This is a genomic window from Shewanella sp. DW31 (assembly GCF_015767295.1).
In the GTDB taxonomy this organism is placed as follows: domain Bacteria; phylum Pseudomonadota; class Gammaproteobacteria; order Enterobacterales; family Shewanellaceae; genus Shewanella; species Shewanella oncorhynchi.
In genome coordinates, this window is record NZ_JADWMP020000013.1 from 1 (window position 1) to 57,671 (window position 57,671).

The following is a 57,671-nucleotide window of genomic DNA, read 5'->3' on the forward strand; positions in this document are numbered from 1 at the left end:
GAGAGTAGGTCATCGCCAAGCGCCTAATTATCTCATTGAGATGTAACCAAGCCAGCTGAATAAGCTGGCTTTTTTGCTTTTATAATCTGTAACATTATTTGCACTAATAGCAATGCTGCCGACTGTAAGTATTGCTATTAGCTTTGTTGACGAGTCTTTTCTTCCCCTCAATACACAAGCTTTACTTCCAGATTTTTCACTATTCATCGATAAAAAAAGCAGCCAGAAGGCTGCTTTGAGGTGGTGCTTTTGCATTAGTTTCGCATTAGGTTGCTTAAGCTTCTTTTTTAAGCCACTGGGCAGCACGTTTAGCGAAGTAAGTTAAAATACCGTCTGCGCCTGCGCGTTTAAAGCAGAGTAGGGACTCCATGACGATGGCCTTTTCGGCTAACCATCCATTCTGGATTGCAGCCATATGCATGGCGTATTCACCACTGACTTGATAGGCGAATGTTGGCACTGCAAGTTCAGTTTTAACGCGATGCACTATATCTAAATACGGCATACCTGGCTTAACCATCACCATATCGGCTCCTTCTTGGATATCGAGTGCGACTTCATGCAAAGCTTCGTCACTGTTCGCTGGATCCATTTGATAGCTATGCTTATTGCCACCTTTGAGGTTACCCGCTGAGCCTACGGCATCACGGAATGGGCCGTAGTAGTTTGAAGAGTATTTTGCCGAGTAAGCCATGATTTGGGTGTTGACGTGCCCTGCCGCTTCTAATGCTTGGCGAATCGCGCCAATGCGGCCATCCATCATGTCCGATGGTGCAATGATGTCAGCTCCAGCATCGGCGTGTGACAGTGCTTGCTTCACTAAAATCTCGGTGGTGATATCGTTAAGGATATAGCCCGTTTCGTCTATGATGCCGTCTTGACCGTGAGTGGTGAAAGGATCTAGTGCCACGTCAGTCATGATGCCTAGCTGTGGAAAGGCTTTTTTGAGCTCGCGTACTGCACGTTGCACTAGGGCATCTGCGTTATAGGCTTCTTCTGCCATTAATGTTTTTTTCTCTGCAGGTGTCACAGGGAAAAGTGCGATCAATGGGATACCTAACTCAACCAGTTCTTCAGCTTCTTTCAGTAGTAAGTCTATCGAGTAGCGCTCAACACCGGGCATAGAGGCTATTTTTTCACTGCGATTAGTGCCTTCTAGAATAAACATTGGGTAAATCAAGTCATTGACCGTTAGATGATTTTCGGCCATGAGGCGACGGCTAAAATCATGTTTACGCATGCGGCGCATTCTACGCTGAGGGAAGGCACTGGTAATGATATTCACATTTGACTCCTAATTAGGTACTGGTCTTGCTTGATCCGACAAATACAAGCTGACTTGATTACGTCCACCATTTTTTGCTTGGTAGAGGGCTTTATCTGCTTGTTCTAGTAATTTAGTACTGTGTTGATCGTGGGTCACTATATCGGCACTGACTCCGATACTGATAGTCAAAGGTATCGCTTCACCTTCCCATTCAAAATGAATAGAGGCAACAGCGTCTCTTATTGTTTCAGCAACTTGGAGAGCACCTTCTGCAGTTGTATTAGGAAGGATGATAGCAAATTCCTCCCCCCCAAAACGTGACACTAGATCCGTTGGCCGTTTTAAATGCTGCTGTAATGTTTGAGCTATTGTACGTAATGCTTGATCGCCTGCAAGATGACCGAATCTGTCGTTGATCAGCTTGAAGCGATCAATATCAAGCATTAACAGTGCTATGGGAGTTTCTTGCCTGCGACTGATCCGGCTTTCAGCGATTAAACGTTTATCAAAGGCACTGCGGTTTTTGACCCCAGTTAAACTGTCGATAGTACTTTGTTCTGTGAGCTTTTGATTCACCTCATGCAATTCTCTGAGGGTGATTTCCAGTTCTAAAGTCCGCTCTTGCACCATTTGTTCGAGTTTCTCATTGCTCTCGGCTTCCGCTTTTAGGGCTTCTTCCCGCGCACTACGAATTTTCTGTGCTTGTTTCAAGGCTTCTTGCTGGATACGCAGTTTAGCTTTACGCTCATCGTTATAACGAATGGCAAGTACCAAAGACATAAAAATGATTTCAAATGTCAGGCCGAGCATGACAGGTGTTTGCGGTTTTAAATTGAGGTCAATCACGCTGAGATATAGCAAGCTACTGATGCAAGCGCCAGTCAGCATACTCACCCAGCCAATAGTGTACATACGTGCCAGTTTATGGCCATTGATAGCCTGAGTAATGGCAAAGACCATGAGGACTAAGCTGAGTACAGCAACTGAAATGATCTCAATATATAACGCTGTACCATATTGGATGAAAGGTGTGGTAAGTCCCACACAGAGGATATACACAGCACTATAGCGACAAGTGAGTAACATACGGCGGTTTAAATATTTGAGCTGTAATATTTTTTCAGTAAACATTAACGCAAATGCCATAACGATTGGCAGTAAAAACGGCACCATAACTTGCTGCAATAGCGGCCAGTCTGGCCAGAGGAATCGGAAGGCAAAACCGTTAATCGTGGCAACGAGTAAGGTCATGCTAAGGACATAGCCAGAGTAATAGCTGTAGCTGAATGAGCCCGATGCTATGGCGATAAAAAGGCTAAAAATGCCAATTGCGGCAAGTACACCAAGTTGGAATCCATGCTCAACGGCTGTAGATTCGGCAATTTGAGCTAAGTCATTAGAAGACCATAGGTTTAATGGTACTGCAGCACTACCTTCAGTTTGAATATGCAGATAGAAAGTATGGGAGTCATCTGTGTTGATCTTGAAAGGATATAGGAAAATATTACTCAAGAATGGTCGATCCTCATAGGGGAATATATCACCCATCAGCACAGTATTCATGAGTTTATTATTGACTAAATGGTAGATAGTTACCTTGTCTAACAAAGGGTTATCTAGCGCTAAAATGCGCGAAAGTGTTTCGTCAGGGCTGGTTAAGCTGAAACTGAGCCAAAAATCATGGCCGCTGAGTTTTTGAATGTCTTTATTGGTAAAGTTATGCCAATCAGTTTTTGGCAAAGCTTGTATTTCGGCCAGTTCTTTTGCTGGTGTAGGGTGGCTGACCATTAACCAAGGCGTAAGGTTTAAAGGCGTCGTGGTTGACTCGTCAATGCTCAATAGGGTTGCCAAGGCCTGTGTTGGGCATATCCATAGCCACATCAAGAATATGAGTGGCATGTTTTTGTTAAGCATGGATTCGATCCAAATTAAAAAACGCTAAGCTATTTTGGTAGCAACGTTTTGCAAACTCATCCGCATCCTCTCCGCGTAGGTTTGCAATATAATTTGCGATATAAGGAAGGTATTCGGGCTTGTTTTTGCTCGATTTAGGCTTAGGTCGCATACTACGGGGGAGTAGGTAAGGGCTATCTGTCTCGATTAAAATGCGATTCTGCGGAATAAAGGGGACGAGTTGCGCTAGTTCTTGGCCGCGTCTTTCATCACAGACCCAACCTGTTATGCCTAAGTGTAAATCGAGGTCAATATAGGCTTCCATCTGTGCGTGAGTGCCTGTGAAACAATGTAAAAGCGCACCATTAAGCTGAGGTCGATATTCACGCAGGATTGCGATAAAGTCTTCGTGGGCATCGCGCTCGTGCATCAGTACGGGCATTTGAAGTTCAACGGCTAAGGCGAGTTGGGCAATAAAAGCTTGGCGCTGGATAGGTCTCGGGGAGAAATCACGATTGTAGTCTAAACCACATTCGCCAACGGCAACCACTTGCGGTGTGTGACAGAGTTCAGCTTGTCGAGCGTTTGAGCCATCATGCCAACCACTGGCATGGTGGGGATGCACACCAGCAGTGCAATAAAGTTGGTTAGGATATTGCTCGCATACAGCAATAGCTGCCGCACTTTCAGTTAAATCGCTGCCAATAACAATTAACGGCGAAACCCCTTGGTCCGCCGCCGCTTGTATTATCGATACAGTATCTTGTTCGAGTGCGCTGCCAAGTAAATTGACAGCGATATCTATGTATGAGGGCATTATTTTAGGCGTTTTACCCGAACCTTGGCATTGCGATCATCGGTACCCATTAAAAAAGAACCTAAAGCGGCTTTTTCAATATAGACAGTTTCACCTTGCTTAACATTGTACTTACGGCCATCAGTTTGTTTCCATACCTGACCGTTAGTGAAAGTCACTTTAATGTCTCCGTAGGCATCTTCAGCTATAGATTGAATCTCTAAATAAATCTTATCGACAGTATTTTCTTGAACACGCTTGGCTTCCATCCCAAAGTCATCGGCAATTTTTGCCGTTGGCGCTTGGGGTGCGGTTGCCACTATCGCTGCTGCAGTCGTAGGGACTGCAACTGTTGCTACTGTAGCCGGTATAGCTTGAGTGCTAATGGTGTCAGCTTTTACGCTTTCTGCTAGCTTGTCATAGCAAATCAAGCGGTCGAGTTTATCGGCGGTTGCTGCACATTGGGTTAACTGTTGTTCAATGCTGGCATTTGCTTGGACAGATACAAGCATGATCGCTGCCGTGATAAGGGTTAAGCGCATGAGAATGTTCCTTATTATATTATTCCCCTAACGCCTTCGAGGACGTTAGTCGTTTGTTTGTTCAGTATCTTCGTCTGACTCGTCATCTGGTTTGCTGTAGAAACGAGCCGCTAATAAACCGCCTTCGAACAATAACAGCATTGGTACAGCAAGCATAGTCTGGGAAATCACATCTGGTGGGGTTAATAGCATGCCGACGACAAAGGCGCCCACTATGATATAAGGACGTTTTTGCTTGAGATCTTCAGGTGTAGTGACACCTGACCAGCAGAGTAAAACAACGGCAATGGGGATTTCAAAGGATAGACCAAAAGCAAAGAACAGCTTCAGAATAAAGTTAAGGTAACTGGTAATGTCTGTCGCTACTTGAACTCCCTCTGGCGCATTGTTAGCAAAAAAACCAAAAACAACAGGGAATACAAGATAATAAGCAAATGCAATGCCAAGATAAAACAATAAGGTACTGCTGAATAGCAGTGGCATCACTAAGCGTTTTTCATGTTTATATAAACCCGGTGCCACGAAGGACCAAATTTGAAATAACACGTAGGGCACTGCCACAAAAAATGATAAAACGAGGGTTAGTTTGAAAGGTGCAAAAAATGGTGCAGCGACATCCGTCGCAATCATGCTGCCACCAAGAGGCAAAGATTGCATTAAAGGTATTGCCATGTAGTGGTAGATATCATTTGCCCAGTACACACTACAAATGAACACTAATAACACACTAGCAATGGATTTTAGCAGCTTGGACCTAAGTTCAAGCAAATGGCTGATAAGTGGCTGCTGTTGCGACATGAATTATCCGTTGGCTTTCGGGTTAGAACTGGTATCCACGCCCTGAGATGGCTCACTTGAAGTAGCGGGAGAAGCCGATGTTTGACTCGCCTCTACAGTGGCTGTTGGATTAGTTTGGCTAGCTTGAACTGGATTCACTTGAGCAGGAGTGTGAATTTGATTCTCAGGCGCAGGGGTGTCTTTTGATGGATCCTGAACCTGATAAGGGCGGTTCACTGACTGTGCCGCTTGCTTTAGTTGCTCAATAGACTCTTTGAGTTCAGGTGAGAGGTTAGATAAACCTTTGCTCTCGGCTTTTTTAAGATCGGCATGCAACTGCTCGATCTTCAGCTCCTGCTCAAGCTCTTCTTTTACCGAGTTCGCCATGCGTTTCATCGCACGGATCCAACTCGTTACCGAACGCACCGCAACCGGTAGACGTTCGGGGCCAAGAACCACTAGCCCCAAAACACCGATCAGCAGCAGCTCCATAAAGCCGATACCGTCAAACATAAAGAGTTACGCCTGTTCTTTGTTAGACTCAGGTTTCTTTTCAGTCGCCTGTTGAGTTGTTTGCGCTGTTTTAGCCGCTTCGGTGTCTTCTAATGCCTTCTTGTCTTCTTCTGAAGACATGGCGTTTTTGAAGCCTTTAACCGCACCACCTAAATCACCACCCAAAGAGCGTAATTTCTTAGTTCCAAACAACAAGACAACGATTAACGCAACGATAAGCAGTTGCCAAATACTAATACCACCCATGAAGGTATCCTCTTAATTGATATCGGTTCTATTATGAACCTCTGATTAATTAGTGCTAGCTAAAATTTGCGATTCTTTGGCCTAGATCGCCATCCTACAAACCACAATATCATGCCTGAAATTAGACAAACATAAGGGGTCCATAGTGTAGCGTCTCTATTAATCAATAACGTGCCACAGATCAATAAAACGGCAGAAGTGATAAGCAAGTAGTTACTCTTGTGTGCCTGCTGCTGATATTTCAAATACTTATCTAGCATTTGTTGCTGAGAACTCAGCAATTTCCTGCCTAACTTAAGATTATCGTAAATTAGTTCAGGGAATTCAGGTAGTTTATCAGCCCAATATGGCAGTTTTGTGGATACCTTTTTAAACATAGCTTTAGGACCGACTTGGTCGGCCATCCACTGCTCTAAAAAGGGTTTGGCGGTTTGCCATAAATCCAACTGCGGATACAGCTGACGGCCTAAGCCTTCTATGTAGAGTAAGGTTTTTTCCAACAATACCAATTGCGGTTGCACCACGATATCGAAGTGGCGCGCAGTGCGGAATAATTCCAGTAACACATGACCAAAGGAGATCTCGTCGAGCGGCTTGTTGAACATAGGTTCACACACCACTTTGATGGCCTGTTCGAAAGCTTGTAGATCGGTTTTTTCCGATACCCAGCCAGACTCAATATAGAGCTGGGCGATTCTGTGATAATCGCGATTAAAGAAGGCGAGGAAATTTTCGGCGAGATAGCGCTTATCGACTTCGCTGAGTGTGCCCATGATGCCGCAGTCGAGCCCAATGTAGTATGGGTTCTCAGGATGATCGCGGGAAATAAAGATATTGCCCGGATGCATGTCGGCGTGGAAAAAGTTATCGCGGAATACTTGGGTAAAAAATAATTCAACACCTCGCTCGGCCAATAACTTAAAGTTGGTACCTTGCGCTTTAAGGGCGACAATATCCGAGACAGAAATACCGTAAATACGTTCCATCACCATCAGGCGTGGATAGCAAAACTCTTCATACACATAAGGCACATAGAGCGCATCTGAGTTGAGGAAGTTGTTGCGTAGCTTGACTGCGTTTAAGGCTTCGAGCTTAAGGTTTAACTCGCCTAAAATGGTCACGCGGTAATCTTCGATCACTTCAGCAGGGCGCAGTCGGTTACCTTCACCGAGGAGGTATTCAATCAGTTTGGCAGTTTGCGACATTAACTGCAGATCGGCTTGAATCTTGGTTTCTACATTCGGGCGTAGCACCTTAAGTACGACGTCTTTGCCGTTAGATTTTAAGGTCGCGGTATGCACCTGAGAAATAGAGGCTGAGGCCAGTGGCGTTTCATTAAAGTCATCGAATAGGGATTCAATCGGCGCTTTTAGCTCAGCTTCAATCGCTTGGCGGGCAAGTGCACCATCAAAGGGCGGCACTTTGTCTTGTAGCATGGCCAATTCACTGGCCCATTCATCGCTGAGTAAATCGCGGCGGGTTGAGAGCATTTGCCCAAGCTTGATATAAACGGGGCCGAGTTCCTGCATCGCCAATTTTAAGCGTTCGCCACCGGGCTTATTTTTATGCTTATTGCGGATCCAGAATAGGCTGTTACGGGCGAGTTTAAAGTACCAAGGTGTCATCTTTGGCGGCAATACGTCATCTAACCCGTACTGAAGTAAGGTCTTGATGACGTGGTAACCGCGGCGGATACTGGCAAAGGTCATGGCTTAATTTGGTCTCTTAATTGGGCAATCCGTTGTTCAATCGCGCGAGTGTCGGCAACTAAATCATCCATTTGATCGCGAAAGTGCACTAACTCAATTGGGTGCGGTGCGAGGCGATACTCTTCAACTGCGAGTTCCCCTAAGTGGGAGCGGGTTTTACGCAACACTTCGAGTGCAAAGTCTTTTGCCTGATGGCTAGAACAGATGAGTTTGTGAGTGAGACCATCACCTAAATAACGGGATATTGGCTCGGCAAAGTCAAATTCGATACCGCGTAGATATTGGCTAAAGCTTTGTAATAAATTGAGATCGCCCTCAAGCTTGAGTTTATCTTGCTTGATTAGTTCAGTTAGGTTGGCGCCTTCGGACACGCGGTAAAGCGTCGTCGCATCGGCATGTAGACTGACATCGATATCGCCTTCATAGCGGCTCAGTACTTGGATCTCTTTGGCAAACACTAAATAGAATGGCCAGCTGAGCTGTGATAATTGGATACGAAACACTTTGCCATGCAACTGGCGCTGGCGCGAATAATCGTCGCCCGCTTGGGCCTGAAGTTTTTTCAGACCCGTTTCAATTGCGGCGCAGGCAAGCAGCACAACTTCTTGCGGCATCATTAGAATTTATAACCACGGTGCAATGCGACAATGCCGTCGGTCATGTTGGTGTAGTCGACTTGTTCAAAGCCTGCATCAACCATCATTTGTTTTAATGTGTCTTGATCTGGGTGCATGCGGATCGATTCTGCCAGATACTCGTAGCTGTCGGCATCTTTAGTGATGAGTTCACCCATCTTAGGTAAGACTTTGAAGCTATATAAATCATACACTTTACGCATAATTTCATGCTGAGGCTTAGAGAACTCTAGCACTAATAACTTGCCACCGGGCTTAAGCACGCGATTCATTGAACGCAGCGCCGCATCTTTATCGGTCACGTTACGCAGACCAAAGGCGATGGTAATGATGTCGAAGTGGTTATCGGGAAACGGCAGTGCTTCGGCGTTGGCTTGCACATAACTGACATTGTTGACTATGCCCTTGTCGCGCAACTTAGTGCGCCCGACTTTTAACATGGAATCGTTAATGTCAGCTAAAACCACTTCACCTTTATCACCCACTAAGTGAGAGAATTTTGCGGTTAAGTCACCTGTACCGCCGGCCAAATCGAGCACTTTCATGCCAGGGCGGGCGCCAGAGACTTCAATGGTGTAACGTTTCCAAAAACGGTGAATGCCGAAGGACATCACATCGTTCATTATGTCGTACTTAGCGGCAACAGAATGAAACACGCCGGCAACGAGTTCAGCCTTTTTATCGGCCTCTACGGTTTTGTAACCAAAGTGGGTACTTTTAGATTCGCCCTCAGACATCAATGTGTTCCTATTGTTTTGCAATGTATTAGTTGCGAGTGTAAGCCATCGCCTGCATTTGCTGAATCTTTGATCTATCACTCTGTGATCGAGCTAGTAAACTAACTGCAATGCCTTAGCTTGAGGCGCTCCTGAACAGTCGTAGGATTAAGTGCTTAGCGACCACGTAAAATGGACTGGCATTAGACCACAATATCAGGATTTGGTGAATAGCTTAGCGCCCAGTTGGGTGTAACTGGTGATATTCATTGTGCCAAAAATTGCATGCGAGCCTGCACATAAGCGTAGATAAGCTCGCTTAGGCTTTGGCCAACATCCCTAAAACCGGCTTCAATCCCCGCTTCGTGGCAACTTGGTGCAGCCTCGGCTAAATGCAAATAAGCGCATGGGCAGTGGCGGGCGATATAGCTGACATAATGCGCCGCATCGAGCAATGGCACACCCGCTGCCGTTGAGGCGCTACTGGGCATTTTAGCGATAGCATCGACGTCAAGTTCTAATCCTACGGGTAAACCTTTGTCATTTAGTTTGGCAGCGATTTCAAGTAAAGCTTGGCTAAGGCTGATTTCACGGCGAACCCAAATTTGTTGCAAGCTATGCCAAGTTCCCCCAAATTCGCTGAGTTGGCTTAGGTTTGCTTCGCTGTTTTTTAACTCGTGTAAACCCAGTACATGGTAGCAACCTAAGGCGCCGCGATCGGCTGCATAGCTAAAACCATTGCCGCTGTGACGACCTTCGAGCAGACGAAAATCCGAATGAGGGTCAAGATTCACCGCGGCGACTTGGCGTTGGTAGTGGCCGTAGGTTGCCATCAACAAACCATAGGCATTGTTGTGGCCGCCGCCGATGAGTATGGGTTCTAAACCCGCTTTTAAAATCGCACTGACGATGCGGATCACGCGCTCATCGAGTTGCTCCACCGCATCACGTAATTCATCTAAGTTGACGTCACTGTTAGCTGTTGTATTGCTCGTAGTTTGTTGCTGCAGATCGGCGGTGTTCACTTGGCCTAACACTAGGCATTCGGCGCCAGAAAGAAAACGATTCGATTGTAAATTGAGCCATTGGCGCATACTGGTTGTGAACGCATCGGTTGCACCGCCGCGGCCTAAATTGGCACGTGGGCCTATATCTTCGCCAACGCCGATAATGGCAAAGCATGCACCGTGAGCTTTTGCAGTGGCGAGTATTGCCTCTAACGTGTGTTCGTGATTGGCCAGATGGACGCATTGGCCTAGCTTAGTTTCGCCCGTTCTTGTGCTGACGAGTGAGGCGATATCGGTATGGGTAAAAGGAATAAATTCAGGCATAGATTGATATTCTTATTCGGCCAGAGTCGAGCTATTGTGGCCAGAGTGGGGCGATGATTCAATGGGGAAACGCTGAAAATAGTGAATAAAAAAGCCAGCTTAGCTGGCTTTCTTGACTGAACAGTGAGATTACTCAATGTCGAGTGGTTCAGGTGATAAAATCACGCCTGTGTTATCAGCATAAATGTGATCGCCGGGTAAGAAAGTCACACCGCCAAAATTGACTGGAATTTCCACTTCGCCCACTGAATTGCCATCAGCACCCACTGGAATAGAGGCAAGGGCTTGAATACCAATGTCTAATTCTTCCAATGCATCCACATCGCGTACAGAACCGTAAACGATAATGCCTTCCCAGTTGTTGCTAACCGCAAGTTCAGCGATAGCACCATCGATCAGCGCACGGCGTAATGAGCCACCGCCATCAATGAGTAAGACTTTACCTTGGCCATCCTCTTGTAGGACTTCGGTAATTAGGCCGTTGTCTTCAAAGCACTTGATGGTGCTAATAGAACCGCCAAAAGAGCTACAACCACCGTAGTTACTGAACATGGGCTCGACTACATCTACGACATCTAAGTACATGTCACATAGTTCTGAGGTGTTGTATTCCATATTTACACTCCTATTGATCCGCGTTGCGTACAGTTTAGCGAGTTTACGCCAGTATAAAAGGGATTATTGAAAAGAAAAGTGTTATCAATCACGGTATTGTTGCCACTTGGCCGTTAACACATCTGTAGTAAATTTTCGTCACACTATAGAATTTATTCGGTAAAACTTGATATTGGTCATTAAATAACGGTTTTTTATTACAACTCTGTTGCGTGTTTTGGTATTATATCCCAAGTTTAAATTAACTTACTTAACTTAATTTGCTTTAGGGGCATGGACCCCCCGTTACGCTTATGGACGGTAGAGGGCCTTCGAGAGGTGCCTATGGAAGCTGTAAATACGATTGAAATTATTGGTTATTTTGCCTCTATAATGGTGGCGATCTCTCTAATGATGAAGAATATCATTTGGTTGCGATGGTTGAATTTTGTAGGATGCACTCTGTTTGTGGTTTATGGGGTGTTTATTTCTGCTTGGCCTGTGGCCGGCATGAATGCGTTTGTTGCTTGTATTAATATTTACCATTTGACAAAAATTTACCGTGCTAAGGCAAATACTCCCGCCGCAGCCTAAGTTTTATTGGATTGTGTTGCTCTTGAGATTAACGTTTAGAGCAACACAATATCCTGTCTCAGTCTTTCGCTATTCCTGAAAAAAATCCTTTAGCCCCAGCATAACGTCCCTAGAATCCTTCTAGATCAAAGCCCCAGCCATGCTTCTTGTCATAAAACCTTCGAGCAGATGTCACTTAGCCGTCACAGGTCTTTCTTAGTCTCAAGTTATCTAATAGTGCTTTAGCTAATTCGATTCGGGTTTGACCATTAGCAAACTTTAAATTAGCCAGCAAACGGTAAATAACGAATTCAATCGTGAGTAGGGCCTTGGTGAGTCGGTTGTGTGATACCAAGCACTCTAAGCGTCGTCGAGAGAATGCACAGATTAACATCGCAGTAAAACTCGCTGGCATGCCAGCAAGGAGCCTGTTTTATGTTGAGTTACGTTGCAGACTTAGATAAGCGAATGTTTTGTCATATCGTGAGTTTCACCCAACGTCATGGTTTATATGCCCATGCAAAGCGGGTATCGGCGAGTGGCGATGGGCATGTGTATTTATATTTGTCAGTGGGCTTGATGCTGACTCACGCTCAAGGGCAGGCCCTATTCAACTTGATGTTAGCGAGTTTTTTGGTGGAGTTACCGCTGTATTTACTGCTGAAAAATAGCATTCGCCGTACACGACCATGCCATGCATTAGTGGGATTTGAGAGTGGTTTTGAACCATCGGATCGTTTCAGCTTACCGTCTGGTCATACAGCCGCGGCCTTTGTGATGGCAATGAGCGTGGCGCAAATCTATCCAGCGGCGGCTCCTGTTGCGTATTTATGGGCTTTTAGTATAGGGGGCTCACGTATTGCACTTGGCGTGCATTATCCCTTAGATATTCTGGCGGGAGCCTCATTGGGGATTGGGTCGGTATTGCTGGTTCATCCAGTGATTTAATTCAAATATGCGCCTGTTAATCATTTCATTAGTGGGAATTCTCCTTCACTCATCAGTTTAAGGATACGTAATGCGAATACTCTACGGAGTTCAAGGCACAGGGAATGGCCACTTAAGTCGTGCACGCGTCATGGCTAAAGCATTGATGAAACAAGATATTGAAGTGGACTTTCTATTTTCGGGGCGTAAGCCTGATCAGTTTTTCGATATGGAGTGCTTTGGTGATTATCGCGTTCAAGCGGGAATGACGTTTGCGACGCACTCTGGGCGCGTTAATGTGCCACAAACTGTCCGGCAAAATTTGTCCTTGTCGTTATTTAAAGATATTAAAGCCTTAGATCTCAGTTGCTACGATTTAGTACTCAACGACTTTGAACCTGTGTCGGCTTGGGCTGCGCGGCGCCAAGGCGTGCCATCCATTGGTATTAGCCATCAGGCGGCGTTAACTCATCCGGTGCCAAAACTCGGTAGCACTTGGTTTAATGAGATGCTGCTCAATTATTTTGCACCAGTGGATGTGGCGCTGGGGTGTCATTGGCATCATTTTGGCTTCCCTATTTTGCCGCCTTTTGTCGAAGTGGATGCCAGCCCATTCGAACACACGCATCAGATTTTAGTTTATTTGCCTTTTGAAGATGTGGATATGATTGCTCATTTTCTGTCTCATTTTAGTGATTATCAGTTTTTGGTATATCACAGCCAACAACCTAAAGGCCAAGTTGCTGAGCACATTAAATGGCACGGTTTTAATCGTGAGGGGTTTAAGCAACATCTTGCCAGCTGCGGTGGTGTGATAGGCAATGCGGGCTTTGAGCTTGCCAGCGAAGCATTAACCTTAGGTAAAAAACTCTTAGTCAAACCACTGATTGGCCAGTTTGAGCAGTTATCGAACGTGGCGGCGTTACAACTTTTAGCGGCCGCAGATAGCATGATGAGTCTTGATGTGAACATAGTTAAGCGCTGGCTTAAAACGGCATCACCTAATCCAATTGCATATCCAAAGGTGGGGGATACGCTGGTTAAATGGATTAACGGCGGCGACTGGCACAATAGTCAGCCGCTGTGCCAAGAGTTATGGAGCCAAGTCACGCTTCCCGATACTTGGCGTTAAACAGCATTGCTGTTCAGATGAAAAGCAACTTAGGCACTAGCTGGGTTAATGGCGTTAGCGTATAATTTCGTCAATTTTGCTGTTAGTCCCTTTCAGCACGTCTATTTTGGCCTAGCCTGGCCGTTAATTATGTTGTTATAAATGAGCCTGAAAAAGTTTACTCAGTACAAGTTACTGTTTTTAATGTTGTTATTACTTTGCATCCTACTTCCTTTTATTCCAGATCAGGCTTACCACATCCCCGGCCCTGATATCGCTAAGCAAAATTTTCATGTGATTGAGTTTAATGATAAAGGTCAGCCCCACGACGAAAGGCAATGGCAAGGTTTAGAGACGCGAATTTTACATCCAGAGCCTGCACAGATCCCTGAATTATTGATTTTTGTTCATGGCTGGCATCATAGCGCCGAGCCTAAGGATGAAAACTTTATTGCCTTTGAGCAGTTTTATCAGCAAATGGCCGCGTCCGATACCCAGCGTAACTTGTTGGGTTTGTATGTTGGCTGGCGGGGCGATAAATATGATCCTTTTTGGATCGATGGCTCAGATGATGCAAAAAGTTGGATTGAACCCTTAGATTTTCCCACTATTTTACAGCGTAAACGGGTTGCTAAACGTATCGGGCAGTTAGGTCTATCACAGCTGCTGGATAAGCTTGATAGCTTAGTAACACAGCATAAACTGCTGCGGTACACTGTGATTGGCCATAGTCTTGGCGGTGCTGTTGTTTTGCATGCGAGTAAAGATCGCATCAAAGCCGCCATTGATAATCAGCAGGATAATCCTAATTTATTCTTACTGTTAAATCCCGCCGTACCTGCTAAAGAGTATCAGCCATTAGATACGTTGGTGAGCTTAGATAGACAAAAACCGAGTATGGTGGTGTTGCAATCGAAGGGGGATTTTGCAGTAAAAGAAGCCTTCAATTACATCAAGGACGGCGAGCGCGCTGTCGGGAACTCTTGGGCTATTACTCACGATATTGACAAATGCTCTGGTGGCAATTGCACCACGCCAATGAAGATGCCTTCGGCCTTGATGGCGCACGATCAAATCCCTGGCTGTATGATGACGCTGCCTCAATCGGGCTGGAAAATTCGTGCTCGCCTGCAGGCTCGTCGTACCGTGCAAACCTGCCCCGATGCCAATATGCAAGCCGTATGGGTACTGGCCGTGTCTGACGAAATCGTCTCTGGGCACAATGGCATTCTCACTCCAGAGCATGGTAAAGCCTTGTCTGAGGTGATGCGTATGATTGATTTATATCGAAATCAATTACCTAAACATGCGGTGGAAAGCCCTGCAAACCAAGATCTCGGCACCTTAGCGCCAGAGTCAGAAGCTGCAACATCTACCGAAGGTGAAACGCCTGTGCCACAAGAGCCAGTGATTATTGTCGAGCCTTTACCTGAAGAGCAAAGCTCACCGACACCTAAGGTTAATGCACCATTGCAGGAGCCAAACGTATCACAGGAACAAGATAAGCCTGCTGCGACTGAGGCGTCACCCGCGCCAATTAAAGCGCCGGAATCAAAGCCTGAGGCTAAGCCAAATGACGGTGCAGAACCTCAACCTAAGGTTGAAACTGAAGGCATAAAGTGATTGAGTTTTAAAGAGCTTAACCTTGTTTTGAAAGTGCTTTCAATGTGTGTTCCAAACAACGTAAAAGTGCTTTTTATTTTTAATAAATGGTTCATAAGTAAATTTATTTTACTCATTAAAATTAAAAAAATATTTCGACATTCATCGTCAAGTCTTGCGATGGAGTGCTAAGTTCGGTAGGTTAACTTGTAAATTGAAATAAACTTTGGCTTACTATTTATTTAGAGTCATTGGTTTGAGTGAATAAGTATTATGAATATTAATGTTATTAACCACTTAAGTGCTATCAGGGTTAGTGGTTATTAATCAAAAGATAATTAGTGATAAGGCATTATTTTAATTCATTAAACAATGGAGTGTATATGAAGTGTTCAATTTTATCCGCCTTGGTTATTTTTGCGGTATCAAACTATTGTTTTGCAAAAAGTCATAATGTGTATGGGGATGTGCAAGTTACAGATATAAAACCAACGAGTGGTTTTATTTGGGAACGTGAAAATAAAAGTGCCCCGCAATATCCAATGGAACTCGCTCGTTCGGGCATTGCTGGTTGTGCTGTCATGTCTTTTGATATTTCAGAGTCGGGTAAGGCCGAAAATATCGAAGTCGTTAAATCTGTTCCTCAAAAATCGCTGGGTAAATACTCAAGTCAGATATTAAAAAAATGGAACTGGGTCCCCACTGCCGCTACGAACGTAATGACTTCTGAAAGAAGAACCATAAGGTTAGATTTTTGTATAGGCAATGAGTCGACGGAACAATCTCAAAATGCCTGTAAGCAACAAACGCAATTAGTATGTGGCTAACGGTAACTTAACTATTTTAAGTAGTAAGCAAGGCTTAATTGCCTACTGCGGATTTTTGGTTTGCCACCTGCGCCAAGTAAAAGTGATTAGCACGGCGAGTATCAGGCTGACCATAGCCCATGTGGGGTATTTATGCTGGTGGTAAAACGCCAGCATGGGAGCTATTTCATCGCGGATTAACACTGGGCCTAATCCAAAGAGTGCCACCCAAATGCTGGTGGCGAGAGCATTGCCAATCACAAATTGTTTTAGTGGCATTTTAGCGAGACCGCAGCCGATAAACATAAATTGTTTTAATCCCTCAACAAAACGACTCAGCACTAAAGCGGCGATGCCATATTGACCAATAACGCCATGGATTTTGTCTTCCAATTGCGGTTTTATCCAGCCTTTCTTAAGCAACACATCACCAAAGCGCCAACCGATGAAATATCCCAAACTGTTACCGCAGAGTGCAGCGCAAGCAGCGACGATTAACACTAGTGGCAGTGACATTTGCCCTGTAGCGGCTAATAAACTGGCGACAATTAATAAGGATTGTCCTGGCGCCGGAATGCCAAAACCCTCGACAGCAATCGCAACAAATAGCAGAACATAACCATATTGCTGCAGCCAAGGCGTGAGTTCGGTGATGATATGTTGTAGCGTTTCTGGCATAGATGAAAGTGCTTAAATCAATGGGACGATTGGGCCATCATACTCGCCAATTTCTCTGGTTGGATAGATTTATGAGCAAAGTTTCATGCCCGTTTTCGTTTGCAGTGATTAGCAAGGCTAAGGCACAGGTGATATCAATTTTGCCTTAAAAATATAAAAAGGCCGAACTGAGTTCGGCCTTAATACGTTATTACTGTTGCGATTCGGCGACGATATGATGTCTATGCGAATGCTGCTTGTAGCTGTGGTACTACTTGTTTCTTACGGCTTAATACGCCGTCTAACCACACTTTGCCATCAACGGTATCTTTACCGTAGGCACGTTGGGTCAGCTGCGCATCGTCAGACACAATCAATAACTCTGAACCTTCTTTCATGATGTCAGTCAGCAGCAATAAAACGCTGTGGCGGTTACCTTCCACTTTGAGCGCTTTGATATCGGCTTCTAGCTCGGCCTTGATATCGTCAAATACTGATAGGTCGATAACTTCTAACTGGCCGATACCGACCAAGTTACCGTTCATGTTGAAGTCTTTAAAGTCACGCATAACGAGGTCGCGTGCTGGTGTGCCTTGTACGGCTGATTTCACTTTGAACATTTCCATGCCCAGTTCTTTGAAATCTTCAACGCCGGCGATCTCAGCTAAGGCTTCAACGCAGCGAATGTCTGCAGTGGTGCAAGTCGGTGATTTGAAAATCACGGTATCGCTCAAAATGGCGCACATCATGATGCCAGCGATATTTTTAGGGATAGCGACTTGGTAAAAGTCGAACATCATCTTGATCACTGTGTTGCTGCAACCTACTGGGCGGATCCAGCATTCTAACGGGGTATCTGTGGTCAGATCGCCTAGCTTGTGGTGATCGACAATCCCGACGATAGTCGCTTGGGCGATATCATCCGGTGCTTGAGTCAGTTCTGAATGGTCAACGATATACACTTGCTCGCCAGCGTAGCTGGTTTTGTATTCCGGTGCTTCGAAGCCGAAACGTTCCAAAATAAAAGCAGTTTCGGGTGACAATTCACCTAAACGTGCGGCAATGGCTTCTTCACCGATTTGGTTTTTTAAATAGGCTAACGCGATAGCACCGCAGATTGAATCTGAATCGGGGATCTTGTGACCGACAACGTAAATGGGCATTTCAGGGACTCTCCTTTAAATTTGTGACAATTTTAGCAATATTTGGCTTTAATCGGAAATAGCCAAAGCGCATATCACTGCGCTCTTCAGTTGCTATTTCTCTAAAAATCGAACGCTCAGGTTCGGCAAAGATGGCTTAAGGTTTAGATCTTCACTTTTATCACGACTTTACGCACCGCCGTGGCGATATCGCCTGTGCCGGGCATATGCATGTCACCGGGGAAAAATAATGCAAACATGCCTGCTTTGAGTTTGATATAAGAGGCATTGGCTTGGTTTGCCTCGTAATCAAACTCGGCGTAATCGTGTTTTTCAAAATAGGGTTTCGAGGGTGTTTGCTCCGCTAGTGGCAAGTAACCAAACTCTTCTTCACCGCTGAAAACATATTGCACATCGATATATTTTTGATGAACTTCAAAGGGTTCTGTCGACTTATGCTTGGTGTGATAGTCATTCACTATCACAAAAATATTGTCGCCATCGAGGGGATAATTGCCTACGGGTAGCTGACTAAAGTCGGTCGTCGCTAGATGTTCTAATGCAGTCGCAAGCCGAGGGCTTAAGGATTGATAAATATGGCGGTTTTTTAAGGTATCGACGATCATCGGCTACTCGACATGGTGGAAGTGAAATGGGCGAATGGTAAAGATTATAATCCGATCACCACAGTTAGGACATAAGCTTTGTCGATTGGAAGCAGGTCTAAACATGTCGGCATAAAAAACAGGCCATTGAATGACCTGTTTCTACATCAAGTATTATTAAACTTAGCTAAAACGGGTTTAGTAAGTGTATTTGGCTTCTAAAAAGTAGTAGCCACCATTAAAGCCAAAGGGGGTATTGGTTAATGGGTATACAAAGATACCATTGAAATTATTGTTATCTGGTCGTTTTTCTGGATACACATCAAACAAGTTTTGCACCCCAGCGGTAAAGCTTAGCGCATTGGTGGCGGCGTATCTTACCGACAGATCCATCACCCATTGATCGCTATAGTTTACATCGCCCGTTGAATAACTTTCACTATAGTCACCAAAGTAGTTTAAGCGGATATTGGTTTTAAAATCCCCGAGTTCATGGGTCAGCCCAATACTGCCCGTGTTATGCGGCGTAGCAGACGTCATGCGGGTTCTTTCTATACTATCAAAGAGTTTCTTGTCTAATCCGCCTAAAATAGACGGTAGATTGATGTCTTGGATCTCGGTTTTATTATAGGCATAGGCTAAGTTCGCCCGTAAATCGCCCCAAGTGCCAATATCAAAGTCTTGGCTAACAACAAGATCGATCCCGCGAGTTCGGCTATCGACGGCATTGACGAAGAAGCGTGCTGAATCAGCATTGGTACCTGCTAGTGCGGTCGCAACCGCGGGGCTATCAGCGGGTCTTAGAGCGCCAGATAAAATGATGCGGTCATCAATCTCTATTTGGTAAGTGTCGAGCGTTACCGCTAGACCAGTGTTATTGGTATAAACAAGACCGAGACTAAATGATTGCGATATTTCAGGTTCTAGTTCGTTAATTCCAAGCGCCTTTGTCACTGGTGATAAGGTGTTGAAGGTGCCTGATTCAATAGGAACCAGTTGCCCCGTCACTGGATCGGGATTAAACAACGTCGAGATATTGCTGAAGTACAGTTGTTGTACGCTCGGCGCTCTAAAGCCTGTATTGATAGTGCCACGCAGGGCTAAGTTGTCGGTAAAATCGTAACGACCCGCGAGTTTCCAGCTCGTGTTGCCGCCAAAGTCAGAGTAGTTTTCGTAGCGCAGTGCCGCCGCCCAGTAAAACTCGTTGGTTAATTGGTTTTCAAGTTCGGCATAAATGCCTGTGTTATCGCGCGTTTCATCAACCTCAGACTCAGGGGTAAAACCGGTGAAACCTTGGCTACCCGCTGCTTTGCCATTATAGCCACCATTGATATACGAATCTTCTTCTCCGGCTTCAATTTCATAGCCGTTTTGGCGCCATGAAACACCGGTCGCAAACAGAATTTCAGAATCGTTTATAAAGGCAAAATAACGGGAAATATCCAAATTGATATTGGCTTCACGGGTCGATAACGTTCCTGCGTCGAACTCGGTAGGAGTTTCAGGGCCTAAGGAAGCATTTAAGGTATTGACGATATTATAGTTAAATGAATTTTTACCATATCCTACTGAGGCATCAATGTCCCAGTCACTCAGGTTGAATTCATAGCCTAGGGTAAGAGATGAATCGATAATTTTGGGGTTAATTTGCGGTAAAAAACCGTCGGGATACACTTCGGGTAAGTTACGGGCATCGAGAGCTAAACGGTAAAAAGCACCCGATTTAGTTTCACGTTGGCTAATACCACCAAAGGCATACAGTTTTCCGTCGGTAGATATAGGCTGAACCGCATTGATAAACAAACCGACATTATCATATTCGGCATCACCAACGTGGTGGCTCTTACGGTTAAATGTCGCTTCGCGTGGATCTGCTGAGCCATCTGCGAACTTAGGGTATTGCTGCCGTGGATCTAATCCTGCGCGGTTTGTGCTGTCTTTGTGATGCGCTTCGAGGGCGATATTCACAAAACCATCATTACTTAAACTGATCCCATGGTTAACGCCTACACGCCATTGCTCACCGTCACCCTGGTAGGTTTGTCCGGCTTGCGCCGAGACGCTTCCCCCTTGATCGCTGTCCTTGAGTACCACGTTAATTACGCCAGCAATTGCATCTGAACCGTATTGTGCCGAGGCTCCATCTCGGAGAATTTCAATGCGTTTTATCGCTGTCATTGGAATCGCATTTAAATCGACGTTAGAGGAGCCTTTTCCCATAGTGCCACTTAAATGTACTAGGGCAGAACCATGGCGACGCTTGCCATTTACGAGTACTAAGGTGTGGTCTGGCGACAGGCCACGTAAGCTCGCGGGGCGCACCGCATCTGAACCGTCAGTCACCGAGGAGAATGGGAAGCTATAGCTTGGCGCCGCAAATTGCAGCGCTTTAGCGGTTTCGGTCATACCTGTTGATTCGAGTTGTTCGGCAGTAATGATATCGACCGGCGCAACACTGTCAGTTGCCGTGCGTAGTGCTATGCGTGAGCCTATGATCTCGATTTTTTCGAAGCCGGTTTGTTGCTCTACGGCTTGGACTGCTGGAATAACCAATGTGGATGACACTGCCAATGCGATAACGGCTAGACGCATAAAAACCTCTCAATGATGTTTGTGACCCAATACTCGAACTTAGGTGTGCAGATAAAATAACAATCTGATGCCGAGAAGGTTATCACTGTAACAATTGTTACATTAAGACGTAAATATGCTAACTCAGAGCCTAGTGTTCTAAATAATATTTAAAATTCAGTTGAATATATTGATGAAAACCTCACTATCGACCTGCGTGCTTTTGAGGCTTTGTACGGCACAATACACGTTGTCGCATGCACATTGCGACTGAGTTAAGTCGATGATATGAATTGTTTATTGACGTGCGCCATCGTGGTTTAATGCGTTATTTTGCTTTAATGGCATTGATTTGAAGGAACACAGATTTGTCAGCGTTACGATTTCTCGCGGGAGCAACGGCATTTAAGACCTTGGCAGAACAAGGTCTTAAATCTGAGCATTTTACCCAGCTACTTGCCGCCTCTGGTGGACCTAAATGGCTTGGTATCGCTGGGTTAGATAAGTATCTGTTTTCTGAGTTTTTCAAAGACAGACAAACACCGCTTTATACACTCGGCGCTTCTTCAGGGGCGTGGCGTTTAGCGTGTTTGGCGCAGCAAGATCCCCTCATAGCCTATGGCCGCTTAGAGGATTTTTATATTGGTCAGCGTTACGACAATATGCCAACACCGCAGGAAGTCAGTGCGCAAGTTAAAGGCGTAGTGCAGGGCATTTTAGGGGCAAACGGTGGCAGGGAAATCGTTAATAACGCTCATATTCACAGTCATTTCGTCGTGTGCCGAGCTAAACATTTAAATCGTTTAACGGCAAAGCTTCCGCTTGCGGCGGGGCTGGCGATGGCGGCGGCGACCAACTTAGTGAGCCGTCGGAGTTTAGGCTGGCATTTTGAACGTGTGGTCTTTAGCCAACAAGCTGCAGCATCTCCCTTTTTGCAACTCAACGATTTACCCAGTCAGCAGGTTGAATTAACTGAGGCTAATGTCGATGCTGTGATGTTAGCAACGGGGTCGATTCCTTTGTTGCTGGCCCCAGTATCCCAAATTGAAGGCGTTGCCGATGGGCAGTATTACGATGGCGGCATTACCGACTATCATTTTGATTTGCCTTTATCCCGTGCCAAGGGGCTGACGTTGTATCCGCATTTTTATCCGACCATCAGCCCTGGATGGTTCGATAAATCCTTGAAGTGGCGCCAAGGTCGCGCTAATTATCACAATGCGCTAGTGTTGGCGCCATCGGCCGAATTTGTCGCTTCATTGCCCTTTGGCAAAATCCCCGACCGTGAAGATTTTAAGCAACTGGACACGGCGCAGCGGATGCAATATTGGCGTACGTCTGTGGCTTTGAGTGAACGTCTTGCTGAGGAGTTTGCCTCGGTTGTTGCGAGGGGAAATGTGCTGGATCGGCTAGAACACTTTTAGGTTGAAGTGATTTGGTCTCGAAAGCTGGGTTTGACATGACGTGGTTGAAATGCCCTGATTCAAAATAGCGGGGTCGCAAATGTCTTTGTGCCTTAGCGGCTTCAGGAAGGAAATTCTTTCCCCTGCTACACTCTACAATAATAGGAAATACGAATGCATTGAGTTCGTTTCCTTCTATTTGGGGCAGGAGGTTGCTATGCAAACACGAGAAATGGCGTTACTCATGCGCGATGCCTTGTTACTGCCACAGGGACGGGTGGAGGTTCGCGTGGTTGACCCCGGTCATCTGCGCATGGTGGCCGATGTATTCAAGGGAAAGTATGTGCTCGCCTTTGCCACCATTAGACCCAGTGGTAGTCCGCCCTGTTATCCCACTGCCACCCAATGTGACATTATCGATTTTAATCAGCTAGAAGATGATTCACTCAGCATAGTGCTCGAAGGGCGTCAACGCGTCAGCATCCTCTCAGCGGCGCAGGCCAAAGATAAGCTGTGGATGGCGCGTACTTTACCTTGCCGTAACTGGCAAGAAGAGCCGATTAAAGGTGAATTTGAGTTGATAAGCGCCGCATTAGAGCAATTTTATGAAGTGAATCCCGATCTGTTTGAGCTCTATTCTCAAGTGCATTTGGAAGACGCCGCTTGGGTGAGCCAACGCTGGCTCGAGGTTTTGCCTATGTATAACAAAGATAAATTAGTGTTAGTGAATCAGCCAGATTGCCATAAAACCTTGGACTTCGTGCTGCAACTCATCAAGTCCCATGTGGACTGAAAAACCACAAAAAGGCTAGAATAGCGGCTTTCTATAGCCGCTTTTTTTGTGATATGACAGCATCTGCCCGCGCCGCCCAACCTTCTTACATAGTGCTTCCTGTGAATGTCACAGATAAACCCACAGTGTTTGCCTTTCTCGCACAACATTTTGCCCGTATAGGTGAAGATGTATGGCGTCAGCGGATCCTCGATGGAAAAGTGCATTGGCGGGATGGCAGTTTGATCGCCTTGGACACTGAATATCGCCCTGCGGCACGGGTGTATTACTACCGTGAAGTGCCGGTTGAAGCGAAAATCCCCTTCGAAGAACAGATCCTATTCCAAGATGACAATGTCATTTTGGCCTACAAGCCGCACTTTTTGCCTGTGACGCCAAGTGGCAACTATGTGAACGAATGTTTGGTGCATAGACTAAGATTGCGTACTGGCATTGATACTATCGCGCCCGCTCATAGGCTTGATCGTGAAACCGCTGGAGTGATCCTGATGACGGTCGCGCCTGAAACCCGCGCGCTCTATCATCAACTATTTATCGACGATGCGATTCGTAAAGACTATCAAGCGATTGCCAAGTTGACTCCTGAGATTATTGAACAATATCAAAAGGGCTGCTTAACTTTGCCATTGCACTGGACGGTAACAAACCGCATGCAGCCGAGCGACCCGAGTTTTACCATGAAAATCGTTGAAGGCGAGGCGAATACCCATTCCGAAATCAGTTTGGTGGCCATAAAAGGCGATGTCGGTTTATTTCATTTGAGCCCGATTACCGGTAAAACTCACCAACTTCGTGTGCATATGCAAAGCTTAGGTATGCCATTGTTAAACGACAGATTTTATCCAAGCTTATTACCTAAAGGGCCGGATAACTTTGCGACGCCTCTTAAGTTGATGGCACAGCGGTTACGTTTTATTGACCCAGTGAGCGGGATGCACCACGACATGCAATGTCAAGGTTTTGAGTTTTAGTCAGCGGAAAGCATTATTTCCAGTCTGTTTAAAGGAAATAATCGGGTGTAATTGTGTGCTTGGCCCTGTGATGGTATGAATACAATCTGCAGTATCTGAGTCTCTGCCATAGGGAGCCATATTACGATTGTTTAAAGGAAGTCCATTATGACCAAATCTGCGATCTTCTCTATCTTGCTTTGCGCTGCAGTATTAGTGGGGGCCATGTATTTTGGTGACTGGACTAAGCAGCCTTATCTGAATGACATTGCCGCCGAGATCCGTAAGGCGAGTGCGGTGATTGAACCGAAGAAACCAAGTTCGTCAGGCGCATCGACAGCAGAAGCCGATGCCGAGCGAGATCAAAGCCCTAAGATCATTTGGGATCAAATGGCGCATGAAAAACCGTCGAATAAGTCGCAGCCAGAAGCACTGATTTTCAATCAGGCTCAGCCAAAACCTGCTAAAACCGATGAGGCGTTATCCAAAAATACGCCTTTGATGGATTCTGGCTCTGGTGCCACTCAGCCTGAAACGGTTAAACATAATAAACCCGTTTAATCTGTTATTCCTGTTTGGGTGGTTCGAACAGGGTTTCGCTCATATCGCCATGTAAAACCGCAATTTTTGTTGGTGCACCATCATCAGCTAATTCCAACATACCTATTCCGCTTTTATTCACTAGACGTTTACTCGGCTCACCATTTGGTCGCCTGCCGCGCAGCAACATACGTTTACGTTTTGTCAGCAAGTTAAGTGGTGAAAAGTGGCCATAAAACCAGCCATTGAGTTTATCGAAAATCGGTAATAGCTTCTCGGGGAAGTGATTTTTTATACCGCTGCAGGTGATTTGGTAGATGTTAGGGCTACTGCGTCTAAAACGAATACTGATGTCGTAACTAAAGGAGTAATGCACATCGCCGGAGAGGATCACAAACTCCTCTGGGGTTTTACGGTGCATAAAAATACTCAGTAGTGCATTGGCGGCGCCCGGGTGGGCCATCCAGTTTTCGGCGTCGACTAACAGGGAACCGCCGATCAGAGTGGCTGTGCGCTGCACAGCTTCAATCAACTTGACCCCAAACATGGGCGCAGGTGAGACGATAATGACCTTCGACTGGCCGAGTAACTCTTGCTGCAAATCCATTAACGCCTCCCAATCCATCAAGCCGGAAGGTTTTGCGAGATTAGATTCACTGCGCCAGCGGCGGGTACGCGTGTCGAGCACGACCAGTTTAGGCGAGGACTCTAAGGTGTAATGCCACTGCTCAAATTTAAGTAATTCGTCGATGAGCAGATCCTGACTTTCGTTTTCTTGTCGCGCAAAAAACGCATCGAGCAGCGGGCGGATATCGGCGGCAAATTTATCAGGCGCGTTGCCAAGTCCTTGGAATAAGGTGTAGCCGATTAAGGCATTACCAATAATGCGTTTCGAAAATGCGTGTTCGTAGGCCGCTTGTTCCCATTTAGCCGTCAGGTTCCAATCATCGGTGACGTCGTGGTCATCAAACATCATATAAATGGGAATGTGCGCCATAAAGCGCCTGACTTGCCCCAGCCCAGCTTTAAAGCCAAGCAAGTGTTGCCACTCATTTTGCCAGCGGGCGGTATTGGCGGGTGATAAGCCGTCGACATCCTTCGAGATATTCACTAATTCCCACAGTTCAGGTGACCAAGTGAGTAAATACAGGGCGATGATTTCATTTAGGCTGACCAAATGATTTACGGCGATGGAGGAGGTAAAAATGGGGTGATTGCGATACCAACGCCACAGCGCAGTTTTAGCCGGATATTGGGTATGAGGCAACAGGTTTTTATGCCGTTGATACAAATATGCGGGCTGATAATGAATGTCTTCACTAGTGGTGATGCTCGCGCCTTCAAATTGCTCATGTTTAAGACCAAGCAAATCGATGACTTGCCCTATGGCGCTTAACATAGGTCCCGCAACATCATCAATATAGACCTGATCACCACTCATTATGATAAGTGCAGGGCGATCATCCTCCGCACCCCTGTTGATTATCTTGGCTAAATGGGTATCGGCGGCGACCAGTGCATCGTCACTGTGGTGATGCGGATTGCGGCAGGAACCGTGGAATACTTGAGTTAATTCAGGGGTAAAACGTACACTTGGCGTCGACGCATCGCCGTAGTTTAGCTGGCTTATCGTGGCAAAAATATCACCATGTTGAGCGGTAGACACTTGGTAAGGTGTGACGATATTGGGTGCGAGTAACTCTGGGCGCGACAGTATTATTAGATATTGATGGGCATGTTGCCCAAGTGGCACATAGTGTAAATCTGCATCCTGTAATAGGTACTCTTGCTCACCAAGACGCAGCTTAAGTTCAGTTAATGGCTCACGACTTACAAACCACAGGGTAAAGTGTGAGGCATCGCAGTAGCGCAGCATGGGGCCAGCTAATATCAGAGGAAGTGTCGTACTCAAATTCTGCCTATGGGTATTTGGGTTAATTTTGCATGAGTTAACCCTAAGTAAGTTTGGTTTAGAAGAGTAAACAAGTGCGTTGAATATGAAAAGCTTTTAGAATTGTTAGCCATAAATATGCGTTGAAACTGAATGGGGCGATATGGCTAAGATTATGGTCACGGGGGCGACTGGGCTACTCGGCAGAGCTGTCGTAAAACAGCTTGAATTAACAGGACATGAGGTTATCGCCACGGGTTTTAGCCGCGCAAGTGAACGAGTGCATAAACTTGATCTTACCGCCCCTTTGGATGTCGAGGCATTTATCGCCCGCGAGCAGCCGCAAGTGATAGTGCACTGCGCCGCCGAGCGTCGCCCCGATGTTTCCGAGCAAAATCCGCAGGCAGCATTGGCACTTAACTTAACCGCCAGCCAAGCCTTAGCTATGGCAGCTAAGGCCAATAATGCTTGGCTTATCTATATTTCCACTGACTATGTGTTCGATGGCACTCAACCTAAGTACGCTGAAGATGCAGCCACTCATCCGGTTAATTTTTATGGTGAATCTAAGCTAAAGGGCGAAGAAATCGTGCTAGACACTAGCGCTGATTTTGCTGTGCTACGCTTGCCAATCCTTTACGGCCAAGTAGAAAAGCTGAGTGAATCTGCTGTGCTAGTGCTGGTTAACCAATTGATTGAGCGTCGCGCTCAGGGTGTTGATCATTGGGCGATACGCAGTCCAACCTCGACCGCCGATATTGCCCAAGCCATAGACAAGATGATTGCACAGCATATTGAACATTCTACCGTGCAGGGGATTTATCATTTTAGCGCCGTAGAGACTATGACTAAGTATCAGATGTTGTTGACCTTAGGAGAGATTTTACAACTCAGTACAGCGTACTTAACGCCTGAGTCGACGCCGACAGATAACGCCAAGCGGCCAAGGGATTGCACCTTAAGCTGTGCGCGTTTAGCTGCGCTGGGGATTAGTTCTGAAATCAATTTTGCCACTGGCGTGCGCCAAGCATTAGAACAATCGAGTGGTGCACTTGCCACGCTCGGACTCACTCTGTAGGAATCGCCATGGCTAAGATCTTAGGGACCAGTCTACAGGCTGCCGACCAAGTCGCATTACTGCGAACCTTAGGTTTGCTGCTGCAAATAGGCTTAACCACGTTTGCCGCCGATACTTTTGGTCTTAGCCTGCAAATGGAGCCGTTAGTGCATGTGTTAGTGCTGGAGGTGTTATACCTTTCGCTCACATTGGCGCTACGTAAACCCTTATTTGCTAAGGAGCGCGGCCTCTTTATTGCGCTCAGCTTAGACACATTATTTTGGATATCTTGGTTGCACTTTTCCGGCGGCGCGACCAATGCGTTTATCTCGTTATTACTGTTGCCGATTGCACTTGCGGCTGTGACTTTGCCGATCTGGGCGCCTTGGGCACTGACGGCTATTTCAACCTTTGCCTACAGCCTGATGATCTTTACTGTGCCCGAATCTCCCATGCAGCACCATGGCATGGACATGAGTTCCCACTATTTAGGCATGTGGTTCAACTTTGTGATTTCAGCATTGGTGATGACAACCAGCGTGGCGTTAATCACTAAGCGTATGCGCCGCCAAGATGCGCAGTTAGCCTATATGCGCGAAGGGCAATTGCGTCAGGAGCAACTCTTAGCCCTAGGTACAGTATCGGCGCAGATGGCACATCAACTGGCCACGCCGCTCTCGAGTCTGAGGTTATTACTTGATGAAGTAAAAGAAGACATGAGCGATACCTCGATAACGATTGTCGAGATGGAAACTGCGTTAGGTCGCTGTGAGCATACGCTTGCCGAGCTGAGATTAGCGACGGAGTCGATCCGCGATCGCCGCCAGCGCCCACTAAAGATCATTGAGCTGGTGGACAGTTTAAAGCAAAAAACCTTGCTGTTAATGCCGCAAACTGAACTGAATTGGTTGATCACTTGTATGCCTGAACAACTGGCAGAGCAAAGTATTCTGACTGATATGAGTTTAACGCCAGCCCTCATGGCCTTGATTGAAAATGCTGCCCGCGCCAGCGCCGAAACCCTAGGTGCGCCGCAGGTGGATATCAGTTTAGATATAGCGCCAAACGAAGAGCAGATCTACTTGCAGATCCGCGATTATGGCACTGGTATCGCGCCCGATTTATTGCCACAGTTGGGCACCTTACTCATAGAAAGTCCCAAGGGTTTAGGTGTCGCTTTGCTACTCAGTCATGCCAGTTTAGAGCGTTTGGGCGCAGAGTTGATTTTGGCTAATCATCCCCAAGGTGGCACTGTGGCACAAATTCGTTTCACTATATTAAGGGAGCTGGCGTCGTCTGTATCGCACAAGACTAAGGTTAGTGACGAGGTAAGTTCATGAAACGTTTGTTGATTGTAGAGGATGACCTTTCCCTTGCGAGTATTTTAGGGCGCCGATTAACACGCCATGGCTTTGAATGCCGATTAACCCATGATGCCAGTGATGCTCTGTTGGTGGCGCGGGAATTTCGTCCTAGCCATATTCTTTTAGATATGAAGCTTGCCGAAGCCAATGGCCTAGGGTTAATTGTGCCGCTGCGTCATCTGCTGCCCAAGGTGACTATGGTGTTACTCACAGGTTATGCCAGTATCGCCACTGCGGTGGAAGCGATTCGTCTCGGCGCCGATAATTATTTAGCTAAACCTGTGGATACCCAAACCTTGCTCGTCGCACTGGAAATGGATGGGCATTCCCATACTCTTCAAGAAGATGAAGTCGACGATTCGCCACTGAATCCTAAGCGTTTGGAGTGGGAGCATATTCAGCAAGTGCTCAATGCTAACCAAGGCAATGTGTCCGCCACGGCTCGCCAATTGGGAATGCATCGCCGGACGTTGCAACGTAAATTGCTGAAGAAACCTGTGGGTGAAAGTGGACATGTGAAGTAACGATTCATCCACGTGTGGGCAAGGGGCAACAGCTTAAGGCAAACCTTATGAGGTGCTGAGGCTGAGCCGTTTGACCATAAAAAATGCCACTCAAAAGGGTCGAGTGGCATTAACAAGAAAACGAGAAGTGAATCGATGAATTAGCGCTAGGATTTTACGCTAGCGCCATTGCACGATTAGGTTATGCGATTAAAAATTAACGGTTTCTTCGTTTGAGCAAGGGCCGTTAGTTTCACATACTTTATAGGTGAAGCTTGCGCCAGCTAGGTCGGTGAAACGGTCAATAAACGATGAGCTGCTTGAAGTACCCACCGCAACACCGTTACGGAAGATAGTGTACTCATCAGCGTTGTGACCATCCCATTCGAGTGCAACACGTATGCTACCGCGACGAGATTTATTCGCATTTTTTACTACCATTTCTAATGCGACTTCAGGGACTTCAACCGCAAATTCTGCCGAAGTGCTTGCTGTTGCGCCATCGTTGTCAGTTACAGTCAGTGTGACTGTGTAGCTGCCTGACTGGGCATACTGATGATTGACACTCGCACCTGCGGCATTTGTACCATCACCAAAATCCCAGTTCCATGATGTCAGGTCGCCATCGCTGTCAGTACTGGTGCTTGTGAAGCTGCCGTTACCGTTAGCAAAGCTTGCAGTAAAGCCTGCGGTTGGAGCTTGGTTTGGAGTGTCATCGCCATCATAAGCACCCACTAGGCTCACACCTGTGTAACTGCTATAGCCGCTGACCATCACCCAATAAGTTCCCGTTTGAGCTGGATCAATAGCACAGCTTTCGGCATTACCTGACTTGTATGGACGACAATCATAGCTGCTAGACGTCGGCGCTTGACCAAATTTAACATACATGTCCGCATCACCTGTGCCGCCTGACATATTGAAGCTCAGGTTAGTTGCACCGCTAGCGACATCGAGTTTGTAGTATTTTTTGCTACCTGATGCACCCGCTAAACCTGTCACAGCAACACCGTTGGCGAGCTCAGTAGCTTCTGGTGGTGGCGGTGGTGGTGGCGTTTCACAAGGGGTGATACCCACAGCGGCAAACGCAGTAACCACATCGTCAGCACTTAAGCCTAAGTCAGTTGCGGCCGATTTTACACCACAAGCGCCTTGCCAGAATAAGCTGTCCGCCGTCCAATATAATTGGTTAGCGACTACGAATGTTTGGAATGCTTTGCGCGTATCCCAACCTGGTAAGTTAGCTAAAGTGTAGAAAGCTTTATTGAATACACCTGAACTGTGGTGCACGTCGATGCCATCATAGTAATCGTCGATATGACCGATTGAGATACCGTCTAAGGTTGGATCTGCCATGTAGCGCAGTGCACCACTGCCTTTAAAGATATCGGCGCCGACTAACCAGTCGTTTGTGCCGTGCATGTAAAATTCAGCGGCTTCACCCGCCATATCTGAGAAGGCTTCGTTCATGCCGCCAGATTGATCTGCGTAAACCAGCCCTGAGTTTTGCTCAGTGAAACCGTGGCTCACTTCGTGTGCCGAGACATCTAAGCTCACTAATGGGTGGAAGGTTGTTGCGCCATCACCGAAGGTCATAGCACTGCCGTCCCAGAAGGCGTTTTCGTAGTTGTTGCTGTAGTGAACTCGCATCGTTAACTGAAAGGTTAACGGTGCCGTGTTGTACCACTCGCTATACATCTTGTAGATCACGTTGCCGAAGTAGTGCGCATCGTTTAATGGCGAGTAAGCACCGTTGATCTCTTTGACTGTATTGCGCGGACAAGTATAAGAGAAGGCGGTTGCGCCTGATGTGGCACCGTTTAGGTTAACGGTTTTTACGTTAGGTGAGTTCATGGTGCAAGTGTCACCGCTCACTTCAACGTCTAAGCTAGAAAAATCAGTACCGTATTCGTATTGGCCAGTCTTAATGTTACCGCCTGGACCTGTGCCCGTTGCAGCGTGATTAATCCCTTCCCAACGCTTGAGCACTTCACCAGAGTGCGCGTCAACCATAGTGAATGGGCGGCTTGGTTCATCACCATATACTACAAATGAAGTCACATAAACGAGGCGAGTTTTAGCGGCATCATCGAGGTAAAGCCATAATTTTGCTTGTTTGTTTTCAGCTTTTAGACCTGCAACGGCTTTGTCAGACTTGCCACGGATCGCAATATCTAACGCTTTGTTAGCCGTTAAAGTGGGTTTGACAAAATCAGCCGACTTTTCAATATTTTTTAATACGCGGCCAGACATGTCGCTGTAAAAGCCCATGCTCGATTGTGACGTCGCAACAGAGAAACCATAAACAGGTACGCCATGGAAATATTGTTGTAAACGTTGTTTTTGCTTGCCTTGACCTAGGTTGAGTTTTTTCTCGACTTTGAGTTGGCTACCTGCGTCTAAGTTGAACTGAGACACTAAGTTATTGCTTGAAGACGCGCTTCTAAGAGTGCCGACATCGACAACATCGGCAGCAAATGCGGATGTGCCTAAAGTAGCCGACACAGCAATGAAGAGTAGCGACAGTTTTTTGTTTAGCATCATGCTTGAAATCCTTTTTCCGTTTTGTAAATAACGTTGGAATGCCATACAGCTTAACTGGCTCGGGCGAGCGTTTTTTATTGTGATTTCTACAGGGTCGTCGGCATCCCTCTGCCATGGCCGAATAGAATGAGCTGTTGCTCAGGCGGGAATTCTCAGGTTTTTATTCTGTGCAAAGCGTGAATAACCGCATGACTCTAGATGTTATTTAAATGTAAAAGCGTTAACAATCGTACAAAGGAACTATCTTCAACGTTCATTTAGACGCTTTTAAATCTGAATTAGGACTTTTGGGTAATAGGGATTTAGCCAAGCGGAAAGGGTGATGCACTTGAGTGTTTTAAAATAATTTAATGATTTATTTCAATTGTTTATTTTTTCAGTGTTCTTGAAAAGGCTTGATTAAGGATGGGTGTGCGTTGGGGGCATCATCCTATCAAGGGGTTAAAACCCTCGGCTTTGATTTATTAATTTAGAAAGACTCCATCGGAGTTGCCGCTGCTTGACTTGCTCTTCAGCTTATTTCACCAAGGTAACTCTGTGCCATCGTAGGCAAAAAAACGCCCTGTTTGTGAGGGTGTAGCATTGGCAATGATGGGCAGTAAGCTGTTGGCGACATACTCAGGTGTAAACAGTTTGCCTTTGGGGACACTCTGTTGAAATGGCTGAGATAATAGCGTGTCTGTCGTGCCCGGATGCAGAGACAACACCACGCCGTGTTTCATGGTGCGTTGCCACTCAATCGACAGTGTTTTGAGAAACATATTCAGCGCGGCTTTTGAGGCGCGATAGCTGTACCAGCCTCCTAATTTATTATCGGTAATACTGCCGACTCTCGCCGATATCACCGCAAACCTTGCCGAGTGGCTTTGTGTTAATGCCTTAGCAAAGTGCTTTGCCAACATGATGCTGGGTAGGGTATTGAGCGTTAAATTGTGCTGGAAAAAGTCGATATCCAGTGACTGTAGGCTTTTTTCTGGCCCTTTATCTTGGGTGTGTAAGATGCCGACACAGTTAATAATCCAATCTAATTCAGTGAGCTGTTCGCTTAGCTGTTTAATCTCAGCTTCATTGGTCACATCTAATGCATGCCATTGGATTTTCTCCTGCCTGTCTTGGGGAAGATGATGCCAGTAGGTGGCGTGCACAGTGGCGTCGGGATAGCTTTCTTGAATTCGCTTAACCATGGCTTTGCCAATACCCCCACTCCCGCCGACGATAAGTACTTTCATAGCAAACTCTCCCTATCCAAATATCTATATCAAACTCTTTATATCAAACTCTCTATATCCAAGAGTCACGCTTAGGCTTAGTACAAATGCTAAGCACTAATGCTAAGTACTAACACTCAGTACTAAGGCTCAGTTACAAACGGTTTAGATGAACGAGATTGTGCTCGGCTGTGGCTAATATGGCATGCCTTACGGACTCGTCCATCTTGTCCCAAGTCTGGTACAGCATGCCGATCCTAGGATTTTGCGACAGTCGCGCGCGGTGTTTGTCCATAAAGCGCCAATAAAAGCTATTGAACGGACAGGCAAGTGCACCGCTGCGCTCTTTTATCTTGTAATGACAGCCGCTGCAGTAGTCACTCATTTTATTAATGTAAGAGCCGCTGGCGGCATAGGGTTTAGTGCCGACAATGCCGCCGTCGGCAAATAATGCCATGCCGCGGGTGTTGGGCATTTCAACCCATTCGATAGCATCAACATACACGCCTAAATACCACTCATCGACTTGATTTGGCTCGATTTCGGTTAATAAACAGAAATTGCCGATCACCATTAAGCGCTGAATATGATGGGCGTAGGCAAAATCTAATGATTGGGATAAGGCTTGTCGCATGCAGTTCATTTTAGTGTCGCCATGCCAAAAATAATCGGGCAGCGTCCCATGGGCATCGAGCGCATTAGTGCTGGCGTACTGCGGCATATTCGCCCAGTAAATGCCGCGAACGTATTCTCGCCAACCTAATATCTGCCGCACAAATCCTTCAACTTGGGCGATATCAATCTCAGCATTCGTTTGATAACTGTCGATGGCCGCATTGATGACTTCTAACGGGCTGATTAATTTACTGTTAAGGCTGAATGATAGCCGACTATGGTACAAGCTCCACTTGGCGGGATGTTGCGCTGTCATGGCATCTTGAAAACGGCCAAAGGAAGGCAAGCAAACCTGACAAAAATACGCTAATAATTCGAGGCTTTGCGCACGGTTTATCGGCCACAGCAATGGTGCATCAATGCGACCCATGGTCGGAATTTGATGACGCTCAAGCCGAGCGAGAATTTCAGTTACATCGAGGCTAAACATTAATGGCTCAGGCAAGACTTTTATATCCTGAGTTTTAAGTTTTTGACGGTTGTTGGCATCAAAGTTCCATTGCCCACCGAGTGGTTTTGCGTCTTGCATCAAGATGTTGTAACGCTTACGCATGCGGCGATAAAAGTGCTCCATCATAATGTGTTTGCCGATGGGGAACTGCGTATCGATTTCGTCAAAGGGCAAGATAAAGTGCTCTGTATCGACACAGTTCACCATGGCTGTGTTGAGCTTAAGTTGGCTCAATTGTTTGAGTAAGCGGTATTCATCAGGCCTTTGGTATTCAAACTTGATCGCGCCAACCTGTGTTACCTGATGTTGAATTAGCGTCAGTAGATCGCTATAGCCTTGGGTGCCATCATGAGTGTCATCCAGATTCAAATAGAGCACTTGATGCCCTTGCGCACGCAGCTCTTTGGCAAATTGCGCCATTGCCGCAAAGAAGGCACATATTTTTTGTACATGATGGGTCACATAAGTGTTTTCTTGGTGCAATTCTGCAATCACATACAGCACTTGATCATCAACACGGTTAAACCAAGAATGCTGGGCATTGAGTTGATCGCCTAAAATTAACCTGACGGTATGGAATTGCTGTAATTGCATTAAGTGGACTCGTTGAATGACTTTCGCGGTTAAGCATTTCGCGATGGGATATTGCCGGACATTACGAATTGGGTTGCAGTGAGGATCACAAAGCAGGGTATTTGTCATGATTTCGACAAGGAGGTTTATCTAAACTTGGTTTGATAGCTTTTAAAGCAAAGTCAAAGTCGGGGGGCTTCACCCCTTGATTTTCAATCAAGGGCCCTTGCCGAACAACGTCGATGTCTAACTGCCAGTTCGCCATCCTTGGCTCTCGTTCGTACCGCTGTTTTCGCAGCACTCACCCTAGCGAAGTTACATGCATTAACTCTTTATTTATAAGCAGGGCTTCGTGCTTATTCAAAATCGCTAACGCTTACGGTGGTACATCCCTATTAATTAAATAAAGAATCCGAAAGCTAACTTGGCATCCATGCCTCGCTCACGCTATTTTCTTCAACGCCCTTCGGCAACTTCGCAGGGGAAGGTAAACTTCTGAAGTTTTACGGTTGTTTGTTAGTATTTAAAAAGAGTACTAACACTCCATTTTTAAAATTTAACAATGGGAGTCTAAATAACAAGAGCTAATTCATATAATAAGGCTGGTGGAGCACGTTTTATATTACAAAAATGAGATTGGGTATCCTTAGATATAAAAACATCGGCCTAGACCGATGTTTTGGGGTTGTCTGATGCAATAAAATTCACATAAACAGTGAGATAGCTAACCACTAATCCCAATATACTGTATAGACATGATAGCCAGCATACGGCTTAGGGGATAGTTGATGTTCGCCATAGGGCCAGCCTGTCCCCATTCCATCTGCTGCGATTCCTTCAATCCATTCTTCCACTTCCGCCAGAGGCGCACAGGTAAGAATATGAATGTTCTCAGCTGCAGGCCATAGCTCATCATCCTCAAGTGCTTCGGACCATTCATCGTGCATCCCAACATAAACACCTTGCACATCTGACCTATGTTCGATTTCTTTCAAGCAACGATAGATTTCTTTGATGGATGGTCGACCATAACCCCAATTATTGGGTGCGATAGACTCTTCATCTTCGTTTTCTAAAAAGTACTCATTTAATGTCACTACCGGACAGTGCTCTGGATCGGCGGTCGATAAGGCGCTTAATTTATTGAGTAATTCCGTTCTCGTTGTCACTGACAATACTCCATTTCTAAGATTTGTTTCCAGCGAAGGTTTAACTGTTTTATCACATATGCAGGGCTAATAATAAATCTGGCCATCCATTTTAGAGCAACAATATAATGCACTTTCAGGTTGCCTACAAAGAAGCTGTTTTCAAGGCACCCAGCTTAAATGGTGTGGTAGTTAACCTCCGACTATGTTTTGATTAAGCATTAAACAAGGAGGTTTATATGCCGCGTCCTCTCAGAACTTAATAAGCCTTGAAGACATTCCCTATTACCATTGCTATAGCCGCGTTGTGCGGCGTGCTTTTTTATGTGGCGATGATGCCTATTCTGGGAAAAATTATGACCATCGCCGTAGTTGGGTTGAGTCACTACTGTTTGAACTTGAAGCCGTTTTTGCTATCGAAGTTGCAGCCTTTGCGGTGATGTCGAATTATCTGCATGTGGTGTTGCCAGCCGATATCGACAGTGCCAATCGTTGGACTGACCGCGAAGTACTTGAGCAGTGGCATAAGTTGTTTAAAGGCGATGAGTTAACGCAAAAATCCGTTTAAGGAGAGCTAGTTGAGGCGCATGAGGTCAACCGATTATGCGTTATTTCATGCCTAAGTTTTCAAAAGAGCGCGATGTTTGAATGAGCTAATAGCAAGACAAGCAAATCAAGAAGATAACTGTACAGGCCACTTTTAGCAGGGACGGTTTAAATCACAGGCCTTACTTGATGAAGTTGCTGATTTAAAATGGTAGGCCTGATAATTTTCATTCCATTATCCTTGACCATGTGATCGCAGTGTTCGCGCTTACTTATGCTGCAAATGGCGCCATCAAGCGCTTAGGGATAACTCATTTTTAAATCAAAGTTGGCGAGTCACTGGCGTAATAGTCTTAATCGTTGGGTGCATTGATCAAAAAGTTATTATTTTATAGTATGTTACTCAATTTTAATGCGTCACTTAACGCAGCAGGAGCTTAGTTCGTATGCGGGAATATGATGGGATTGAAAAGCGTTATCAAAGACCTGATGCCGATTTAGCTAAAAGTTTGATGATTATCGAAAATTTATTGGGTTTTACGCCGCTAGAGGATAGGTTGGAATTTGATTTGTCTTTTTGGGCTGGCGGCTCAGGTGTATTCGATAAGTTGGCGGTTTCATGTTCTGTGACTCCAGAGCAAATGGTACTCGCGCAAGATAAGTTGAGACTCTATTCCCCAGAGGCGGCGATAGCGTTAGATGAATGGCGTGATGATTTTATTTGGTTAGTGGAGGATGAAGACGTTTGTACCGATGTGCTGGTTAGGTCGGCGCATTTTATTAATAAAAATAAAGCGCCATTTCAAGATGTTTGTCTTAAAACGCAGTCTATTTATTTCGCTTACATGAGTGATGTGAATGGCTGGACTGCGGTATGGGGTCAGCAAGATAGGCTCAATTATGCTTATTTCTGCCAAGGATAGCCTTTATCTTTAAGTGATTACCGACAATCGCCAGTTAAGTGTTATTTACCAGTCCGTAATCAAGGGCGTAGCTTTCAAGCTTGGCATCGAGATCATCTAGATCTTTATAAAACTCGTCATCGAGCTTATCGAGTACGCTGTACAGGTCTTGGTTATCGGTTGCGGCTAAACGACGATCTCTGTCGATTGGTACTGGCTTTTCGCCAAACACGGCCTGTTTTGCTTGGTGCAATAAGTTTAACGAGTGGCTTGCTCCCATTTGGATAAGTCCACGTTCAGCGAAGGCGTAATGCTCACCTGAAGAGTTGTCGAAATACTGAATAAATCCACCATTATAGACTTCGCCAGATAAGCAGTTCACCGCATAGTAGTTTTGTTCCTCTGGTCTAAGCGTATAAAAACCTTGTTCTTTGTTATGTACCCTAACAACAAGATCTCGCCAAAAGGCTCGAAAGGGACAGGTTTTATCGAGTTCACGCTCTTGTTGGTAGTATTCCTTCGCACGCTCGAGATTTGCACGTATGCCATGTTTGCAGGGCATGCATAAACCCTCATTTTTCTCGGCGGTACTCGGAAGGATTAAGGTGTTACATTCTTGGCAGGGGATTTTTTCCGACATGGTCTTTCCTTTGATACTCAAGTCAGTAAGAGAAGTCACAGCTTCACAAGCTACCCATTGTTAAATTCTCTGTTTCTAGAGTTTACATCCCACAATTAAGCGTCTATTTACCTAACGTACTAGTTGTACTTTATATTCATCGCAATCAGCGGTTCGCGTGAGGCTTTTTCTGCGCGTAGGCGGGCGAGGTATTTTTCCCATAGATCCACCTGGTGGGTGGCGAGATCGTAGAGCACTTTCCAGGAGAATAGGCCTGTGTCGTGGCCGTCATCGAAGACGATTTTCACTGCGTAGTTACCGACGGGTTCAATGGCGCTGATGTTGACGTTTTTCTTGTGGGTGACCAGCTTTGGATTACCGTGACCATGCACTTCGGCCGAGGGCGAGTAGACTCTGAGCATCTCGCAGCTGAGCTGATATTGCTCACCATTGTCGAAACTGATTTCTAGAATGCGTGATTTACGTTTCAGTTTAAGATCGGTGACATTGGGCGTTGCTGTGGTCATAGGTTGGCTACCAAGAAAATGCTAAGGATAGGATAACGACTCATTAAAATAACACCTGACTAATGTAACCACTCGCGGCCAAGGATACAAAGGGTAAGCGAGAGCCTTGGTCAGGCTTTTTCGTTTAAGTCACACTTTTGCATTTGAGTCGTTTACCGCCAAGTCGTTTGAGCTTGGCGGTGAACAGTTTAGTACTAGAGGATAAAGCGGCTGAGATCTTCGTCTTGGACTAAGTTATCTAAGTGGGCGCTGACATAGTCTGCGTCGATAACAAAGGCGGAACCCGATTTTTCCGATGCCTCGTAGGAGATATCTTCCATCAGCCTTTCCATCACAGTGTGTAAACGACGAGCGCCGATGTTTTCGGTGCGCTCGTTCACTTGCCATGCCGCTTTCGCAATGCTGTCGATACCCGATTCGCTGAATTCAACTTTCACGCCTTCTGTGCCCATCAGCGCGATATATTGCTCGGTGAGCGAGGCGTGTGGCTCAGTCAGAATGCGTTTAAAATCATTGGCTGATAGCGCATCTAGCTCGACACGGATTGGTAAACGACCCTGTAATTCAGGAATTAAATCCGACGGTTTAGACATCTGGAATGCGCCAGAGGCGATAAACAGTATGTGGTCGGTTTTTACCATGCCGTGTTTTGTGGTAACAGTGCAGCCTTCGATGAGCGGCAGTAAGTCACGTTGTACGCCTTCACGGGAAACGTCTGGGCCTGAGGTTTCGCCGCGCTTACAGATTTTGTCGATTTCGTCGAGGAACACTATGCCGTGTTGCTCAACCATTTCAATGGCTTGTTCTTTTAAATCTTCTTGATTAACCAGTTTTGCCGCTTCTTCTTCGATCAATAGCTTAAAGGCTTCTTTGATCTTCATCTTGCGACGTTTTGCTGGTGCTTGGCCCATGTTTTTAAACAGACTTTGCAGCTGGTTGGTCATTTCTTCCATGCCTGGAGGCGACATGATTTCAACACCAATTTGCGGTTGGGCCACATCGATATCGATTTCTTTATCGTCTAATTGGCCTTCGCGTAGTTTTTTGCGGAAGACTTGACGGGTATTTGAGTTGGAATCGGTTTCAGTGCTTTCCCAGTCGTTTTTCGGCTTAGGCAACAGGGCATCGAGAATGCGCTCTTCGGCATTTTCTTCGGCGCGTTGGCGACACTTGCCCATTTGCTGTTCACGGGTCAGCTTGATGGCGATATCGGTCAAGTCGCGGATGATTTGCTCGACTTCTTTACCGACATAACCCACTTCTGTGTATTTAGTCGCTTCGACCTTGATAAAAGGCGCGTTCGCCAGCTTGGCTAAACGGCGGGCAATTTCAGTTTTACCAACGCCTGTTGGACCAATCATCAGAATATTTTTTGGGGTGACTTCTTGACGGAAATCCGCGTCAAGTTGCATCCGGCGCCAGCGGTTGCGCAGGGCGACAGCAACAGAACGTTTGGCCTTTTGTTGGCCAATAATGTGTGCATCCAGCTCGTGGACAATCTCACGGGGGGTCATTTCAGACATAATATTCCTCACGGGCTGTTTAGTAATTGAGTTCTTCAATCGTTTTGAATTGATTGGTGAATACGCAGATATCCGCAGCAATAGTCAGGGATTTTTCGGCGATTTCTAAGGCTGACAGCTCAGTATTTTGCAATAGTGCAAGGGCCGCCGCTTGGGCATAGTTGCCGCCTGAACCAATGGCGACTAAGTCGTGTTCTGGCTGAACGACATCACCATTACCTGTGATGATCAGCGAGGTTTCCGCATCGGCCACGACTAACAGGGCTTCGAGTTTACGCAGCATACGGTCGGTACGCCAATCTTTGGCGAGCTCAACGGCCGAGCGCAATAAATGGCCTTGGTGCATTTCGAGTTTGGCTTCGAAACGCTCGAATAGGGTGAAAGCATCGGCGGTGCCGCCTGCAAAACCTGCCAGTACCTTGTTGTGATATAAGCGACGCACTTTTTTGGCGTTACCTTTCATGACGGTATTGCCTAGGGAGACTTGGCCATCGCCGGCGATGACAACTTGATTATTACGGCGTACTGATACGATAGTGGTCACAATGAATCCTCTTCTGGCCCGCAGCAAAAGTTGCGGTGGATGATGGGATATATATGGGGATGGATGACAATAATTCAAGTAATCGCGGCAAATGCCAAAGGAGTTTGCGATCTTTCGCGCTCCTTTAGCAATAAAAATAAGCACTTATTGGGAAAGGGTGGATCGACCTACAATAGTGCGGCCATCGAAGGGATAGTATTTAAGATCCCAGTTTTCACTGCCGAAGCTGCGATCGTCCGAGACATAATTGAAAATGCAGTAAGCATTGGGATCGGTAATGTCGACGGCACCATACCAGTAAACAATGTCGACATTGGGAACTGTGCGCCAAGAGTATTGATCGGCAATGACAAATTCATTATTAGCCAAAAGACCTTGCCATAACTGACCACAATAATCGCCCTGCAATTTAGCACCGGCATCAGCGGTTGCAGTCTCTATTCCTAGTGGAAATCCTGTGGTGGTCGAGTCGAGTTTTCCGTCACCATAACAGGCGAGATCTTGGATATAACCAGAGTGACCGCCCGCAAGCCAGCAACTGTGATAAAGCTTAACACCAGAGGCAAAGGCCACAAATGCGGTTTTGGCTCTGGCATCGTGAGCATCTTGGCCTAGGTTTAAAAACCGTGGTGCTGCGACGACGGCCAAGATCCCAAGGATGATAATGACCACAACCAGCTCAATTAATGTAAAACCTTTCGATGACTGCAAACGACTCATATTGCTCACCTATTTGTTAGAGGACAATATTCTAACGGAACTTTGATTTGCAATTAGTAAGCCATTGATAATATTTAGTTGTTTAACATTGCTGTTACATGGTTATGCAGCAAGATGGCAAGCCATCACTTCACCCTTCAATGCAATCAGCCGAATGTAAACGGCTTATAAAGCCATTTTGTCTATAACACGATAGCGGGTTTGTACGTAGCCATTGTCATATTGCTGCGTGTGAATTGGCATTAATTGAATCGCTTGAGCTAAGTCGCCAAAGAGGGGAATACCTTTACCCAGTAAAGTGGGGATGCGAGTGAGCGTGAGTTCCTGAATTAGCCCCGCCGCTAAAAAGCCTTGGATTGTTTGGCCACCATCGATATAGAGATGTTTGAAGCCACGGGTTTTGAGTTGTTCGCTAATGCTTGCCGCATCGCCATTTAGCACTTGTACGTGCTCACTTAACGCCGACGGTACTGTTACGCCGCTGCGACTTAATACAAACACTGGGATATTTACATAGGGCCAATCACAATCGAAGGAGAGGACTTTTTCAAAGCTTTTTCGTCCCATTACAATCGCATCAATAGTGTCGATAAAGGCATGATAACCAAAGTCTTCATCGGGATTAGTACTGGGGTGCTGATTTAAAAAGTCGATATCCCCATCGGGCGTTGCGATATAACCGTCGAGGGTCGCGGCAATAAAAACGGAGGCTTTCATTCATCTTCCTTAATGCTATTTTCGAGCGTGTTTCTCTAATGATTCTTTCAGTGCTTGTTGTTGAGCGAGGCAGTCTTGTTTTGCTTTGCCCGACATATCGTTACACGTTTGACCTTTATCTGGGCCTTCCAATATGGCGGCTGCAACATAAACTGCGGCGTCGGCTGCATTGCATTCTTGTTTGCTGTAGGGGGAATTTGTATCACATTTTGAATTAAGTGGCCCAACGCAGCCACTCATACAGGTTAAGACTAAGGTGCTAAAGCTAAGTAATATTAAAGGTTTGAACATTCGCTCTTCCATGATTCATATTATTTGAGGCGGTTGGAAAGTATATAACTGCTTTGCAGACGGAACTAGAATTGGATCGTTCCATTTCCACTTTAGTTGTTATCTTGGAGGAAGGCATTCGCGGATGGAAGCAAAAAATCCCCGAGGGTATAGTTACCCTCGGGTGGAGGTTCAAAAAGCAGTGGATTTCTTGAGCGCCTGCGGGGCACAAAGGAAGGAACCTATGGCTTGATTGTGCGGGCTGATACGATATTTCACAAAGCCAAATGCGCAAACTGCGACAGCTTGTCGCAGGTTGGATGAAAACTGTGTAGTTACGGTATCTTGAATGGTCGGGGTAAAAAGGGTTTAACGGTTAAATCCTTATGCGTGGCGAGAAGGCTTAACGATTGTTTAGTGACCACGGGTGATTGACTTATAAGACAGAATTCAGATTGCCTAAGTGCTGCACTAGCTCTGCCATATTGTTCACTTCGAGCTTTTTCATGATTTTTGCGCGGTGCACTTCAATCGTGCGCAGGGACAAAAACATCGCCTCCGATATTTGTTTGTTAGTCATGCCTTGGATCACATGGGCTAACACTTGCTGTTCGCGCTCGGTCAGTTGGTCAAATTTATGTTGCAGACTTTGCTGCTCGAAGGCCGCTTGGCTTTCACGCTGCGCCTTTTCAATCGCTTGTACTAATGCCTTGCCGGACACTGGTTTTTGAAAAAAATCGCAGGCTCCCTTACGAAAGGCGCTTAACGCCATAGGTAAATCACCATGGCCAGTGAGAAATATCACGCCTAGCGGGCTGTGGGTTTCCAGTAATTTTTACTGCACTTCTTGGCCGGTGATTTCTGGCATTCGACTATCTAAAATCACGCAGCCCGCCTGTGATAATGCACAGTGCTCAAGGAAGTCGCGGCCGCTGTTGAAGGTTTGCACTTGATAGCCAAATTGTCCGAGCATAAAGCCCAGTGAATCCAGAATCGCTTCATCGTCATCGACTAGATAGAGTGGCAATTTTATCGACATGGTGTTCCTTGTGGCGCGGTAAGCATGCTATCAGCTTAAGCTGGGTGCGGAGTGGGCTCAATTTTAAGCCTAGGTCTTGGGAGATACATCACTAAATTAGCCAATTCCCTCTGGGCATAAATCAGAGTTTGGCGACATTTCACAGCTTGATTTTTATCTGCGAGCTAAAGTCGTTCCATGACAATGGCATATAAGAGTGGGTAATAGAGGCGATGACGATTGACTCTTGGTGTAAAGCGATATTGATGGGATTCTTGCTGAGTGTCATTGGGCTTAATCCGTCCTATGCCAACGAAGCGACAGAAGTGAACCATTTTAGAGTCGGAGTGCTGGCAAATCATGGCGTGTTACAGGCCAAGCAGCGTTGGCAACCTATGATGGATTACCTCAGTGAGCAAGTGCCTAATAGTCATTTTGAAGTCGTGCCTGTGGATTTTAATGGCATGCGTAGTCAGTTACTTGAGCATGATTTGCAGTTTATCGTCACTAACCCTGGGCAATATCTGCATCTAAGTAACAATTTCCCGCTGTCTTGGCTTGCGACAATGAAGAGTCGTAAGCATCAAGGCAGCACTTTTACCATAGGCGCGACCATTATTGTCCGCGCCGACAGCCCTATCCGTACCTTGCAGGATTTGCGCGGGCGCAATGTGGTCGCCAGTGATCCGCAGGCTTTGGGCGGGTATCAAGCGGCCATGGGGTTACTGCATAAAATGGGTTTTTTACCCGAACAGTTTTTTGGGCAAGTGCGCTTCCTCGGGTTCCCGTTAGAACCGCTTATCTATCAAGTCAGAGACGGCAGTGCCGACGCCGCAATAGCGCCTTTTTGTACCTTAGAGGAAATGATCGCAACGGGTCTTGTTAATCAGGGCGATTATCGGGTTATCCATCCTGCAACGCCTGCAGGATATGATTGTGAGGTGAGCACTCAGTTATACCCAAACTGGTCATTCGCTGCGGCGGATACGGTTTCTCCTAAGCTGACGATGGCGATTACCCGCGCCTTATTCGATTTACCCGCCGATCATATTGCAGCAATTACCGCCGATACTTTGGGCTGGACTGCGCCCGTAAGCCAGTTAAAAGTGATTGAGTTATTTAAAGAATTACAACTACAGGGAGCATCACCACCACTTTATCAAACCGTATACAAATGGATGGCAAAAAATAAAGAATGGGGTGGCGCACTGTTGTTAATTTTCATTATTTCCACCATTTATCACCTGTGGCTTGAATATAAGTTTCGCCAGAAAAGTGAGTTTTTAGTTAGCACTGAGCGTCAATTAAAGGACAAGGCACTGCAGCTTGAGCGACTGCAAAGTGCGGCGATTCTTGGGGAAATAGGTGCAGGACTTGCCCATGAACTCAATCAACCCATAGCCGCCATTACCCAATACAGCGAAGGTGCCATGCTACAACTGGAAAGGCTTGGGCAAGATAATCCGGAACTCTATGATGTACTCGGTAAAATTAATGCGCAGTCGATTCGCGCTGGAGCGGTTGTGCATCGTATTCGCGGTTTACTCAAGCGGCGTCAGGCCAAGACCGAACCTTTAGATATAGTGCCAGTGGTGAAAGAAGCTTTAGCTCTGTTGCGGCGCGAGCTAGACCGCGCCAATGTGCAAGTGAATGTGCGAGTGCAGGGTGAGCCCTTTGAACTGATGGGCGATAGCGTTGGTTTAAGCCAAATGTGGGTCAATTTAGTAAAAAATAGCTTAGATGCGTTAGAAACCTGCGGCGATAATCGTGTGCGTCAATTATGGATCGATATCTATTATCATCCAAATGAAATCAAAGTGTTAGTTATTGATAATGGCGAAGGGCTACAGGGGCAGGCGAGTGAGTTGATGGCATCTTTTGCCTCAACCAAAGATGCGGGATTAGGGCTTGGCTTAGCCATCTGTAAGGATGTGGTCACCCGCCATCACGGCAGCATTCAAATCGAAAACTGTCAGCAATCCACGCAAGCGTTACTCCCTTGGCAACAGGGCTGTGTGGTGACAGTCGTTCTTCCCAAGGAATAGGGTTATACACTTATGAGTAACCCTTAATGTGCGCATTAGCGAAGCATCCGACAGCTTTTATTGGTTAGCGGTTAATATTAATAAAAGCATCATTTTCATAATAATATTTTGCTGCACTAATTAATTCATTTAGCCCAGCTTCAGAATTTTGTTGCAGCAAATTACTCTTAATACTTTGCAAATCTGACACACTTAAGAAGCTTTTATAACCAATAGATGTTGGGTAAATTGGTTCATCATCACTACCACGATCTTCTTCTGTGTCATCGTCAAGTACAAGACATAATATCGAGTCATTAATTTCTTTATTAGAAGGTATATATACATCCCACTTCCAATCTAAAGATTCAATTTTATCCAACATGTTCTTGAGAGTTAATTCTAAACGCATTACGCACCTTTTGTGATACAGTTAGTCATTCCCGCGCCTTATTTGCGGTTAGTTTTTGGGGGAAAAGCCATCGCTTGATCTCTGATCCACTTCATTCATAACTGTAGATATTTACCAAAATATTCATCGACAGTTTTATGGCAGTATTTATCTTCACCTCGCCAATACTCAGCGAACACCCAGTCATTTTTGCCTTTAGAAGGCCGATTGTAGCTCCTTGGTCGTAACACTCCAATACTGGCTAAAATTTCTATTAATACCTGCCTTTCTGCCTTACTGGACTTTACGATCTTAGCCAATCTTCTTTCAAGGGCACTGGGATAATGAGTAGGTTCCGAACTTTCGATAGTGCTTAATATTTCTTTGAAACAATTTAAGTCTTCATCAGTTGGGCCAGGGATATCCGTATTTATAAATTGGTTTAAGTCAAAATATGTATATAAAATATCGCCATGACGGACACCACCCCATTTGATACGCTCGAAATTCAATACGTTTATATCTGTGTTGTTATAGTTGTGACTGCCCCTTATCCCGTATTTGCTGTCTCGGCATACACCGCAGGTGTAGGAGTGTGAAGTTGGTTTTCCGTCGGAATATGAAGTGCCGGATATAACGGGTGTATATTTATGCTCTGGGATATTTTTGGCAATTGAATAGGATGATAAAGAAGATCTTAAGTCTAAGCGGCGAGTTGTCAGGCTACTTAAAAAACCTTTAGCAATTTGTGCTCTGGATATTGTTTTTACTACTTTTGCAATGGTATCTATGCAGTCATCATGAGAAATCGAAATCGGATCAAACATTAATCCTTGTGACTTTGCGTACTCAAAATCTCCATCAGATAAGAGTCTATCTTTTGAGTCTATCCATCCATTCTTCCAGTAGGTGGAGAATAATATTTTCTTCGCTTTCTTATCCATATTTGAATTTATGCTTTCACTTAACGTTTGAGTATTAATGTGTAGCGTTGTTTGCGAGACATAAATCACTTGTTCGACTTGGCTACTACGACGATGTTAATTGGTGTGAATGATGCTATAGGAATTTGTTTTGACAGGGTAGTGGTTTTTATACAACTTTGGTGGTAATTGCTTGATATCGTTTTAGCTTTATCATTATGTTTGCATTATTAGTGACGTTGATTTCGAGTATTCTGGCCTTACATTTTGGTTGACACAGGTACTACATCATCTCAACGACATTAAACCTATAAGGCATATTTACTTTTAGTTTTCTATCATCTAGCAACGACTTGATGGTGGTTATTTTCTTCACATGACCACTTGTTTATCGTGGTTTTCTATTAGGATACTTTGGACGTTTGTAATTTAGGGCAGTGGATAGTTTTGGGAGAACTGGCTGAGCTTTTCTACTAAAAACTCTATGGTGCGACGGATCTTATGGCTTGGATAATCGGTTTGTAGGTATACCAATTGCAGTGGGATCGGTGGGGCTATTTTATCGGCTAGCACTAAGTGGAGTCTGCCTTCGGTCACATCTTGCGCCACATCGAGCCAACTCTTATAGGCAATCCCACGACCTGAGAGTGCCCAGTCGCGGATCACTGCGCCATCGTTACAGAAACGTTGGCCCCTGACTTCGATTTCAACAGGTGCGCCGTTATGACTTAACTTCCATTTCTGCCACGGCTCACCGCCGCGATTTAAGATCAGTACTGCGTGTTGGCTCAGTTCATTTAGCGTGCTTGGTGTGCCGTGTTGTGCCAGATAAGCGGGTGAGGCGACCAGTACCCTTGGCGTCATGGCGAGCTGACGCCTTTTAAGGTTTGAGTCGTCAAGTTGACCATAGCGCAAAGCCAAATGGATATTTTGGTCGATTAAGTCTGTCATATGATCGCCAAAATACAGCTGCACTGTCAGTTCTGGGGCGCTGTCCATCAATTCATCGAGCCAAGCACGGATCTGGCTGCGACCAATATCCGAAGGTAACGCGAGGCGTACTTCGCCCTTAAGCTCACCCCTGTGTTCGGCTAAATTGGCGCTGGCGGTTTCGAGAATCGCCAGTGCGGGTTTCGCCGAATCGAGAAAGATCCGCCCTTCTTCTGTGAGCTGTAAGCGCCGCGTCGAGCGAGCAAATAGCTGACATCCCAGCTTTTTCTCTAATCTTTGCAGCGCGGCACTTGCCGCTGCCGGCGTCATGCCTATTTCTTTACTGGCTGCCGAGAGACTCTCTAAGGCTGCGATACGCAGCGCTAATTGCAGATCGTTTAAATGATACATATCAAATTATTTTTGAAAATGATTTTAATAATAGCCTGATTATCAATATAGATTAACTAATGCACAATTGCACCACTGATGTTTCATCTTAATTTCTGGTTCGGAGTGTGTATGAGTCTATTCATGTCTTACAAATTAGCGTCACTGGCATTAAACAATCGCATTGTGATGGCCCCTATGACTCGGGCGCGTACTACGCAGCCAGGCAATATTCCTAATGATCTGATGGCGCAATATTATGCCCAGCGCGCCTCGGCGGGGTTAATCATAACAGAAGCGACACAAATCTCCGATGACAGCCAAGGTTATTCATTTACGCCGGGCGTGTATACCGCTGAGCAAATTGAGGGCTGGGAAAAAGTCACAGCGGCAGTGCATCAGGCTGGTGGTAAAATCTTCAATCAAATTTGGCATGTTGGCCGGGTATCGCACCCGATTTTTCAGCAGGGTAATGCCCCGATTGCGCCATCGGCCATTGCGCCCGTTGGCACAAAAGTATGGATTGTGGATGAAGCGCATCCTGAAGGGCAAATGGTGGATTGCCCAGAACCTAAGGCTATGGTGCAAGCGGATATCGACCGCGTTGTGGCCGATTTTGCACAGGCGGGAGTGAATGCGGTTGCGGCGGGTTTTGATGGCATCGAAATTCACGGCGGCAATGGTTATCTGATTGACCAGTTTTTACGCACCAATTCAAACCACAGAACTGATGCCTACGGCGGTTCTCAGGAAAATCGCATTCGTTTTTTACTCGAAATTGTCCAAGCCGTGAGTGCGAAAATTGGTGCCAATAAAGTCGGGGTTCGCCTCGCCCCTTACGTGACGTTTAAAGATATGGCGTGTCCTGAAATTGTAGACACTATTCTGTTAGCGGCTAAGCATTTATCGGCATTAGGCGTGGCATATTTACATCTTTCTGAGGCGGATTGGGATGATGCGCCGCAGGTGCCAGAATCCTTTAGAGTCGAGCTGCGCAGAGTCTTTAAGGGCAGCATTATTGTTGCGGGTCGCTATGATGTGGCGCGTGCCAATGAAGTGATTGATAACGGTTATGCGGACTTAGTTGCCTTCGGTCGACCTTTTATTGCGAATCCTGATTTGCCTTACCGTTTAATGCATCAATTGCCTTTATCTGCATTCGACAAAGGGCCCTTGTTTGGCGGTAGTGCGGCGGGTTATACCGATTATCCTACACACAACGAAGCATTGAGAGCCGTCATCCGATCCGCTGACGATGAGGTGGCATAATGGATCGGGTTAACACTTTGTATGTTCAACGCTTACCCGCTTGGCTCAGCTTAAGTCTATGGTTTTCAGGCTTTATAGGTATCGCTATTGTGGGTTTTAGCTTAGCAAGTCTGAGCATGGATGCGTTAGCCGCTCAAGGGGCTACAACACAGGATAGTGCTAAAGTGCGAGCGGCGTTAGTGCCAAAAGTAGCGGCAATGGAAACGATTTCTGATCAATCACCGCAGGCACAAGCTATCGCCCGCGCCGCTTTGTTATATGCCAGTTTTTGGCACACGGGCGATGCAAGTTTTGCCCACGGCGCATTGGCGACTGGTTTTATCGACCGTACTCTGCCCGCTGGCCGCGCACAGGGAATCACGGGTCCACTCGAAGCCTCAAAGGCATTTAGGGCAGCGGTCCCCGATCTCTCTGTTTCAGTTGAGCATTTGCTAGTCGTTGGCGATCGTGCAGTGGTGCGTCTGCGTTTTAATGGCCGCTTCACTGGTGTCTTTGGTGAGCAAAAAGGCCAAGGGCAGAAAATCGATTTTCGTGCTGTTGACATGTATCGAGTACGGGATGGTTTCATCACAGATAACTGGCACCTCGAAGATTATCAAACGCTATTTTCTCAATTAGCTGCAGGGACTCAATCATGAATCAACGTCGACGATTTTTAATGGCAGGTGGCGCCATCGCTGCTGGGTTCGGCCTAAGCCAAACGGCGCTTGCTATTGGTTTACCATCATTAGATACCTTAGAAAATGATTCCAAAAGTTCAGGTGGCAATGGTATGAACAAAATATTTTGGCCAAGTGGTGAGCAGTTAGTGATTTCAATCTCAATGCAGTTTGAAGCAGGTGCTCAAGATAAAAATGCCGAAGGGCCGTTTCCGCCGATGGAAAAGGGCTACCCAGATACTATCACCCCGACTTGGTACGATTACGGTATGAACGAAGGCATTCCAAGGCTGCTGCGCTTGTGGCGTAAGCACAATATCAAGGTGACTTCTCACATGGTTGGGCGCGCCGCCGAGCTACATCCTCAACTTGCCAAACAAGTTGCAGATGAGGGGCATGAGATTTCGGGTCACGGACAAACGTGGACGCCACAATACAGCATGTCGCCAGCAGAGGAACGCGCCTCCTATGTGGCGAGTATTGAGACGCTGCAAAGGATCACAGGTCAGCGCCCCTTAGGTTTTAATGCCTTTTGGATGCGCCACAGCACTCAAACCCTCAATATTTTGCAGGACTTAGGTTTTATTTATCATATCGATGATCTATCGCGGGACGAACCTTCAATTATCCCTGTAGGAAATAAGCCTTTTGCTGTTGTGCCTTACACTTTACGTAACAATGATATCGGACGTTTTGGTGGCAACACAGCTATGACGGCCGCGGCCTTTTTACAGGAACTAAAGGATGAGTTCGATATGCTCTATCAAGAAGGTTCGACGCAGCGACGGATGATGTCGATCAGTGTGCACGACCGTATTGGTGGCGCTCCTGGACTTGTGACCGCTTTAGATAAGTTTATTCAGTACGCTAAAGATCACACCAATGTAGGCTTTATGCGTAAAGATGCTATTGCTAAGTGGGCGCTGGCGCAAAAGGACACACCGACCAATCCTGCAAGAACATTTTAGCCTGCTGTAGCTTTGTTGGAAGAGGTTTTAATGGTTAACAAAAAGCGCGTTGTTTAACGCGCTTTTTGTTTTTGGGAACCCTTATTACTGCGAGTCGAAAGTGATTAACGCATGGCCAACATGGCCCAAGTGCGGCGACCCTGCTCCAGAATTATCCCCACGGCAAGTCCCGCAGCGGCGTTTATAGCGAGGCAAGTCACAGCGGTTGATAAAATCACAAAGATACAGAAGGGCTTACCATCGATTAAGCGTTTCGACCATGCTAATTGCAGCCCCGCAGTGGTCAGTAAACTGCCGAGGATTGCCATAGGAATAAGGCTTAATAGCCAAGCGATATTAGTACCCCAGCACAGGGCTATCATTAAGCACGTACTGCCAAAAATTAACGGCGCCAGATAAGTGCGAGCACCAAAATGGTATTGCACCGCAAGTCCGCCCGCACCGTGGCACATGGCCGAGGCACCAAAGGGCGCGAGCAATAAGTTGGCAAGACCTGAGCTAATGGCGAAGTTTTTGGGTGTGAGTTTGGCGGCATCTTCAGGGAATTTCTCCTGCGCCATTACTGATGTAGCAATCACTGCATTGGTTAAGGTGAGAGCCAGTTGTGGCAAAACCAACAAAAGGGCGGCAGAGGTCCATTCAACTGATGTCGGCCACGCTAATTGAAATGGCGCTGTCATTGCTTGAATATCAAAGTTAGTGGCTAAACTAGTTTGTGTACTTGCTTGCCAAATCATCCCCGCTGCTATGACTAAGGGCATGGCAAGGTAGCGCAGCGGCAAAAATTTACTGATAAATAACAGTACAAATGCCCCCACGCCAACCAGCCAAAATTCACTCATCATCTTAGTGCCCATCCACATCAGTTGCAGACCTATGGCGAGTTGAATGCCAACACTCACAGCTTGGGATAACTGTTTGGCTAACCAAGTAATGGCGCCGCTAAAGGCCAATATTAGCAGGATTACGCCCATCAACATGGCGCTCGCCTGCAACATGCCTGGGGTTAAGCCTTGGGCTATAACGAGGGCCGCGATGACCTTCATGGGTTGGACGGGAATAGGGCGGCGATAAAATAAGGCGCTTAATATTGCGAATAGGCCAAAACCTAAAAATATCCCTTGGGGCGAAAATTGGTTTAGGGCAATTAAGCCCAAGACTAAAGGTAAAAAAGTGCCTAAGTCAGCAAAAGCGCCGCTGGTTTCACCGAGTACACGGTTGAATGAAGGATTGGATACTGTTTGGGAAATTTTGCCCGAGGTCATACTGATTGCCGTAATTGAACACGCTATGACTACGCAAAATAAATGCCATAAAAATCAGATGATTTGGGGGGTAAACAGAGTCAAACTACCGTATTGAGTCACTCAATGAGACAAACTGGGGCAAGGCCGAAGAATGGCTGAGTCTAATTGTCTTTTTGGGTGAGAGTAACAAGATAATAAAAAAATAGATCTTAGTAAAAACTAAGATCTCAAAGGGTATTACCGGGAACTCGATTTGGTTCATCAGTTGTGTTCACTTCGATGCCTTACTAAAAGTAAGATATCTGTGATGCTCAAATCAGTGAACGATTCAATCAAGGCTGTTTGTGTTTTGGCCCTTGTTTATTTTTCATCGGGTCACCTTGATAACCTAGGGCTTGCCAATCGAGTCTTGTGCCTTTGTTATGGCAGTCGTTACAATTTAATGCTTGCTCCTTGGGTGACACCATATGGTTTATCCGCCACCACATTTCAGTGGCTGCAAAGTCATATTCACCACTGTATTTGATACCTTTCTCAAGCATAGTCGTGTTCGCTTCCATTCCTAGTTTTGCCGCTAAGTTCCAATCAAACTCGCTCCAGAATCCCCCTTTGCCATAGGTTTTCGGTGTGATAAAAATATTGAGTTTTTTATCGTAAATCTGTTTACCCGTGTGCACTTTGAAAGGATAGATTTTTGCTTTGGCATCATTTATATCGCCAATGGGATAGGTCAATTTAGTGACTGTACTCGGATCCATTTTATCACCTGCCATATAAGCATTGGCTGTGCCGTTGTACCAAGCGTATTGGGGTTTGACCATTTTTTCCCAAACAAAATCTCCTTTTTTCTTTTGGTAGGTATGCTTACCGTATTGGTCGAGTGTTTCTTTTTTATCATCTCCAGCCGTTGACCAGTCCCAGCGCATTTTTGTCGGTTCGTTTTTAGCAAAATACGGAATATGACAGGTTTGACAGGCAACTGCCGCTGTATGAGTATTGAGTTTTTTGTTCGCGTGTGGCGCTGATTCGTGGCAGTTTTCACAGCCAATATGGTCGACACCACCGGGTGAAACCCCCATAGCATTACCTGAGATCATGTGTTTCTCAGTGGTGTGGCAGTTCTGACATTGAAAGTCATTACCGTCGCTATCCATATGCACATCCGTCGCTTTGTCTGGATAAGACATGGATGAGTCTAAGTCCCCATGTTTTACCGCGTCACCACCGCCACCATAGAAGTGGCAACTACCGCAGTTATCCCGTACAGGTTCGCCAACATTTTGAGCTATTTTAGTCAGATCGAGTTTTGCCATAGGTTCACCTGCCCCAGCGGGATCTTTAACATAAGTTCCTGTAGTGTCGTGACAAACTAGGCAGTCGACTTTGGTTTTATCTTTAAAGTCAAAGTTACTGTCTTTCCAACCATAACCCGCATGACAACTGGTACAGCGGGGTTCATTGCTGGAAATGGCAACGCAGAAGTTATTAATGCTGTTTTTCTTACCTCTTACGACTGTCCTATCGGGAAGTTTTTGTTCTAACTCCCAAGTCCAATGGGAGGTTTTCATCACGTCAGTCGCTTGATTTTCATGGCAGACTAAACATTGTGTGGTCACCTGTGAGCCTGTGGTAAACGGGCCTTTAAGTGCCTCTTTATGGGGATTAGCGGCGTAGGCATTTAATGTCATGCTCGCTAAGGCAATGAGGATGAGCTTATTCATTTTGTACTCCCGCCCTCGATGTAACTGAGGGCTGATAGTTGTTATCAATGACGGATTAGAAGTTGATGGTGAGTGAGGCGTTGACATCAAACGCGGTATCAACCACTGGCAACATGGAATAAGCAGAGCCAGCTAGCACATCGTCGATTTTTTGTGGAGCACCCACAGGTGTACCGCTGCCTGTGTACTCGTAGTCGTAATAGAGGCCAGCAAGTTTGATAAACATTTTGGGGTTAATATCAAAGATGTAATAGGCTTCTGCTACATGTCCTCGGGTAGCTAACTTACTACCAATAGGGTCATCCTGTGCCTGGGTAAAAGGCGTCCAATATTCGGAGCCATAGTTATATTCCAGACCCAATTTGCCGTAGGGAGCAGGAATTTGTACGCCGACATAAATACCATAACCGTCTTTGGCTTCGGTATCGTCACTGGTTTTAGGCACCATAATAATCTCAGTACCAGTGCTGTTTAGCTCGGCTTCAAATATGGCATCGGATAACATGCCGCCAAACATGCCTGCGTTACCGTTAGGCTCGGCGCGAGTCCAGCCGAATGATGCAAACCATTTGATATCGTTTGCTTCTTCGCGCGCAAAACCAATTCCTCCTAGATACATGTCGCCGATAACCCCGCTGGGTTGTACTCGGGTAACAAAGTTAAAGTTGTCGAACTTTTGCATATCTTGATACATGGTGGGGGCGAAAATGCCCGCAAGCTGGGTAGGGAAGGCCATGGTGCCTTTAAAGCCGTCATTAACATCTTTGGCGCCAAACAGGGTGAACTGGAGGAAGTTGGTGCCATCGTTGATCGCATCGATATTAAAGCCACCAAGGTGAGTATCCTTGGTGACAATATCACCAAACATCTCGCCATTTCCCCATTGTGATTCAAAGCCTTGGCCGTAACAGAAACGGACGACTTGGCCTTCGATACCTGTGATTTCGCCTAGGTTGTAGCCTAAGGTGGCGCCATCGAAGTTGAAGTTGACTAAATGTCCTGAAGGTGTGCCGCCACGCATTTCATTCTCGCGGTAGTGACTGGGTGGACCATAGGTGGAAGGGCGACGACCTATGGAGAGATAAAACTCTGATCCATTAATATTTTTCCAATCGAAATAGGCGCGTTCAACCCGCAGCCAGTCACCACTGGTATTGCCGCTACTGGTACCATCCATAGTGAAAGACCGCCAAGAATCAAATACTTGAACTCCGGTAGAGTCACCCCAGTTTTTATACATACTGAGGCGACCAGCAAAACTGACGTTATCCCATACCTTAGCTTTCAGATTTAACCGCAGGCGAGTAGTGTAAAAAATATCGTTATCTATGTCCTGTACACTTTTGGGCGCGAGCACATAGGGCATCACGCCCTGTAACATGCCATTTTGGAAGGCTGCAGCAAGGTCTGGATTAGCTTGCATCATTTTCCCTAGTGGGGAGTTGAGATCGTTGGGCATACCGAAAGCGCCGGACATGGCTTTGGCACCAAAGTCGTTGAAATTGACTTTGATGGCAGGATTCCAGACAACATCGCGGTAATGTAGTGAATGAGCTTTAGTGCGGAAATCACCTGTAATTTCAAGGCGGTCTAACGATGTGTGCCGCTCGGTTTTGTCGACGCGATTATTGAGATCATCCAATTGCTCGGTAATATCGGCAAGCTTCTGTTTTAACTCGGTAATTTTTTGATTTTCCTGTTGCACATCATTAGGTGTAGCAAAAGATTGGCCTGACATAAACAAGGCATTGGCAACGAGGATTGAGATAAGAGTACGCATAAGGTTTCTCCCAGAGTTGTTCTGTTGGCATGATTGCGCTAAGTGCATTTCGCCAAATTTACCCAATAGGAGTCCCTGAGGTGTGTTCCCCATTTTTCTCGAATTGGGTTTTTAATTTTTAATTCAATGTGTTAGTGAGCAGTTGCAGGGGGGCTCTCTACCATTGTCTTAGGCCATAACGTTGGCAGAGATCAACCGCAGGTTTGGGGTTGGTCCGAGTCGGCGGCGTGGTCATACAAAAATTGCTGTATATCCTTGAGGTCTTGCTCCGAGAGGCCATTGAATACCTCTGGTTTGAATTTGTGCTTATCTTTATCAAAGAAGCGATCCCACTGGCTCATCGTTTTGGCCATTGGCGTGAGTTCACCACCTTCACCGCCTTGGCTATGGCAGGCTTTGCATTCTTTTTTGTACAAATGTTTACCTTTCTTTGGATTACCTCCCTCTGCGGCATACGCATTAATACTTAAGCTGCCGATCACTGCCATGACAATTGCTATCTTAGTTGACGTTTTCATCATCTCATTCCTTACTTTTGTGAACATTTACATTTATTTGTTGGTTAAGTGTTTTTATTGATTCCACTTTGTAAATTAATTTATCAAATCCTACGGTGTGTAAATTTGAGGTATATCACTTTCATTAAAAAAATCTAATTGATAAAAAGTTCATTGATAAAAATCTAATTGATAATGTTGTAGAAGGGTGTGATTATTTTTTTATTGTTTAAAAACAATGAACTAGTCAACGTGCTAAATTGGCGCTGATAACTTTGAGTTTCGAGTTTTGCGCCTAAAGCACAAAAAATGGACTGTGATTAAGCTAACACTTTGTAAAATATGCACTCACTAAAGTAGTGATGTTGAAACTTAGCAGCTGTTTGGCAGGCTTTATTGGGAAGTAAATAATGCCAGAGTTGACTCTGGCATTATTGATTTTGGGGATAGGTTTGGTTGTCTTTCGAAGCAAGATAACTTAGATAAAAGTAGACTCAGAACGGATTAAGGTTGCTGGCGCGTTGGTGCTAGAACGATTTCGCGTACGCACACATTTTGCGGTTGTTGCCATGCAAACAGTGCAGCAGCGGCGACGTTTTCAGGGGAGATAACGCCGCCCATTTCTTCTTTCCAGTCATGGTAACCCGCTTTAATGTCATCGCTGGTGGTATGGCTCAACAACTCGGTTTCTACCGCGCCAGGGGCGATAGTGATAAGGCGTACGTCATCCATGGCGACTTCTTCACGAATGTTTTCTGTTAAGGCGTGCACGGCAAATTTAGTGGCGCAGTAAGCGGCGTGGTTTGGAAAAGTTTTACGCCCTGCCACTGAGCTGACATTAATGATAGTGCCAGTTTTGCGAGCTTTCATGTCGGCTAATACCGCATGAATACCATTAAGCACGCCCATCACATTGATATTGAGCATGCGGCTCCATTCCTTGGGATCTTGCACATCGATTTGGCCCAGTAGCATGATTCCCGCGTTATTGATAAGACAGCCGACCGGGCCAAATTGCGCTTCTGCTTGGGTTATGGCTGTTTTAATAGCTGCGCCGTCGGTGACATCGACGCTGATAGAAAGGCTGTTTGGTAATTCAAGCGCTTGCATTGCTTCAACTCGGCGTGCCAGTAATAGCAGCGGATGGCCTGCAGCGCTAAAGCTTTTAGCCATAGCGGCGCCAATACCCGATGAGGCGCCCGTGATGACAACCAGTGATTTAGTAACTTGATTCATTAGTATTTCCTATTAATTGGAGCCAATGTAAGCCGTAAACAAACTGTTGTTCGGCGTCTTGAACTTGTTAACCAGTATAGGCTGGGGATTTTCAGTCGAAAAATACTTATTCCAGCTGGATATGATAGGCTCAGCCT

At 45.9% G+C, this 57,671-nt stretch carries 54 protein-coding genes and 2 pseudogenes; 18 read left to right on the top strand and 38 right to left on the bottom strand.

Annotated elements, in window-relative coordinates; all coding sequences use genetic code 11:
• Positions 1–27 precede the first annotated feature (27 nt).
• The 13 genes from GWI56_RS12090 to rraA all read right to left on the bottom strand — a co-directional run bounded on the left by GWI56_RS12090 (position 28) and on the right by rraA (position 11,040).
• Positions 28–255 carry a hypothetical protein gene (locus tag GWI56_RS12090; protein ID WP_198573017.1) on the bottom strand — a complete coding sequence of 76 codons (228 nt, stop codon included), beginning with the start codon at positions 253–255 and terminating at the stop codon, positions 28–30.
• 19 nt (positions 256–274) lie between these two features.
• Positions 275–1,285, bottom strand: a complete 1,011-nt coding sequence (gene hemB / locus GWI56_RS12095; protein WP_198573018.1) for a porphobilinogen synthase — start codon at positions 1,283–1,285, stop codon at positions 275–277.
• A 9-nt stretch (positions 1,286–1,294) separates the two neighbouring features.
• Entirely contained in the window at positions 1,295–3,181 is a 1,887-nt protein-coding gene (locus GWI56_RS12100) for a diguanylate cyclase (RefSeq protein ID WP_198573019.1), read from the bottom strand.
• Positions 3,174–3,977 (bottom strand): TatD family hydrolase, encoded by an 804-nt coding sequence (locus GWI56_RS12105; RefSeq protein WP_198573020.1) that lies wholly within the window; start codon positions 3,975–3,977, stop codon positions 3,174–3,176. Before GWI56_RS12105 ends, GWI56_RS12100 begins: the two co-directional genes overlap by 8 nt.
• Positions 3,977–4,498 carry a hypothetical protein gene (locus GWI56_RS12110; RefSeq protein WP_198573021.1) on the bottom strand — a complete coding sequence of 174 codons (522 nt, stop codon included), beginning with the start codon at positions 4,496–4,498 and terminating at the stop codon, positions 3,977–3,979. Before GWI56_RS12110 ends, GWI56_RS12105 begins: the two co-directional genes overlap by 1 nt.
• Positions 4,499–4,543: 45 nt before the next feature.
• A complete protein-coding gene (gene tatC, locus GWI56_RS12115; RefSeq protein WP_113940134.1) occupies positions 4,544–5,296 on the bottom strand; it encodes a twin-arginine translocase subunit TatC in 753 nt (250 codons plus the stop codon).
• A 3-nt stretch (positions 5,297–5,299) separates the two neighbouring features.
• A complete protein-coding gene (gene tatB / locus GWI56_RS12120; RefSeq protein ID WP_131523493.1) occupies positions 5,300–5,788 on the bottom strand; it encodes a Sec-independent protein translocase protein TatB in 489 nt (162 codons plus the stop codon).
• Positions 5,789–5,794: 6 nt separating this feature from the next.
• The gene (tatA, locus tag GWI56_RS12125; protein ID WP_006083329.1) at positions 5,795–6,034 is read right to left on the bottom strand and encodes a Sec-independent protein translocase subunit TatA; all 240 of its coding nucleotides are present in this window, start codon (positions 6,032–6,034) and stop codon (positions 5,795–5,797) included.
• Positions 6,035–6,093: 59 nt separating this feature from the next.
• A complete protein-coding gene (gene ubiB / locus GWI56_RS12130; RefSeq protein ID WP_198573022.1) occupies positions 6,094–7,743 on the bottom strand; it encodes a ubiquinone biosynthesis regulatory protein kinase UbiB in 1,650 nt (549 codons plus the stop codon).
• Positions 7,740–8,360: an SCP2 sterol-binding domain-containing protein gene (locus GWI56_RS12135; protein WP_198573023.1), complete on the bottom strand. Its 621-nt coding sequence runs from the start codon at positions 8,358–8,360 to the stop codon at positions 7,740–7,742. Before GWI56_RS12135 ends, ubiB begins: the two co-directional genes overlap by 4 nt.
• Positions 8,360–9,115 carry a bifunctional demethylmenaquinone methyltransferase/2-methoxy-6-polyprenyl-1,4-benzoquinol methylase UbiE gene (gene ubiE, locus GWI56_RS12140; RefSeq protein ID WP_006083326.1) on the bottom strand — a complete coding sequence of 252 codons (756 nt, stop codon included), beginning with the start codon at positions 9,113–9,115 and terminating at the stop codon, positions 8,360–8,362. The genes GWI56_RS12135 and ubiE overlap by 1 nt, the downstream gene beginning before the upstream one ends.
• Positions 9,116–9,360: 245 nt before the next feature.
• Positions 9,361–10,425 carry a formimidoylglutamase gene (locus GWI56_RS12145; protein WP_198573024.1) on the bottom strand — a complete coding sequence of 355 codons (1,065 nt, stop codon included), beginning with the start codon at positions 10,423–10,425 and terminating at the stop codon, positions 9,361–9,363.
• A gap of 129 nt (positions 10,426–10,554) precedes the next feature.
• The gene (gene rraA, locus GWI56_RS12150) at positions 10,555–11,040 is read right to left on the bottom strand and encodes a ribonuclease E activity regulator RraA (RefSeq protein WP_105251214.1); all 486 of its coding nucleotides are present in this window, start codon (positions 11,038–11,040) and stop codon (positions 10,555–10,557) included.
• A 324-nt stretch (positions 11,041–11,364) separates the two neighbouring features.
• On the opposite strand from rraA, the gene GWI56_RS12155 reads away from it, so the two are divergent.
• From GWI56_RS12155 to GWI56_RS12175, 5 genes are all read left to right on the top strand, one after another.
• On the top strand, positions 11,365–11,613 hold the full coding sequence (locus GWI56_RS12155) for a YgjV family protein (protein ID WP_113940145.1): 249 nt from the start codon (positions 11,365–11,367) through the stop codon (positions 11,611–11,613).
• Positions 11,614–12,027: 414 nt separating this feature from the next.
• A complete protein-coding gene (locus tag GWI56_RS12160) occupies positions 12,028–12,540 on the top strand; it encodes a phosphatase PAP2 family protein (RefSeq protein ID WP_198573025.1) in 513 nt (170 codons plus the stop codon).
• Positions 12,541–12,610: 70 nt separating this feature from the next.
• The gene (locus tag GWI56_RS12165) at positions 12,611–13,651 is read left to right on the top strand and encodes an MJ1255/VC2487 family glycosyltransferase (protein WP_198573026.1); all 1,041 of its coding nucleotides are present in this window, start codon (positions 12,611–12,613) and stop codon (positions 13,649–13,651) included.
• 141 nt (positions 13,652–13,792) lie between these two features.
• A complete protein-coding gene (locus GWI56_RS12170) occupies positions 13,793–15,253 on the top strand; it encodes a thioesterase (protein ID WP_198573027.1) in 1,461 nt (486 codons plus the stop codon).
• Positions 15,254–15,615: 362 nt separating this feature from the next.
• Entirely contained in the window at positions 15,616–16,059 is a 444-nt protein-coding gene (locus tag GWI56_RS12175; protein WP_113940127.1) for an energy transducer TonB, read from the top strand.
• 42 nt (positions 16,060–16,101) lie between these two features.
• Here the strand turns inward: GWI56_RS12175 and GWI56_RS12180 are convergent, their stop codons facing one another.
• From GWI56_RS12180 to GWI56_RS12195, 4 genes are all read right to left on the bottom strand, one after another.
• Positions 16,102–16,716 (bottom strand): DedA family protein, encoded by a 615-nt coding sequence (locus tag GWI56_RS12180; protein ID WP_198573028.1) that lies wholly within the window; start codon positions 16,714–16,716, stop codon positions 16,102–16,104.
• 221 nt (positions 16,717–16,937) lie between these two features.
• Positions 16,938–17,858, bottom strand: coding sequence for a manganese-dependent inorganic pyrophosphatase (locus GWI56_RS12185; RefSeq protein WP_173496421.1), 921 nt, complete (start codon positions 17,856–17,858; stop codon positions 16,938–16,940).
• A gap of 143 nt (positions 17,859–18,001) precedes the next feature.
• Positions 18,002–18,463 carry a YhcH/YjgK/YiaL family protein gene (locus GWI56_RS12190; RefSeq protein ID WP_198573029.1) on the bottom strand — a complete coding sequence of 154 codons (462 nt, stop codon included), beginning with the start codon at positions 18,461–18,463 and terminating at the stop codon, positions 18,002–18,004.
• Positions 18,464–18,640: 177 nt separating this feature from the next.
• A complete protein-coding gene (locus GWI56_RS12195) occupies positions 18,641–21,034 on the bottom strand; it encodes a TonB-dependent receptor (protein ID WP_198573030.1) in 2,394 nt (797 codons plus the stop codon).
• Between the two features lie 347 nt (positions 21,035–21,381).
• Here GWI56_RS12195 and GWI56_RS12200 point away from each other — a divergent pair, with 347 nt between their 5' ends.
• The 4 genes from GWI56_RS12200 to GWI56_RS12215 all read left to right on the top strand — a co-directional run bounded on the left by GWI56_RS12200 (position 21,382) and on the right by GWI56_RS12215 (position 24,720).
• The gene (locus GWI56_RS12200; protein ID WP_105251224.1) at positions 21,382–22,437 is read left to right on the top strand and encodes an alpha/beta hydrolase; all 1,056 of its coding nucleotides are present in this window, start codon (positions 21,382–21,384) and stop codon (positions 22,435–22,437) included.
• Positions 22,438–22,633: 196 nt separating this feature from the next.
• A complete protein-coding gene (locus GWI56_RS12205) occupies positions 22,634–23,209 on the top strand; it encodes an LON peptidase substrate-binding domain-containing protein (RefSeq protein ID WP_105251225.1) in 576 nt (191 codons plus the stop codon).
• 53 nt (positions 23,210–23,262) lie between these two features.
• A complete protein-coding gene (locus GWI56_RS12210) occupies positions 23,263–24,180 on the top strand; it encodes a pseudouridine synthase (RefSeq protein WP_198573031.1) in 918 nt (305 codons plus the stop codon).
• A gap of 147 nt (positions 24,181–24,327) precedes the next feature.
• Complete coding sequence (locus GWI56_RS12215) at positions 24,328–24,720, top strand: hypothetical protein (protein WP_173247280.1); 393 nt, start codon at positions 24,328–24,330, stop codon at positions 24,718–24,720.
• A gap of 4 nt (positions 24,721–24,724) precedes the next feature.
• Here the strand turns inward: GWI56_RS12215 and GWI56_RS12220 are convergent, their stop codons facing one another.
• Positions 24,725–26,575, bottom strand: coding sequence for an alkaline phosphatase D family protein (locus tag GWI56_RS12220; RefSeq protein WP_198573083.1), 1,851 nt, complete (start codon positions 26,573–26,575; stop codon positions 24,725–24,727).
• 178 nt (positions 26,576–26,753) lie between these two features.
• Here GWI56_RS12220 and GWI56_RS12225 point away from each other — a divergent pair, with 178 nt between their 5' ends.
• From GWI56_RS12225 to GWI56_RS12235, 3 genes are read left to right on the top strand one after another with little or no spacing between them, the layout of a single operon-like run.
• Entirely contained in the window at positions 26,754–27,668 is a 915-nt protein-coding gene (locus tag GWI56_RS12225; RefSeq protein ID WP_198573032.1) for an SDR family oxidoreductase, read from the top strand.
• Positions 27,669–27,676: 8 nt separating this feature from the next.
• Positions 27,677–28,987 carry a HAMP domain-containing sensor histidine kinase gene (locus GWI56_RS12230; protein WP_198573033.1) on the top strand — a complete coding sequence of 437 codons (1,311 nt, stop codon included), beginning with the start codon at positions 27,677–27,679 and terminating at the stop codon, positions 28,985–28,987.
• Positions 28,984–29,535, top strand: a complete 552-nt coding sequence (locus GWI56_RS12235) for a response regulator (protein WP_131523481.1) — start codon at positions 28,984–28,986, stop codon at positions 29,533–29,535. The genes GWI56_RS12230 and GWI56_RS12235 overlap by 4 nt, the downstream gene beginning before the upstream one ends.
• Positions 29,536–29,724: 189 nt before the next feature.
• Here the strand turns inward: GWI56_RS12235 and GWI56_RS12240 are convergent, their stop codons facing one another.
• The 4 genes from GWI56_RS12240 to GWI56_RS12255 all read right to left on the bottom strand — a co-directional run bounded on the left by GWI56_RS12240 (position 29,725) and on the right by GWI56_RS12255 (position 36,134).
• A complete protein-coding gene (locus tag GWI56_RS12240) occupies positions 29,725–32,058 on the bottom strand; it encodes a M4 family metallopeptidase (protein ID WP_198573034.1) in 2,334 nt (777 codons plus the stop codon).
• Positions 32,059–32,579: 521 nt separating this feature from the next.
• Positions 32,580–33,287: an SDR family oxidoreductase gene (locus GWI56_RS12245; protein WP_198573035.1), complete on the bottom strand. Its 708-nt coding sequence runs from the start codon at positions 33,285–33,287 to the stop codon at positions 32,580–32,582.
• Between the two features lie 133 nt (positions 33,288–33,420).
• Positions 33,421–34,986 carry a cryptochrome/photolyase family protein gene (locus GWI56_RS12250; protein ID WP_198573036.1) on the bottom strand — a complete coding sequence of 522 codons (1,566 nt, stop codon included), beginning with the start codon at positions 34,984–34,986 and terminating at the stop codon, positions 33,421–33,423.
• 710 nt (positions 34,987–35,696) lie between these two features.
• Complete coding sequence (locus GWI56_RS12255) at positions 35,697–36,134, bottom strand: hypothetical protein (RefSeq protein WP_113940113.1); 438 nt, start codon at positions 36,132–36,134, stop codon at positions 35,697–35,699.
• A 218-nt stretch (positions 36,135–36,352) separates the two neighbouring features.
• On the opposite strand from GWI56_RS12255, the pseudogene GWI56_RS12260 reads away from it, so the two are divergent.
• Positions 36,353–36,814, top strand: a pseudogene (locus GWI56_RS12260) (transposase); the annotation flags it as partial.
• Positions 36,815–37,105: 291 nt separating this feature from the next.
• The gene (locus GWI56_RS12265; protein ID WP_198573037.1) at positions 37,106–37,582 is read left to right on the top strand and encodes a hypothetical protein; all 477 of its coding nucleotides are present in this window, start codon (positions 37,106–37,108) and stop codon (positions 37,580–37,582) included.
• A 34-nt stretch (positions 37,583–37,616) separates the two neighbouring features.
• On the opposite strand, the gene GWI56_RS12270 is transcribed toward GWI56_RS12265, so the two are convergent.
• The 8 genes and pseudogenes from GWI56_RS12270 to GWI56_RS12305 all read right to left on the bottom strand — a co-directional run bounded on the left by GWI56_RS12270 (position 37,617) and on the right by GWI56_RS12305 (position 43,520).
• Positions 37,617–38,201 carry a DUF4375 domain-containing protein gene (locus GWI56_RS12270; protein ID WP_198573038.1) on the bottom strand — a complete coding sequence of 195 codons (585 nt, stop codon included), beginning with the start codon at positions 38,199–38,201 and terminating at the stop codon, positions 37,617–37,619.
• Positions 38,202–38,320: 119 nt separating this feature from the next.
• Positions 38,321–38,707 carry a DUF971 domain-containing protein gene (locus GWI56_RS12275; RefSeq protein WP_063883307.1) on the bottom strand — a complete coding sequence of 129 codons (387 nt, stop codon included), beginning with the start codon at positions 38,705–38,707 and terminating at the stop codon, positions 38,321–38,323.
• Between the two features lie 194 nt (positions 38,708–38,901).
• Positions 38,902–40,230, bottom strand: coding sequence for an HslU--HslV peptidase ATPase subunit (gene hslU, locus GWI56_RS12280; protein WP_105251238.1), 1,329 nt, complete (start codon positions 40,228–40,230; stop codon positions 38,902–38,904).
• Between the two features lie 19 nt (positions 40,231–40,249).
• Positions 40,250–40,774, bottom strand: coding sequence for an ATP-dependent protease subunit HslV (gene hslV / locus GWI56_RS12285; protein WP_006083300.1), 525 nt, complete (start codon positions 40,772–40,774; stop codon positions 40,250–40,252).
• A 144-nt stretch (positions 40,775–40,918) separates the two neighbouring features.
• On the bottom strand, positions 40,919–41,494 hold the full coding sequence (locus tag GWI56_RS12290) for a prepilin-type N-terminal cleavage/methylation domain-containing protein (RefSeq protein ID WP_198573039.1): 576 nt from the start codon (positions 41,492–41,494) through the stop codon (positions 40,919–40,921).
• A 165-nt stretch (positions 41,495–41,659) separates the two neighbouring features.
• Entirely contained in the window at positions 41,660–42,211 is a 552-nt protein-coding gene (locus tag GWI56_RS12295; protein ID WP_198573040.1) for a dihydrofolate reductase family protein, read from the bottom strand.
• Between the two features lie 15 nt (positions 42,212–42,226).
• Entirely contained in the window at positions 42,227–42,502 is a 276-nt protein-coding gene (locus tag GWI56_RS12300; protein WP_173247249.1) for a hypothetical protein, read from the bottom strand.
• Between the two features lie 415 nt (positions 42,503–42,917).
• Positions 42,918–43,520, bottom strand: a pseudogene (locus GWI56_RS12305) (response regulator).
• Positions 43,521–43,732: 212 nt separating this feature from the next.
• Here GWI56_RS12305 and GWI56_RS12310 point away from each other — a divergent pair.
• Positions 43,733–45,544 (top strand): PhnD/SsuA/transferrin family substrate-binding protein, encoded by a 1,812-nt coding sequence (locus GWI56_RS12310; protein ID WP_198573041.1) that lies wholly within the window; start codon positions 43,733–43,735, stop codon positions 45,542–45,544.
• Positions 45,545–45,608: 64 nt separating this feature from the next.
• On the opposite strand, the gene GWI56_RS12315 is transcribed toward GWI56_RS12310, so the two are convergent.
• The 3 genes from GWI56_RS12315 to GWI56_RS12325 form a co-directional block, all read right to left on the bottom strand.
• A complete protein-coding gene (locus GWI56_RS12315; RefSeq protein ID WP_173247240.1) occupies positions 45,609–45,935 on the bottom strand; it encodes a hypothetical protein in 327 nt (108 codons plus the stop codon).
• Positions 45,936–46,030: 95 nt separating this feature from the next.
• A complete protein-coding gene (locus GWI56_RS12320) occupies positions 46,031–46,858 on the bottom strand; it encodes a hypothetical protein (RefSeq protein ID WP_198573042.1) in 828 nt (275 codons plus the stop codon).
• Between the two features lie 408 nt (positions 46,859–47,266).
• A complete protein-coding gene (locus GWI56_RS12325; RefSeq protein ID WP_071938732.1) occupies positions 47,267–48,178 on the bottom strand; it encodes a LysR family transcriptional regulator in 912 nt (303 codons plus the stop codon).
• Positions 48,179–48,289: 111 nt separating this feature from the next.
• Here GWI56_RS12325 and GWI56_RS12330 point away from each other — a divergent pair, with 111 nt between their 5' ends.
• From GWI56_RS12330 to GWI56_RS12340, 3 genes are read left to right on the top strand one after another with little or no spacing between them, the layout of a single operon-like run.
• Positions 48,290–49,426 carry an alkene reductase gene (locus GWI56_RS12330; protein WP_198573043.1) on the top strand — a complete coding sequence of 379 codons (1,137 nt, stop codon included), beginning with the start codon at positions 48,290–48,292 and terminating at the stop codon, positions 49,424–49,426.
• On the top strand, positions 49,426–50,064 hold the full coding sequence (locus GWI56_RS12335) for an ester cyclase (protein WP_198573044.1): 639 nt from the start codon (positions 49,426–49,428) through the stop codon (positions 50,062–50,064). Before GWI56_RS12330 ends, GWI56_RS12335 begins: the two co-directional genes overlap by 1 nt.
• Entirely contained in the window at positions 50,061–51,053 is a 993-nt protein-coding gene (locus GWI56_RS12340) for a polysaccharide deacetylase family protein (protein ID WP_198573045.1), read from the top strand. The genes GWI56_RS12335 and GWI56_RS12340 overlap by 4 nt, the downstream gene beginning before the upstream one ends.
• Positions 51,054–51,157: 104 nt before the next feature.
• Here GWI56_RS12340 and GWI56_RS12345 read toward each other — a convergent pair whose 3' ends face one another.
• The 5 genes from GWI56_RS12345 to GWI56_RS12365 form a co-directional block, all read right to left on the bottom strand.
• A complete protein-coding gene (locus GWI56_RS12345) occupies positions 51,158–52,318 on the bottom strand; it encodes a putative sulfate/molybdate transporter (RefSeq protein WP_198573046.1) in 1,161 nt (386 codons plus the stop codon).
• Positions 52,319–52,632: 314 nt separating this feature from the next.
• On the bottom strand, positions 52,633–54,021 hold the full coding sequence (locus tag GWI56_RS12350) for a tetrathionate reductase family octaheme c-type cytochrome (RefSeq protein WP_173247225.1): 1,389 nt from the start codon (positions 54,019–54,021) through the stop codon (positions 52,633–52,635).
• A gap of 55 nt (positions 54,022–54,076) precedes the next feature.
• Complete coding sequence (locus GWI56_RS12355; RefSeq protein ID WP_198573047.1) at positions 54,077–55,801, bottom strand: DUF3373 domain-containing protein; 1,725 nt, start codon at positions 55,799–55,801, stop codon at positions 54,077–54,079.
• A gap of 191 nt (positions 55,802–55,992) precedes the next feature.
• Positions 55,993–56,322, bottom strand: a complete 330-nt coding sequence (locus GWI56_RS12360; RefSeq protein ID WP_173247219.1) for a cytochrome c — start codon at positions 56,320–56,322, stop codon at positions 55,993–55,995.
• A gap of 480 nt (positions 56,323–56,802) precedes the next feature.
• Positions 56,803–57,534, bottom strand: coding sequence for an SDR family oxidoreductase (locus GWI56_RS12365; RefSeq protein WP_173247217.1), 732 nt, complete (start codon positions 57,532–57,534; stop codon positions 56,803–56,805).
• Positions 57,535–57,671: the final 137 nt, after the last annotated feature.

Excerpts from the sequence above, each read along its gene's own strand:
- GWI56_RS12090 (WP_198573017.1), bottom strand. The coding sequence starts at position 255 with ATGCAAAAGCACCACCTCAAAGCAGCCTTCTGGCTGCTTTTTTTATCG.
- GWI56_RS12100 (WP_198573019.1), bottom strand. The coding sequence starts at position 3,181 with ATGCTTAACAAAAACATGCCACTCATATTCTTGATGTGGCTATGGATA.
- GWI56_RS12105 (WP_198573020.1), bottom strand. The coding sequence starts at position 3,977 with ATGCCCTCATACATAGATATCGCTGTCAATTTACTTGGCAGCGCACTC.
- GWI56_RS12110 (WP_198573021.1), bottom strand. The coding sequence starts at position 4,498 with ATGCGCTTAACCCTTATCACGGCAGCGATCATGCTTGTATCTGTCCAA.
- tatC (WP_113940134.1), bottom strand. The coding sequence starts at position 5,296 with ATGTCGCAACAGCAGCCACTTATCAGCCATTTGCTTGAACTTAGGTCC.
- tatB (WP_131523493.1), bottom strand. The coding sequence starts at position 5,788 with ATGTTTGACGGTATCGGCTTTATGGAGCTGCTGCTGATCGGTGTTTTG.
- tatA (WP_006083329.1), bottom strand. The coding sequence starts at position 6,034 with ATGGGTGGTATTAGTATTTGGCAACTGCTTATCGTTGCGTTAATCGTT.
- ubiB (WP_198573022.1), bottom strand. The coding sequence starts at position 7,743 with ATGACCTTTGCCAGTATCCGCCGCGGTTACCACGTCATCAAGACCTTA.
- GWI56_RS12135 (WP_198573023.1), bottom strand. The coding sequence starts at position 8,360 with ATGATGCCGCAAGAAGTTGTGCTGCTTGCCTGCGCCGCAATTGAAACG.
- ubiE (WP_006083326.1), bottom strand. The coding sequence starts at position 9,115 with ATGTCTGAGGGCGAATCTAAAAGTACCCACTTTGGTTACAAAACCGTA.
- GWI56_RS12145 (WP_198573024.1), bottom strand. The coding sequence starts at position 10,425 with ATGCCTGAATTTATTCCTTTTACCCATACCGATATCGCCTCACTCGTC.
- rraA (WP_105251214.1), bottom strand. The coding sequence starts at position 11,040 with ATGGAATACAACACCTCAGAACTATGTGACATGTACTTAGATGTCGTA.
- GWI56_RS12155 (WP_113940145.1), top strand. The coding sequence starts at position 11,365 with ATGGAAGCTGTAAATACGATTGAAATTATTGGTTATTTTGCCTCTATA.
- GWI56_RS12160 (WP_198573025.1), top strand. The coding sequence starts at position 12,028 with ATGTTGAGTTACGTTGCAGACTTAGATAAGCGAATGTTTTGTCATATC.
- GWI56_RS12165 (WP_198573026.1), top strand. The coding sequence starts at position 12,611 with ATGCGAATACTCTACGGAGTTCAAGGCACAGGGAATGGCCACTTAAGT.
- GWI56_RS12170 (WP_198573027.1), top strand. The coding sequence starts at position 13,793 with ATGAGCCTGAAAAAGTTTACTCAGTACAAGTTACTGTTTTTAATGTTG.
- GWI56_RS12175 (WP_113940127.1), top strand. The coding sequence starts at position 15,616 with ATGAAGTGTTCAATTTTATCCGCCTTGGTTATTTTTGCGGTATCAAAC.
- GWI56_RS12180 (WP_198573028.1), bottom strand. The coding sequence starts at position 16,716 with ATGCCAGAAACGCTACAACATATCATCACCGAACTCACGCCTTGGCTG.
- GWI56_RS12185 (WP_173496421.1), bottom strand. The coding sequence starts at position 17,858 with ATGCCCATTTACGTTGTCGGTCACAAGATCCCCGATTCAGATTCAATC.
- GWI56_RS12190 (WP_198573029.1), bottom strand. The coding sequence starts at position 18,463 with ATGATCGTCGATACCTTAAAAAACCGCCATATTTATCAATCCTTAAGC.
- GWI56_RS12195 (WP_198573030.1), bottom strand. The coding sequence starts at position 21,034 with ATGCGTCTAGCCGTTATCGCATTGGCAGTGTCATCCACATTGGTTATT.
- GWI56_RS12205 (WP_105251225.1), top strand. The coding sequence starts at position 22,634 with ATGCAAACACGAGAAATGGCGTTACTCATGCGCGATGCCTTGTTACTG.
- GWI56_RS12210 (WP_198573031.1), top strand. The coding sequence starts at position 23,263 with ATGACAGCATCTGCCCGCGCCGCCCAACCTTCTTACATAGTGCTTCCT.
- GWI56_RS12215 (WP_173247280.1), top strand. The coding sequence starts at position 24,328 with ATGACCAAATCTGCGATCTTCTCTATCTTGCTTTGCGCTGCAGTATTA.
- GWI56_RS12220 (WP_198573083.1), bottom strand. The coding sequence starts at position 26,575 with ATGCTGCGCTACTGCGATGCCTCACACTTTACCCTGTGGTTTGTAAGT.
- GWI56_RS12225 (WP_198573032.1), top strand. The coding sequence starts at position 26,754 with ATGGCTAAGATTATGGTCACGGGGGCGACTGGGCTACTCGGCAGAGCT.
- GWI56_RS12230 (WP_198573033.1), top strand. The coding sequence starts at position 27,677 with ATGGCTAAGATCTTAGGGACCAGTCTACAGGCTGCCGACCAAGTCGCA.
- GWI56_RS12235 (WP_131523481.1), top strand. The coding sequence starts at position 28,984 with ATGAAACGTTTGTTGATTGTAGAGGATGACCTTTCCCTTGCGAGTATT.
- GWI56_RS12240 (WP_198573034.1), bottom strand. The coding sequence starts at position 32,058 with ATGATGCTAAACAAAAAACTGTCGCTACTCTTCATTGCTGTGTCGGCT.
- GWI56_RS12245 (WP_198573035.1), bottom strand. The coding sequence starts at position 33,287 with ATGAAAGTACTTATCGTCGGCGGGAGTGGGGGTATTGGCAAAGCCATG.
- GWI56_RS12250 (WP_198573036.1), bottom strand. The coding sequence starts at position 34,986 with ATGCAATTACAGCAATTCCATACCGTCAGGTTAATTTTAGGCGATCAA.
- GWI56_RS12265 (WP_198573037.1), top strand. The coding sequence starts at position 37,106 with ATGCGGGAATATGATGGGATTGAAAAGCGTTATCAAAGACCTGATGCC.
- GWI56_RS12270 (WP_198573038.1), bottom strand. The coding sequence starts at position 38,201 with ATGTCGGAAAAAATCCCCTGCCAAGAATGTAACACCTTAATCCTTCCG.
- GWI56_RS12275 (WP_063883307.1), bottom strand. The coding sequence starts at position 38,707 with ATGACCACAGCAACGCCCAATGTCACCGATCTTAAACTGAAACGTAAA.
- hslU (WP_105251238.1), bottom strand. The coding sequence starts at position 40,230 with ATGTCTGAAATGACCCCCCGTGAGATTGTCCACGAGCTGGATGCACAC.
- GWI56_RS12290 (WP_198573039.1), bottom strand. The coding sequence starts at position 41,494 with ATGAGTCGTTTGCAGTCATCGAAAGGTTTTACATTAATTGAGCTGGTT.
- GWI56_RS12295 (WP_198573040.1), bottom strand. The coding sequence starts at position 42,211 with ATGAAAGCCTCCGTTTTTATTGCCGCGACCCTCGACGGTTATATCGCA.
- GWI56_RS12300 (WP_173247249.1), bottom strand. The coding sequence starts at position 42,502 with ATGTTCAAACCTTTAATATTACTTAGCTTTAGCACCTTAGTCTTAACC.
- GWI56_RS12310 (WP_198573041.1), top strand. The coding sequence starts at position 43,733 with ATGACGATTGACTCTTGGTGTAAAGCGATATTGATGGGATTCTTGCTG.
- GWI56_RS12315 (WP_173247240.1), bottom strand. The coding sequence starts at position 45,935 with ATGCGTTTAGAATTAACTCTCAAGAACATGTTGGATAAAATTGAATCT.
- GWI56_RS12320 (WP_198573042.1), bottom strand. The coding sequence starts at position 46,858 with ATGGATAAGAAAGCGAAGAAAATATTATTCTCCACCTACTGGAAGAAT.
- GWI56_RS12325 (WP_071938732.1), bottom strand. The coding sequence starts at position 48,178 with ATGTATCATTTAAACGATCTGCAATTAGCGCTGCGTATCGCAGCCTTA.
- GWI56_RS12330 (WP_198573043.1), top strand. The coding sequence starts at position 48,290 with ATGAGTCTATTCATGTCTTACAAATTAGCGTCACTGGCATTAAACAAT.
- GWI56_RS12335 (WP_198573044.1), top strand. The coding sequence starts at position 49,426 with ATGGATCGGGTTAACACTTTGTATGTTCAACGCTTACCCGCTTGGCTC.
- GWI56_RS12340 (WP_198573045.1), top strand. The coding sequence starts at position 50,061 with ATGAATCAACGTCGACGATTTTTAATGGCAGGTGGCGCCATCGCTGCT.
- GWI56_RS12345 (WP_198573046.1), bottom strand. The coding sequence starts at position 52,318 with ATGACCTCGGGCAAAATTTCCCAAACAGTATCCAATCCTTCATTCAAC.
- GWI56_RS12350 (WP_173247225.1), bottom strand. The coding sequence starts at position 54,021 with ATGAATAAGCTCATCCTCATTGCCTTAGCGAGCATGACATTAAATGCC.
- GWI56_RS12355 (WP_198573047.1), bottom strand. The coding sequence starts at position 55,801 with ATGCGTACTCTTATCTCAATCCTCGTTGCCAATGCCTTGTTTATGTCA.
- GWI56_RS12360 (WP_173247219.1), bottom strand. The coding sequence starts at position 56,322 with ATGATGAAAACGTCAACTAAGATAGCAATTGTCATGGCAGTGATCGGC.
- GWI56_RS12365 (WP_173247217.1), bottom strand. The coding sequence starts at position 57,534 with ATGAATCAAGTTACTAAATCACTGGTTGTCATCACGGGCGCCTCATCG.